Genomic DNA, 57671 nt, shown 5'->3' with positions numbered 1-57671 from the left:
AAAATATCATCGAAAAAGGTGAAAAGCTTATAATCGTAGGCGAAAAGGCCCATCCCGAAGTAATTAGTATTTCACAATGGGGGGCAAATCGTGCTATTATAATAGACAGGGAAGAAGAGGCTCAACAAATTCCCTTTTGCGATTCTATGGGAGTCGTCGTACAAACGACGTTCTCTCAAGAGCAATTCAAGCGTATCGCCGCTATCCTGCAACAAAAGACTAATCATCTCGATGTGCATATGACCATATGCACGGCGACGCAGCAGCGTCAGCAGGCAGCGATAGAATTGGCAGGTCAGGTGGACGCCATGATTGTCATTGGCGGCAAGAACAGCGCCAACACCGGCCGCCTCGCGCAGGTATGCCGTGAACAGGATTGCCCGACATACCACATTGAAACAGCAGCCGAATTGGATACGGACTGGTTCAGTGGTATGAATCATATAGGCATTACAGCCGGCGCTTCTACGCCGGATTGGATAATACAGGAGGTTGTTAAGATTATGGAAAATTTGCAAGCTGAAGGCACAGAAGTAATGAGTGAAGAATTGTTGGACAAGTATGACTATGAAGAAAATCCAAAGAAAGGTGACGTGGTCAAAGGCACGGTTATTTCTGTGAATGATGATGCTGCCTATGTTTCCATCGGTACGAAAGCGGAAGCAATTCTGCCGAAAAAGGAAATGGCTGTTCCCGCTCCGGAAAAAGCAAGTGACTTTGTCAAAGTCGGCGATGAACTGACCGTTGAAATTGCCAACAACATCAAAGAAGAAGGAGCTATTGTCGTTTCCCTCGTCAAGATGAAGAAAGTCGAAGACTGGAAAGAAGTTCGCGAAGCATTCGAAAATGATCAGCTCGTCGAATGTGTTGGTAAAGAAACGAACAAGGCTGGTCTTGTCGTTTCTATCAAATCTCTCCGCGGATTTATCCCCCTCTCTCAGGGCGATATCAAATTCGTGAAGTCTTTGGACTACCTCGTCGGTGAAACCTTCCAGGTCAAAGTCATCGACATTGACGAACACAAAAACCGTCTGGTCCTGTCCCGTAAGGCTGTACTTGAAGCAGAACGCGAAGCAAAACGCGAAGAAGCCCTCAAACACATTGAAGAAGGGGCTGTCATTAAAGGTACTGTCGTTAAGATCATGCCCTATGGCGCATTCATCGATCTCGGCGGCGTAGAAGGCCTGCTTCACATTTCTGATATTTCTTGGAAGCGCATCAATGCTGTCGAAGACGTTCTCCAGGCCGGAGAAGAACTCGAAGTCCTTGTTCAGAAGTTCGATCAGGAACGGAATCGTATTTCCCTCTCCTTGAAAGCACTTCAGAAGAACCCCTGGATTGCAGCTATCGAAAAATTTGAAGTCGGCGATATCGTAAAAGGTGAAGTTAAGAAACTCTTGCCTTTCGGTGCTATCTTAGCTATCGATCCGGAACTGCAGGGCTTGCTCCATATTTCTGAATTAACTGAAAAACGCGGCGTGGCTGTCAAAGACCTGGTCGACATCGGCGATGTCATGAACGTTAAGATCATCGGCATCGATACAGATAAGAAGAAGATTTCTCTCAGCGTTCTGGCTATTCAGAAAGATGAAGAAGAACAGGAAGTTCGCGACTACCTCGCTAACCAGGATAACGAAGAAGAAAACAACTAAGGCTTTGTAAAAAGAGGATAGCCGGGCTGTACCGGTTATCCTTTTTTCGTTTATAGAAAGGATAATGCCATGTATAAACCCTTAGTCGCCGTCGTCGGTCGGCCGAATGTCGGCAAATCGACGCTGTTTAACGCGATTGTCAAGAAACGAATTTCCATCGTTGAAGATATTCCCGGCGTTACGCGCGACAGAATTTATTTTGATGCCGAATGGCTCGGTCGGGAATTTACCATGATCGATACGGGGGGCATTGAATTCGTTGATTCCAATGACCACATCTTCACCAGCATGCGCTATCAGGCAGAACTGGCCATTCGCGAAGCCGACGTCATCTTATACGTCGTCGACGGGAAAGTCGGGATCCAGCCTCAGGATGAAGAAATTGCCCATATCCTGCGCTCCTGCGGGAAACCGGTCATCTTGGTCGTCAATAAGATCGACAGTGTCGAACAGGAAATGAACATCTATGAATTTTATAATCTCGGCTTGGGTGACCCCATCGGGATTTCAGCCGTCAACTTGATGAATCTCGGCGACCTCCTCGATGAAGTCCTGAAGAATATCAAAGAAGTACCGGCCCTTGAAGAAGATGACGATACGATTCATATCTCCCTCGTCGGCCGTCCGAACGTCGGCAAGTCATCCCTTACCAATGCCCTCTTAGGACAGGATCGGGTCATCGTCAGCAACGTGCCCGGCACGACCCGCGACTCTATCGATACACATTGGTCTTATGAAGGAACGGACTTCGTCCTCATCGATACGGCCGGCATGCGCCGCAAGGCCAAAATCGACATGCCTGTCGAACGGTACAGCGTCGTCCGGGCTCTGCGGGCCGTCGATCGGTCGGACATTGCCGTCCTGGTCATCGATGCGACGGAAGGCGTTACCGAACAGGATACGAAGATTGCAGGCTACGTCCACGAAGCGGGCAAAGGCTGCATCATCGTCGTCAACAAGTGGGACCTCGTCGAAAAGGACAGCAAGACGAGCCATAAGTTTGAAGAAGACATCCGTCGAGAACTGGCCTTCCTCCAGTACGCGCCCATCCTCTTTGCTTCGGCCCTTACGAAGCAGCGTATCAATCGCCTGGCCGATATGGTCAAATTCGTATCGGAACAGCAGCATATGCGCGTATCGACGAGCGTCTTAAATGAACTCATCGAAGATGCCCAGCTTACCAATCCGCCGCCGGCTAAAGGCGGGCGACTGCTGAAAATCTATTATATGACCCAGGCTTCGGTCCAGCCGCCGACCTTCATCCTTTTCGTCAATGAGCCCCAGCTCATGCATTTTTCGTATCTGCGCTTTTTGGAAAACCGACTGCGCGAAACCTTTGGTTTTGAAGGCACTCCCATCCGGCTTATCCTGCGTGGTAAGAAGGATGGTGACCGCTTATGATGACCGGTATCCTCTTCTTGGTTCTGGCTTATCTCGCAGGCTCCATTCCGAGCGGCCTTATCATCGGCAAGGTCCTGTATCATACGGATCCTCGTGAGTACGGCAGCCATAATACGGGAGCGACCAATGCCTACCGGGTCTTCGGCGCTGTCGGCGGCCTTTTGGTCCTCCTCTGCGACGTCGCGAAAGGCATGCTCGGTGTCTACCTGGGGCAGCTTGCTTCCCAGGCCGGCATCGGCACTCCGGCTGATCAGATTTATCTCATGATTGCCGGCGGGCTGCTTTCCATCGTCGGTCATTCGTGCTCTGTTTTTCTGAAATTCAAAGGTGGTAAAGGCGTTGCCACCGGCCTTGGCATCATCTTGTTCTTGGCGCCGTGGGAAACGCTCATCGTCTTTGCCGTCTGGGTCGTCATCGTTGCCATTACGCGCATCGTCTCCCTCGGCTCCATCGTAGCCGCTATTTTGGTGCCGATTCTGATGTACGTCTTTGGCGAGCCGCTGCCGCTGACGATTTTCGGCCTCCTGGCCGCCATTCTCGTCGTCGTTCGTCATAAGGATAATATTATCCGCTTGATACAGGGACGAGAACTGAAGGTCGAACGAATTCAGAAAAAATAGATTGATATGTACTAAAAAACGTGTATAATTGATTATGTACGAGCAGGTGATCTTATGAGAATCATATCGGGTAGTGCCAGAGGGCGAATTTTGAAGTCGCCGAAAGGAATGCTGACCCGGCCGACCTTAGACCGCACGCGGGAAAGTCTTTTTAATATGCTTGAAAGCAGAGGCAGTCTGGCCGGGGCAAGGGTTCTCGATATCTTTGCGGGTACAGGTGCCTTGGGATTAGAAGCCTTGAGCCGCGGTGCCGATTCTGCCGTCTTCATCGACCATTATACGCAGGCCCTCATTCGTCAGAATGCGTCGCTCTGCGGCTTTGATGAACGCGCTGAGGTCCTTCGGCTCCCGTCGGCAAAAGCTTTGGCACGGCTGAAAGGGCGGCAGTTTGATTATATCTTTGCCGACCCGCCGTATAACAAAAATTTGGTGAACGATACAATTGTTTTGATAGGTCAATACGATTTGTTGGCTCCTGGTGGATTGATTCTGATGGAATACAGCCGGAATGAAGGCATAACGGAGAACACATTGTATGAGGTCATCAGAGAAAAATCCTATGGAAATGACACGCGGATTGCTTTTATCCGTCGTCGCCGGGAAGGAGTTTGAAAGAAGTGCGAATCGGTATTTGTCCGGGCAGCTTTGATCCTGTTACCAATGGACACATTGATATTTTTGAACGAGGGAGCAAACTAGTCGATAAACTTATCGTCGCTGTTTTTGAAAATCCCGTAAAGAAGCCGTTGTTTACGATGGCCGAACGAGAAGAGATGCTGAGAGAAACGACGCGGCATATTCCCAATATTGAAGTCGTCAGCTTTCACGGCCTTCTCAATGAATACGCTATCGATCACGGTGCGACCGTCATTATTCGCGGCCTCCGGGCCCTGAGTGATTTTGAATATGAATTCCAACGGGCCCTGCTCATGAAAAAAGTGGAGCCACGCATCGAAACGGTATTCATCATGACGAGTACCCAGTATTCATATATCAGCTCGACGGGCATCCGCGAACTGGCCTGCTTTGGCGGCAAGCTCGATGATATGGTTCCCGATTACGTTGAAAAGAAACTAAAAGTGAAGTTTGCAGACAAGTACAATGCTTAGGAGTGGAGACTACATGAATTCGGATAAACTGTTAGAAGATTTGGAAAGCTTAGTAATGAACGCTTCAAAAGTTCCCTTTACTAACAAAAAAATGGTAGAAGAAGAAGAAATCCTTCAGATCATCGACGATTTGAAAGAATCCATGCCGGCTGAATTGGAACAGTCCAAAAAGATATTGGCCGAAAGAGACAAGGTCATTGCCGATGCCCAGCATCACGCTGACGGCATGGTAGCTCAGGCGAAAGACTATATCGCCAAATTGACCGAAGAAAGTGAACTGGTACGGCAGGCTCAGGAACGTGCCAACCAGGTTATCCAAACTGCCAATGACTCGTCGGAACAGCTGAAAAACAGCTCCATTACCTATGCCGGCGACGTCCTCAAATACGTTGAATCAACATTGGAAAAGACCTTATCCAGCATTCAGCAGAATCGCGAAAGCCTGCTGAAGAACAATGGACATCAGGATACGCCGGATCAGCAGTAGTGATGGCTTATGAGGTCCTGTCGCTCGTGCGGCAGGGCCTTTTTTTCCATGTTGATGACAGGAGGTACTATGAACGAAATTGTATCCCGCGATAACCAGTGGGTAAAGATGGCCTGCTCCTTGAAGCAGAAAAAAGGCCGTCAAGCTCATCGGCGCGTCTTTGTCGAAGGCCTGCGGGTCATCGGTGATGCCGCTGTTATGGGGATTCCCGATGCCATTTGCTTTGTGTCGCCTAAAGGACGGGAACTTGCCGGCTTTGACGAAGTCTATGCCAGAGGCCTTGAATTAGGATGGACTTTTTATGCCGTTACCGACAGCGTATACGATAAATTAAAGGATACCAAGACGCCTCAAGGGCTGGCTGCTATGCTGCCCTTTTTTGCCTATACCTTTGACGCCTTGCCGGCCGTTGCTCCGGAAAAGGCCGTCCTCTATCTGCGCTCCGTCCAGGATCCGGGTAATTTAGGGACTATCCTCAGGACGGCTGCAGCAGCTAACGTCGGAGCTGTCCTTCTCAGTGAAGGCTGTGTCGACGTCTACAACGATAAGACGGTCCGCAGCGCCATGGGGGCGATTTTTAAAGTGCCTGTCGTCCAAGATGTAACCGATGAACAGCTCGACCAATTCTGCAGCGATGAGGACCGGAACATCTATGGAACGGCAGCCGAAGGGACCGTATCCTATGTCGAAGCCGATTACGACCGGCCGGTTATTCTGGCTTTTGGCAACGAAGGGAACGGCTTGCCCGATGAATTTTTGGAATGCTGTGACGACGTACTGACCATCCCCATGCGGCCTGATACAGAATCACTCAACTTATCTATGGCCGTCGGCATCGTCTTGTATAAGGCCTGGGAAAAAAATGGTTTTCACGTATAGTCTGGAGGCGTAATCATGGAAGAAAATAAGGACACCCTTGATCTTGGTTTTGCAAAACTCGACTTACAGCGTCAAGAGCGCTGCGGCTTTCCGGAAGTCGTCTATTGTGCCGGGAAGACGACGGACCAGTCCGTGCGGATTTTAGAAATTTTGATGGAAAAATATGACAATGTCATCGGCACGAGGGCTTCGAAAGAAATTTTTGACATCTTATCGGCTAAATTCCCGGCTGCCCAATACGACGAGCTGGCCAAGATGGTCTATCAGCACAAGGATAAGACCATCATCAACGGCGATCGCCTCATTTCCGTCATTACGGCCGGTACCAGCGATATTCCCGTCGCTGAAGAAGCGGCGCTTACGGCAGAAATTATGGGAAATCAAGTGGAACGAATCTACGATGTCGGCGTTGCCGGCATCCACCGATTGCTGGCACGAGTCGACGATATCCGAAAAGCCAATGTCAACATCGTCGTTGCCGGCATGGAAGGGGCTCTGGCCAGTGTCGTCGGAGGTTTAGTAGACAAGCCGGTCATCGCCGTACCGACCAGTATCGGATACGGTGCCAATTTCCACGGTCTTTCGGCCCTTCTGGCTATGCTCAACAGCTGCGCTGCCGGGATATCTGTCGTCAACATCGACAATGGTTTCGGCGCCGGCAGACTGGCCGATACGATGAACAGTCTGAGGTGAGCCGATGGAAACCTTATGGCAATTGGAAGCCAATATCGACGATATGAATCCTCAAAATATGGAATACGTCTTTTCACGGATTCTCGACAAGGGGGCGAATGACGTCTGGGCTATGCCGATGATGATGAAAAAAGGGCGGATGGCATCGATGCTCTGTGTTCTTTGCCGAAAAGAACTCCTCGACGATATGATTGAAACGATCGTTAAAGAGACGACATCTATTGGCGTTCGCTTTTTTCCCGTGAGCCGCATGGCCTGTGACCGGGTCATTATGACAGTCTGCATTGACGGCAGGGATCTTCACTGTAAAATCTGCCGGTACGGCGGACAGATTGTCAATATTTCCGCCGAATACGACGACTGTCGGGCGGCGGCAGAAGCGACGGGCATCCCTTTGAAAGAATGGCAGCGCAAGGTGAAGGAAGCGGCATACCGCCAATTTGCCGAATAGTCCCGGGGAGGATATTGTCAAAATACGATTGTCCGTGTATAATAGTCATTAAGCCGATGTGCAGTGCATCCTGAAAGGACAGGGAGCGTAAAAGATGAATAGAGTCATTATTAATGCCGATGATTTCGGAATTCATACGGAAGTGAATCATGCCATTATTGAGGCTTGTGAACAGGGCGTTCTGACCAGTACGTCCTTATTGCCAACGGGGCCGGCTTTCGAAGAAGCCGTCTCGCTGGCTCGGACTTGTCCCCGCCTCGGAATCGGGATCCACTTATGCCTCGTCGGGTCGTTGCCCACCGTTTTGTCCCCACAGGAAGTACCTACCCTGGTGACTGATAGTGGACGGGTACCGGACAGTTATCCTGAAGTCATTAAACGAGCCTGCCAGGGCCGGCTCGATTACGGTCAGGTTTACCGGGAACTCGATGCCCAGATGGAAAAAATCATGGCTACGGGACTTCCCATCGATCACATCGACAGCCATCAGCATCTGCACGTCCTGCCGCAGATTTGGAACATCGTCCAGTCGCTGATGATGAAGTACGGTATCCGCCGAGTACGCATTCCGAGAGAAGCTTATTCATATAAGCTTCTCTCGGCCAATCCCGTGCGCATCGCCGGCCGCGACGGCCTGACCTACTTGTCCCAGAAGGCCATGGATGCCGTGAAGCGCCTTCATTTTACGACGACAGATTTCTTTTGGGGCATGGTAGACGGCGGCAACATGAACGAAGGCAACTTGAAGTATCTCATCGACCGGCTGCCCTTCGGAGTCCATGAAATCATGATGCATCCGGGACGCAGTACGACGGTTCTCAGCCGGAGCTTTTCCTGGGAGTACCACTGGCAGGATGAATTTCAGGCACTTTTGTCGCCGGCGATCCGCCGTCAAATCGAAAAAAGAGAGATTCAACTCATTACCTACGGCGATTTGCCGTAAGGTCCGGGAGGACTTGCCTTGCATATTTTAGTTACGGGAGGTGCCGGCTTTATCGGGTCCCGCCTTGTCAAAGCCCTGCTTGAAGCAGGCCATGAGGTTACGGCCTTTGATAACCTTTCCAAAGGAACCTTTGCTCAGGTTCCCGACGAAGCCCGCTGCATCGAAGGCGACATCGGTGATGAAAAGGCCGTCGCTTCAGTGTTTTCCGAAAAGCCCATCGATATCGTCTTTCATGAAGCACCACAGCGGAGGCTTTCCGATTCGCAGGACTTTTCTGAGAACGATGTCATAGGGAGCCTTACAGGTCTTAAGGTCGTCCTTGACCAGTGCTGCCGTCACAGTGTGAAGAAATTCATTTTTTCCTCGTCAGCTGCCGTCTACGGCGAGCCCGTCCGCGTTCCCGTTCGCGAAGAAGATGAGCTTAGCCCCATCAACTTTGACGGACAGGTTAAGGCAGCTGCGGAAGATTGTATCCGCCGGTATCATGAAGCGTACGGCCTGCCATATGTCATTTTGCGCTATGCCAATGTATATGGTGAGGGTGAGGAGGACAGCGTTGTCAGCCGTTTTACCCGGGCTGTGGCTTACGGCGAAGATATGACCATCTATGGCGACGGTGAACAGTCCCGCGATTTCATCTACGTCGACGACGTCGTCCGGGCCAATCTGGCGGCCATGGCGGATGAGGGGCTGGCTGAGACGTATAATATCGGCACGCAGATGGAGACGACGATCAACGCACTGAAAGTCATCCTGCTGTATTTTACCCATGCCGGTATTTCTATCTCTTATGAAGATGCACGCCCAGGTGATGTACACTGTTCGGCACTGCATAGTGAAAAAGCCGAGAAAATACTCAACTGGCGTCCTAAAATGAAACTGATGCCCGGCCTTATGGCGATGTATCAATATTTTTGCGAAAGGGAAGATGCCAAGTGAAAGACGATAAGGAGCACAAGTTTTACTTAGTCCGCGAAGATATTTTGCCTGAAGCGATCAAGAAGACCATCAAGGTCAAGGAAATCCTCAAGCGCCATCAGACGCGGACCATCAATGAAGCCGTCCAGATGATGGATTTGAGCCGCAGTGCGTACTATAAATATAAGGATTACGTCTCTCCTTTTTATGACGTTACGCAGGGCAAAATCGTCACCTTGTCGGTCATGATCTTTGACCGTCCCGGCGAATTATCCCAGGTTCTCAACACGGTTGCTGCCAACAATGGCAGTATCCTGACCATCAATCAGGGCATTCCCCTGCAGGGCATGGCAGCGGTCAGCTTGTCCATTGAAACGAAGGATATGACCGTATCGGTCGAAGACTTGATGAAAACGTTGGAAAAACTGTCCGGTGTCAGCAAGGTAAATATTATCGGACAAGCGTAAGTAAAAAAGAGGGGGTAGGTCCATGAAAAGCGTTTCTATTGCTCTATTAGGCTGCGGTACTGTTGGAAAAGGCGTCGTCGATTTATTGGCGATGAACGGTCCGCTTATTGAAGAACAGCTCGATACGAAAATCAATATCAAGCGTATCCTTATCCGTGATTTGAACAAGTATGAAAAGATGGAAGGCCTGCCCGATTCCATTCGGCTCACGACTGATTTTAACGACATCATCAATGATGATGAAATCGAAATCGTCGTTGAAGTCATGGGCAGCGCCGACTTTGCAAAAGACTGCATCGAACAGTGCTTCCGGCGCGGAAAGAGCGTTATCAGCGCCAATAAAGACCTCATCGCAGACTATGGGATTCCTTTATTGACCTTATCCTATGAGCATGACGTCGACTTCCAGTTTGAAGCCAGCGTCGCCGGCGGTATCCCTATCGTTCGTCCCATGTATTCATCGCTTAACAGCAACCGCATCGAAGAAATCATTGGCATCATGAACGGGACGACCAATTTTATTTTATCGAATATGACCGCCCATGGTTCGTCATATGAAGAAGTATTGAAAGAAGCTCAGGAAAAAGGCTATGCCGAAGCCGACCCGACCAATGACGTCAGCGGCTATGATGCAGCTCGTAAAATCGCTATTTTGGCAACCTTAGGCTTCCATTCAGCCGTTACCTTTGACGACGTTGCCGTTGAAGGTATTGAAAATATCTCCAAGGAAGATATTGAACATGCGACGGAAATGGGGTACGTCATCAAGCTTCTGGCCATTGCCCGTCAGGACGACGACGGTATTTCACTCAACGTCCATCCGGCCTTTATTCGTGAAGACCATCCCTTGGCCCATGTCGACGGTGCCTATAATGCCGTTTGCGTCCGCGGCAACGGCGTTGGCAACGTCATGTTCTACGGCCCGGGTGCCGGATCACTTCCGACGGCCAGTGCTGTCGTCAGCGACGTCATGAACGTCATCCTCCACCGCAATTTGAAGATGACCGGTAAGCGCGGTTATGTATGGCACGAAGCGAAATTGAAGCCTCAGGCTGAAATTTGCTCGCCCTACTATCTGCGAATGATCGTCAACAATGCGCCCGGTGTCTTGTCGTCGGTATCAAAGGTCTTGGCTGAACACAATATCAGTATCCGCTCTCTGATTCAAAAGGATGAAACGACAGAAATTGCTGAAATCGTCATCCTTATCGACAAATCGGCCGATGGTCTGGTCCAGGCATCGCTCCAGAAAATCGAAGGATTGTCATGCGTTCGCAAAATTGAAAATGCCATTCGTGTAATTGAGGTGTAAGAAATGACAAAAACATTGCATGCACAGATTCCTGCAACATCCGCTAACGTCGGCTCCGGTTTCGATGCCGTCGGTATTGCGCTGAACTTGTACAATGACATTTATTTTACGGAAGAACCGGGCAAAGACACGATTACCGTGGAAATTGAAGGACTCGGAGCCAACAAGCTGCCCAAGGTTTTTGACGAAAATATGGTCGGCCATGCTATGAAGGCCGTCGCCGTCAAGAAGCGTCAGTCCCTTCCTAAGGGCGGCACGCTGAAACTGGTCAATGCCATTCCGCCGGCCCGCGGTCTCGGAAGCAGCTCGGCAGCCCTTGTCGGCGGTATCCTCATCGGTGACGCCTTGACCGGCAGTACCATGAGCCGCGACGAAATGCTGTCCCTGGCAACGGTCCTCGAAGGTCATCCGGACAATGTGGCGCCTGCCATTTACGGCGGCTTATCCGTTTCTGTCATGGTCGACGGCAAAACGCTGACCAATTCGATTCCCCTTGATGATGAATTGTCTTTTGTGACGGTCAGCCCGGAAATCGAAATTTCTACAGAAGAAGCGAGAAAAGCCCTGCCCAAGACGATTGATTACCAAAACGCCGTCTTTAACGTCAGTCGCGTCAGCTTCCTGGTATCGTCTTTATTTACGAAGCAATACGACCGCATCGCTTATGGCCTGCAGGATAAGCTCCACGTACCTTATCGGTTGAGCCTCATTCCCAGCGGTGATCTGGTCTTGAAGAAGGCTGTGGAAGCCGGTGCCCTTGGGGCTACGATCAGCGGTTCCGGTTCGACGCTCATCGCTTTTGCTACGGGCAATGAAGGAGCCATCATGGAATCCATGATCAATTGCTTTAACGACCACGGCATTGAGGCAACGGGCCACGTGTTGAAATGCAGCAATGAAGGGGCGAAGCTCGTCTGATGATTCAAGATATCGGAGATCATACGTATCATGTCGAATACCGTCCGGTGCCGTTGGCACGGGATGGTATTCTCTTGTCTTATCGCGGTCGGGAGATATTGGTAAAGCTGACCGGGGAGAAATCTTTCACCTATCCGACTTACAGCGATTATGCCGACATGGGAGAAGACCGGTTCCGCTGGCTCTTTGCCGAAGACCGTCAGCAATTCTATTTGGCTGAGGAAGCCTTGCCGGAAAAAGACGGCTTTGCTTATGTCAATATTTTCTTTATGAGGGGTGCGTCACCGCGGCATCTGGCCTTTGCCGGCGTCGTCGGCCTGTCCCTGTCCGTCTGGTACAGCAACCATCGCTTCTGCGGTCATTGCGGACGCCCGATGAAACACAGCGACAAGGAACGGATGGTTCATTGCGACGCCTGCCATACCATGATTTATCCGCGCATCTGCCCGGCCGTCATCGTAGCCGTCCGCCATGGTGACAAGCTCCTGGTCTCGAAATACGCCGGCCGGGAATACAAGAATGTTGCCCTTTTGGCCGGCTTTGCCGAAGTCGGTGAGTCCATTGAGGATACCGTCCATCGTGAAGTCATGGAAGAAGTGGGCATTAAGGTCAAGAACCTGACCTTCTATAAGAGTCAGCCTTGGTGCTTTACGGATACACTCCTCTTGGGATTTTTCTGTGATCTTGACGGCGATGATACGCTGAAAGTCGATCACAGAGAACTGGCAACGGCTGAATGGATCGACCGACAGGATATTCCTGATGACGTAGAAAAAGCCAGCCTGACCATGGAAATGATGACCCTTTTTAAACAAGGAATCTATTAATGAGAACCTTGGATGATGATTTTTCCGCCATTCAAGGTTCTTTTTTTGAGGGAGACAGAAACGCTGACATTCCTGTGTTGGCGGGACGTGAGCCATGACGGTCACGTCTTTTTTTGCCTTCAGGGCCTCAGGGATATCGTGTAGAAATCATGTAGGGCTGGTGATGATTCGAATTTCTTAGAAACGTCGGGGACTGTCAGGCAGCGAAAAAATGAAAAGGGAGCGACCGTGGGAATGAGCGCTGTTAGGGGGGAGCAGCGGTTCAAAAATTGACTGTATAGATGCGAAAAGACGGCACGAAATGATTCGTGCCGTCTTTTAATATGAGTAGGCTTTTACATGTCAAAGGGATTTTCGTTGGGATAGAGCATGCCTTTTGGCTGGTTGAAGGCGATGTCTTCAATGCCCAGGTACTGGAAGATGGAGAAGAGGACTTTTCCGATGTGGGCAAAGGCGACGGCGCCGTGATGAGGATACTGCTTGGCGATGAGGACGTGACGGTAGAAGCGGCCCATTTCGGGGATGGCAAAGATGCCGATGCCGCCGAAGGATTGGGTAGCAGCCGGCAGGACTTCACCTTGGGCGATGTAAGCCCGGAGCTCGCCGCCGGCCGTGCTCTGGAGTCGGAAGAAGGTGATCGGGCTTTCGGCAATGTCCCCTTCGAGGGTGCCGCGGGTGATGTCCGGTGTGCCGCCGTCTTCTAAGAGACGGTTTTGGATGAGTTGATATTTTACGCCGCCCTTTTTCAACTTGCACAAAGGTGTGTTGCCGCAATGGAAGCCCATGAAGGTATCTTTCTGGGTATAGTTCGTCGTCGGTTTGATATCCGATTCGTAGAGATCGCGGGGGACGGAGTTGTTGATGTCGAGCAAGGTGACGGTGTCGCCGCTGGCACACATGCCGATGTATTCGCTGACGGCGCCGTAGATGTCGACTTCGCAGGCGACAGGGATGCCGCGGGATACGAGACGGCTGTTGACGTAGCACGGTTCAAAGCCGAACTGGGACGGGAAGGCCGGCCAGCATTTATTGGCAAAAGCTACATACTGACGAGAGCCTTTGTGAGCTTCAGCCCAGTCGAGGAGGGTCAGTTCGTACTGTGCCATGCGGGGCAGGAGGTCCGGCCAGGGATTGCCGTCTTTGCCGAGTTCTTCCGTCATATCGGCGACGACGTCGGCAATGCGCGGGTCGTCTTTGTGAGCCTGATACGATACGAGAAGGTCGAGTTCGGAGTTTTCTTCGATTTCAATGCCTAAGTCGTAGAGCGGTTTGATCGGTGCGTTGCAGGCAAAGAAGTCCTGAGGACGCGGGCCGAAGGTAATGATTTTTAACTGGCTGAGGCCGATGAGCGTGCGGGCCATGGGCTGGAAGTCGGCAATCATGGAAGCGACTTCTTCAGCGGTTCCTACGGGGTATGACGGTATATGGGCTTTTAATTTGCGAAGGCCTAAGTTATACGAACAGTTGAGCATGCCGCAGTAAGCATCGCCGCGGCCATTGATGAGGTTTTTGCCTGTTTCTTCGGCAGCAGCGGCGTACATGACCGGACCGTCGAAGTATTTAGCGATTAAGGTTTCCGGCGTTTCGGGACCGAAGTTACCTAAGAAGACGACGAGGGCATTGCAGCCGGCGGCTTTAGCTTCTTCAACGGCTTTAAGCATATCTTTTTCGTTTTCTACGACCGTCGGCACTTCGTAGAGGTCGCCATATTTTTTCGTATAGGCATCGACGATGGCCTTGCGACGGTTCTGGGATAAAGAAATAATAAAGCAGTCACGGCTGACAGAAATAATACCACATTTCACTTCGGGAATATTCATAATAAGGTCTCCTTTCCCATGTAAGGGTTACTTGTAATTTTTTTGAGTGCCTAGGCACATTTCGTTAAGGGAATGATAGCACGCTTGTCAAATTTCTGTCAATACATAGTTTGACATTTTTTTACGAAAGGCAGCATTATGCAGAAAAAATACAGGTAAACCCTAAAATATAGCAAAAGTGCATGTATGGAGATTCCCGTTGACCATCTAATTTTGTCATGGTATACTTCAAACATAGACATGTGCTTAGGCACGCAATAAGGCGCAAGGACCTCGAAATAAATGAGGCACATTAGGGAGGAAGATATATGAAGTATGTAATGGGAATTGATATTGGTACGTCAGCGACCAAAACAGTACTCTTCGACGATACCTGTCAGGCTGTGGCTATGGCGTCCTGTGAGTATCCCTTGTATCAGCCCCAGAACGGTTGGGCTGAACAGAAGCCGGAAGATTGGTATCAGGCTGTTGTACAGACGATACGGGAAATCTTGGCAAAGTGCACCGTAGAAGCGAAAGATATCGTCAGTATCGGCTTATCCGGTCAGATGCACGGCCTGGTCATGTTAAATGAAAAGAACGAAGTCATCCGGCCGGCTATCATCTGGTGTGACCAACGGACGGGGAAAGAATGTATCGAAATCACCCGGACCGTCGGTGCTGAAAAGTTGATGGACATCACGGCCAACCCGGCATTGACCGGTTTTACGGCGTCGAAGCTTCTCTGGGTGCGCAACCATGAAGCGGAACACTATCGCCAGTGCCGCCATATTCTGCTTCCGAAAGATTATGTCCGCCTGCGCATGACCGGTCAGTATGCGACCGACGTTTCTGATGCCAGCGGCATGCAGTTCCTCGACGTACGTCACCGCTGTTGGTCCGATGAAATCCTGGATCTCCTCGACATCGATCCGGCATGGCTGGCTAAGGTCTATGAATCACCGGATGTGACGGGAACACTGACACCGGCCTTTGCCGCAGAAACAGGCCTCCTTCCGCAAACCATCGTCGTCGGCGGTGCCGGCGATAATGCCGCTGCTGCTGTCGGAACCGGCATCGTCAGTGACGGCAAGGCTTTTACAACCATCGGTACCAGCGGTGTCGTCTTCGCCCATACGAGCGATCTCCACATCGACCCTAAAGGCCGCGTCCACTCGTTCTGCTGTGCCGTGCCCGGGTGTTGGCACGTCATGGGTGTAACCCAGGCTGCGGGCTTGTCTCTTCGCTGGTTCCGTGATACGCTGGGACATGACTACTTAAAAGAAGCCGAACAGGCCGGTCTTGATCCTTATGTCGTCATGGACCATCACGTTGAACACGTACCCATGGGCAGCCGGCGCCTCCTTTATTTACCTTATCTTATGGGAGAACGGACGCCGCACCTCGACCCGGATTGCCGCGGTGTATTCTTCGGACTATCGGCCATCCATACGCAGGACGATATGCTCCGGGCCGTCATGGAAGGCGTTGGCTATTCTCTGACGGACTGCCAGGACATCCTTCGCGACATGGGAATCGTCGTTCAGGAAATGATGGCCTGCGGCGGCGGCGGACGAAGCCAATTGTGGCGTCAGATGCTGGCCGATATGTATAATTGCGAAGTCAAAACCGTATCTTCTAAGGAAGGCCCTGCCCTGGGGGCAGCTATCCTGGCCGGCGTCGGAGCCGGATTGTTTAAGAGCGTTGTCACGGCTTGCCGCGATTTCATCGATACCAATACCTATTGCCAGCCCGCCCCGACAGCTCACGCCTATTATGAAAAAGGCCACGCTTTATATCAGAAATTATATCGGCAATTAGCCGGATGTTATCAAGATTTGGCGACTTTATAAACGCCGTTAGGAGAGATGTGACCATGATGAATCAAGAAGCAGCCATGATTTGTGACGACAAGGCATTAGCAAAGTCTCACGCTTCACGAGTACGGAAATTCATTTATTTTACGGCTGGTATGGCCGGTTTGTTGTTCGGCCTCGACCAAGGGGTTATCGCCGGGGCACTGCCTTTTATTACGGCTGAATGGGGGCTCAACAGCGCCGCTCAGGAACGGGTCGTCAGCTGTATGATGGTAGGTGCTGCCATTGGTGCCTTATGTGCCGCTTTTATGACGGCTCGTATCGGCCGAAAGCGCAGTCTCCTTACCGGTGCCGCCCTGTTTATCGTCGGTTCCGTCGGTTCCGGCTTGGCCGTTAACGTCGACATGCTCATCGGTTTTCGTTTGATTTTGGGCCTGTCCGTCGGGATTGCTTCGTATACGGCGCCGCTCTATTTAGCGGAAATGGCCGATAAAGACTCACGAGGTCAGGTTATTTCAGGCTATCAGTTTATGGTTACCGTTGGGATTCTGTCGGCCTTCCTGTCCAATACCTATTTCAGTTACAGTGGTTCCTGGCGGATGATGCTGACGGTCATTGCCATTCCGGCTGTCGTCTTGATTCTAACCGTATTCGTACTGCCCGAAAGCCCGCGCTGGTTGGCTGCCAAGGGGCGTTTTTCGGAAGCGGAAAAAGTTTTGCAGACCCTTCATGCCGATGTGGACTTAGCAAAATCTGAATTAAATGATATTAAAGATACGCTGAAAGTAAAACAAGCCGGCTGGTCCTTGTTGAAATCGAATAAAAACGTGCGTCGTGCCGTATTCCTCGGCGTCCTGTTACAGGCCATGCAGCAGTTTACCGGTTTTAATGTCATTATGTATTATTCGCCGAAAATCCTCAGCCTTGGCGGCTTTTCCAGTACGGAAGATCAGATGATCGGCACGGTCATCAACGGGATTGTCTTCGTCCTGGCAACCCTCATTGCTGTCTATACTGTCGATAAGTCCGGACGTAAGCCGGCTTTAAAAGTCGGTTTTGCCGTCATGGCAGCCGCCATGGTTGTCATGGGTCTTTGCATGGCTGTCATTGAAGGCGGGAATCCCGCTCCTTGGGTTTGCTACCTTTCGGCTATTATGACCATGATCTTCATCGCCGGTTTTGCCATGAGTGCCGGTCCGATCGTTTGGGTTCTGTGCTCGGAAATTCAGCCTTTGAAGATGCGTGAATTCGGCGTTGCCTGCTCGACCATGACCAACTGGATCACCTGTGCTGTCGTCGGTGCCACCTTCCTCAGCCTCATCGATGCCCTTGGTTCCTCCATGACTTTCTGGATGTATGCCGGTTTGAATGCCGTATTCATCGCCCTGACCTTTGCCTTTGTTCCGGAAACGAAGAATGTTTCTCTGGAACAGATTGAAAAGAACTTGATGTCCGGCATGAAGTTGAAAAATATTGGGGTTCACGGAGGTAATCAGTAATGAAACAAGTAACGGATAAAGAATTTGCCGTCTACGGACGGATCCTCGACGTTGATGTCAAAGAATTTGTGGACGTAATGAAAGAAGTTCCCGTTGTGTCGGAAGGGACGATGTATGAACCATCTGTCGGGGCATTTGAAGAACTGCCCTTGGCGAAAACCCTGGAAGAGGAATCCTTCGGCTTCCTTCCCATTGAATTTGGCCATTGCAGCGGCTATAATAATAAGCTCAATGCCTTAGAATATCATCGGTCTTCGGAAATTGACATCGCTGCGACAGACCTCATCTTATTAGTCGGCCGACAGCAGGATATCGATCTATCCTCTTATACATATGATACGGCTCTCGTTGAAGCCTTCTTCGTTCCGGCCGGAACGGCAGTCGAACTCTATGCGACGACCCTTCACTTTGCACCGTGCAGTGTTGACGGCAAAGAATTTCGCTGCGGCGTCGTCCTTCCGAAAGGAACCAACGAGGCTTTGCCGGAAACGGTTGACAACAGCGGCGAAAATGCCTTGCTCTTTGCCATCAATAAGTGGCTCATCGCTCATGAAGAGAGCGGGCTGCAAAAGGATGAGGCCTGGATCGGTTTAGTGGGAGAGAATATACAGATTTAAAAGATGAGGAACTATTTATAAAGTGCGAACTTTATCGATAGTTCCTTTTATCATGCCGCGATGTTTGGTACAATAGAGAAGATCAGTTAACCTTGAATATGGGGATAAGTGAGGGAGAAGAATGGTAACGATTAAAAAAATTGCCGAACTTTGCGGTGTTTCACGAGGGACCGTAGACCGGGTCCTCAATGGCCGGGGCCGCGTCAAGCCAGAAACGGCCGAAGCCGTCATGAATATGGTAAAGCAATTAGGATATAAACCGAATCCGGCCGGCAAGGCCTTGGCTGCCAGACGGCACCGTCCTATTGTCGGCGTCATTTTGAATTCAGAAGGCAATGCTTTCTTCGATGAGATCATCCGCGGCATCGAGACGGCAGAAAGCCGTTATCAGATTTACGGCATCCAATTGACGATGCGCTTGATGAAAGGCTATGATGTAGAGGCCCAGCTGGCCCTTATTGCCGAACTGGAAGCCATCCCTGTCAGCGGTCTCATCATCAGTCCGATTAATGATAAACGGATTGCCGATGCCATCAATGCTTTAGTCGATAAAGGCGTCTTCGTCGTCACCGTCAATAACGACGTACAAGGCTGCCGCCGCCAGTGCTACGTCGGCAGTGACTATGCTAATGGAGGTGAAACGGCCTGTGCCCTGCTGCAGCTTCTGAGAGGTCAGACGGCTAAAATCGGAGTCGTTACCGGTTCTCGTCAGGCCTGGGGCCATGAACTTCGTCTCGAAGGATTCAAGCGGCGTATGGAGTCTGTGCCGGGCTTTTCTGTCCTCTCGACAGCCGTTAATAAGGACGATGAAATCATCTCTTATGAAGAAACGAAGAAGATGCTCGAAGAAAACCCCGACATCGATTCCTTGTTCATCGTTGCCGGCGGCGTGTATGGTGCCTGCCGGGCCGTCGTCAGCCTAAAAAAAGAAAAAGACCTGACCATCGTCGCCTTCGACAGTACACCGACGACAGTAGACATGATGAAACAGGGCGTCTTAAAGACGATTATCTATCAGCACCCATACCAGCAGGGATACCGGGCCATGGACTTGGCTTTCCAGTATCTGGTCAATGATCAAAAACCGGAACGGGAGCGCTATATCCTGAAGAACGAAATCAAGCTCCTGGAAAACTTATAAGGTAAGCGTAACATATGAAAAAGGCTCTTTCCTATCGTGACAGCAAATGTCATCGTGATAGGGAGGAGCCTTCTGATGTGTCTGAGGATTTTATAGATGCGGCTGGATTAAATCACGGCCGCAGCAGCGGCAAACCGTCGCTTCCGGTCGGCTGAACTCGCCGCAGTAAAGGCATTTATGCCAGCCTTTGAAGGTCTTTGCGATATCATTATCTTTGATGCATAAACTATGAATGAAGGCGATTAGAAAAAGGCAAAGTCCGTATATATACCAGATGGCAAAGCTGCGGCCTTTGCGAGATGCGATATTGGCAGGGATTAGCGCCAATACCGAGAAAATCCAATACTCTATATAGAGATCGCCTTTATTACCCAATAAGTTCACATCGGATAATAGAATGGGAACGAGAATGGAAAAGATTAAAAAAGCGGTTAACGAGTAACGTACAGTGTGTGGTTTTTCCATAATGACACCTCTTGTTTATCTGGGAATTAGCCCTACTTATTATATAAATAAATCTCGGCCGCAAAAGTGACAAACGGTGGCTTCCGGTCGGCTGAGTTCGCCGCAATAAGGGCATCGATGCCATCCCTTTGATGCTTTTGAACGTTCATTTTCCTTGATGCATAGACTGTGAATGAAGGCGATTAACCAAAGCAGCATGGAATATATAAACCATAAGACGAGATTACGCCCTTTTCTTGCTGCAATGATTGCCGGAATTAAGGCAAAGAGACAGAAAAAGAAATAGCTTAATCCCGGCCAACTGTAATCGTCTCGCAATAAAACAGTAGGAATCATGATTATTGCCAGGACTATCAGTATGTCTTTGTTCTTCAGAAGATTCAAACTTACCACCTCTTGTTTTATTTATACATATAGTATACAACGAATTGTTACATATATCCATTCAGAGTATCATAAAGAGAAATGAATCGCTTATTTTTTAGTGATAGAGGCATAATTACATCGGTTAATCTCCTATGGCGATAAAGCCTTTACGACATGTTCAGTAAATTTGAACTTGACAAGCGCCTTTGAATCGGTTAAAATTAAAAGGTCGACGGGACGTGGCGCAGCTTGGTAGCGCGCTTCCTTGGGGTGGAAGAGGTCGCGAGTTCAAATCTCGCCGTTCCGACCAAGACATGACCATTCTTTGAATCATGTAATATGACTCAAAGAATGGTTCTTTTTTTATAGTAAAACCTTGCGGAACTCGATTATGAATAATTTTCCGTAAGGCGCGATATGGATTTTTTTGAAGACGGGTACATGGTCCGTCTTTTTTTTGTGTGCGTTTTTAGAGAAATGGGAAATTTTGCGAAGAACAAGGTGACTTAGCCAATGTCGGTTTTTGACAATTCATTCTTAAAATAGAATTAGAAAATGCTTTTATCTTATTTAAAACTTTCTTTATATGCGAGATATTGATATAATATAAATACGAATAGTATAGTTACCGCCGTCGTATTGTTTTTTTGTTGTTCATTGTTAGAGGAGGTTTTTTTATCATGGGTTATATTCTCAATAAGGATCAGCAGGATCTCGTCGCCTTGGCAAGGGACTTTGCGGAAAAGAAAGTAGCTCCCTTTGTGCATGAATTGGATGAAGCCAAAGAACCGGGCCAAAAACTTTTGGATATTTACCAGGAAGCCGTTGATATCGGCTTTTGCGGCTTAGAGATTCCTGAAGAATACGGCGGCATGGGACAGGATTATTACACGGTTGCTGCTGTTTATGAAGAACTGTCTAAAGTCGACGCCGGCGTGGCTACGGCTATTGCAGCTTCGGGCCTCGGTCTCAAACCGGTTCTCCAGCACGGTAACGACGCTCAAAAGAAATTGTATGCCGAATATTTGACCGGTGAAAAGGGCAGCGGTTTCTGCGCATTCTGCCTGACTGAAGCCAATGCAGGTTCCGATGCGGCTGCCGGTACGACGGTTGCTGTCAAAGAAGGTGATGAATACGTCATCAACGGTACGAAATGCTTCATCACCAATGGCGGCGTCGCTTCCGTTTACACCGTATTTGCCATTACCGATAAATCGAAGGGCGTAAAAGGCATTTCGGCTTTCATTGTAGAACGTGACCGTCCGGGCGTTTCTGTCGGTAAAGAAGAAGACAAGATGGGTATCCGCCTGTCGAACACGACGGAAGTCATTTTCCAGGACGTCCGCATTCCGGCCGACCACCTCATCGGTGAAGAAGGCAAAGGCTTCGTCTATGCTATGCAGACCTTAGACCTCGCTCGTCCCATGGTAGCGTCCCTGGCTGTCGGTATTGCGCAAAGAGCTATTAATGAAGCTGTCAAATATGCGAAAGAACGCGTTACCTTTGGCAAACCGATCATCAAACATGAAGTTATTGCCTTTAAACTGGCTGATATGGACATGAAGACGGAAGTTGCTCGTTCGGCTATCATCAACTTCCTCAACACGTATTATGCAGAACCGAAACGGAGCTATACTCGTGAAGCGGCTATCGCTAAATGCTTTGCCGGTGACATCTCTGTAGAAGTCGCTTTAGAAGCTGTTCAGATTCTTGGCGGCTTCGGTTACAGCCGTGAATATCCGGTTGAAAAATTGGTTCGTGATGCTAAGATCATGCAGATTTATGAAGGCACCAACGAAGTTCAGCGCATGGTCATCGCCGGTTTCGTAGCGGCTCAAAAATAAGATTCTTTTATAAGAAAAGACTGTTGTACTTGGCCCCGGCTCTCATTTGTGCCGGGGCTATCGTTAAAAATACCGGTGTACGACAGTCTTTTTGTGTTCGAAACGGTGTTTTTGAGGAGCTGTAAGACAGTGTGTTTTTAGGGGAAGCACTGGGTTTATGAAGGGGTGTAAAATCGATGTAAAGCAAGGCTGACGGCGTTGAGAAAGTTTGTTTACAGGAATATAATTAATTATATGAATAAAAATCATGAAAATGGGGTGAATTGAAGTGGAACAAGACATATATCCATCAGCGAAAGAACTTTATGGCGTTCTTTGCAGGTTACGGAAGGATGTCCTGTCGCGGGGCGATTCTTTATATCGGCAGTGGAAACCATTGATTCAGCGGAGACACTTTACCTATAGTGCCTGGAATTTAGCCTTTTATCTGGCCCTTCGCTGTCATGATTTGCGAAAGATACAGCGCTCGCTCCTTCCCTTTGGTCTGTCGTCTCTCGGACGCGGCGAAGCCAGGGCTATTACCAATCTCGATGCCGTTATGGCTTCCTTGGGGCGTATCTGTCAGGAACCGGAACAGAATCTCGTTCCCTATCCGCAGCAGCGGCGATTTTTCTATGGTGATGGCCTCTTAGCGTACAATACGGGCCGGATTTTTGGTACGGCCAAAACGGGGACGCGCATCATGGTTACCCTGCCCACAGAAGCGGCAGAAGACAACGGAATCCTCATCCGCGACTTAGTGGCAGCCGGCATGGACTGTGCCCGTATCAATTGCGCTCACGACTCGCAGGAACTTTGGGGGACGATGATTTCCTATATCCGGAGGGCTGAACAGGAAACGGGGAACCATTGTAAGGTCTACATGGATCTGGCCGGACCGAAAGTCCGCATCGAGTCAGTCCTGCTGCGCTATGGGGAAGCGAGGGTCATGCCCGGTGAGCAAATCTTTTTGGTATCGGGACCGATTTCCGTCTATCCTGACGATTATAAGGGAAATATCGTCATTTCGTGCAGCATCCCCGAAGCCTTTGAACACATGGAAGCCGGACAACCGGTTCTCATTGATGACGGGAAAATTCGGGCTATCGTTGAAAAAATGACGCCGGAAGGGGCCTATTTGACCATTACCTATACCAAGCCCTTAGGCGGAAAGATAAAGAATGAAAAGAGCCTGAACTTCCCCCAGACGCCGATGAACTTGTCGCCCCTTACGGAAAAAGACAAAGAAGATTTGGACTTTGTCGTACAGTATGCTGATGCCATCGGCTACTCCTTCGTTAAATCAGCGGCTGACGTGTCCCTCCTGCAGGGGGAACTTCAAAAGCGCTGCGGTAAGGCTTACCGCCAAATTGCCCTGGTAGCCAAAATCGAAAATCAAGAGGCCGTCGACAACCTGCCTGAAATCATCGTTCAGGCCGCATCTAAGCAGCCCCTCGGCATCATGATTGCCCGCGGTGACCTGGCCGTTGAAGTCGGCTATCGGCGCCTGGCAGAACTTCAGGAAGAAATCATGTGGATCTGCGAAGCTGCCCACGTGCCGGTCATTTGGGCGACCCAAGTCCTTGAAAACCTGGTCAAAAAGGGCCTCCCGTCGCGAGCTGAAATTACCGACGCCGCCATGGGCGAACGGGCCGAGTGCGTCATGCTCAATAAAGGGCCGTACATCGTAGAAGCCGTCACAGCCCTGACCAACATCCTGCTGCGGATGGAACAGCACCAGCATAAGAAAACATCCCAGCTCCGGGCCCTGCACATTGCCCAAAATATGTTTGAAAACGGGAAATTATAAAGTGACAATAAAAAATCAGAGAGGGAATGAATGACCATTCCTTCTCTGATTTTTTGTTTAGTCATTATTCTTTAGGCTATGTTCATTGGCGTTAACTATTCCATCCTAAGCCAATCCTCGTGACAACACCATTTTTTATACGAAAAACCATGTCGAGTCCATTGCCTGGTTTGTACCAAAGTTCCGGATGATTCGGGGCAAAGCGAATGTCCGGTTGCCCGTAGGCTTTGATGACGTCAGCGCGAGTTGAGCCGACGTGGATTCCTGCGGGAGTGGCAAAGCCATTGTTGGCCGTGATGTTAATCATGACTATTTTAAAGGGACCGCTTGGGGAGTCACTGTGAGCATAGAGATAGACAGAATCGCCGTAATGCATTTTTTGATCATATACCTGGATGCCGGCGGCATAGCTGACCTCTTCTTTTATGGGGTCGCCGTAAATTTGAACCATATCTTGTACCGGCATACCCGGATAGATGCCGCCTAAAACGGCTTCATTCAAGGGGACTTTTGCCATGGCGATACTACTGGCACAGACAAGTATTGCCAAGACGGAGAAAAGCTTCTTTTTCATTTGATAATGCACCCTCCCTTCTTTGACAGGTGAATCAAATACTCGTTTATTTAGCGTCTAAGGCCTTTGCATCTCGGGGCTTACTTTTTTAGCCGCGGTCATCATGATTGAGCGGGGATATTTTTTGTGTTCTGTATGGCTCGTTCTTTTAATATGGGATAGGCATGGCGAATCGAGGTGTATATATTAGTTATTTTATGCCATTCCCCTTTTTGGTACCTATTTTGAAAATCGGATGTAACATATAAATGAGCGCTTTGCTTATACTCTTTAAAATAGACGGTGTTCTTAGAACGCATGGGATATTCTGCGGACTTATCGTAGGTAACGAAATAGTCCAGCGCGGCAATGATGATATATTCCGGCGTGTCTTTTACTACGACAGCCGAGGACAAATCCACTGCCGATCCGTGGTGGGTACCAGTATCCCAAATCAAATAATTCTGTGCATCGTCAAAATACGTTGGCTTTGCCGATACGTCTTGGAGCGGAAAGGCAAGGGCAAACAAAAAGACAAACGCGAATAGTCCCTGAAGTATTCTTCTCATCACGACACCTCCTGAAAATCCACTTCCCATAGTGTATTCGATTTCTTTCTCGTACCAGACTTATATTCTCATTATACACTAAAAATATAATTTTGTTAAAATTGTATGAATTTATTTCAAGGGGGCCTTACGAGCTGATTTAGCAGAAATACGGACCAAATTATTTTACTTCCACTTGTATCGTAGTATCGTAACCATAAAGCATTCCTGCTAGGGAGATTTAACGGGCCAAGAATTTGGTTCAGACAATATGGGTGTGAGGCGCAAATAGGACGGTGTATATTTCCTGGGGGGAAAATAATTCTCTTTTGTTGCAAATGCAACGGAATCCGTTTTCCTCTTATAGTATAGTAAAGTTATAGAAAAGACTTTTATTCCAACGAAAGGAGAATGGATTATGAAAGCTTTAGTCTTGTACTCCTCCGAAACGGGAAGAACGAAAAAATTAGCCGAAGCGGTCCGTTCTGTTTTGCCGGTGAATACGGATTTTTTGCCTATGGAACAGGCTCCGGAACACTTCGATGACTATGATATTGTCTTTGTCGGTGTTTGGTTCCTGAATCTTAGGCTTGATGAAAAGTCCCGGTCCGTGTTACCGCGCTTGAAGGCAAAGAAGGTCGCCATCTTTGCTACTATGCACCGCGACCTTTTCTCAGACGATATTTCAAAGAACCTGCGCCAGGCCGTCGAACTTCTGCCGCAAGGCGTCTGGGTTGCCGGTACGCACGCCGTCTATGTCGACGAAAGCATGGCAGAGCTTCCCTTAGGCATCGATGAACGGCTCGATACGGAAAGCGTACAGAACTTCGCTGAAAATACATATAGTCGTCTCGAAAATGATCCGGCAGCTTAAAAATGCTTGACAGCAACCAACGGTTGATGCTATAATTTCTTTTGTAGCCAATACATGGGGGTATAGCTCAGCTGGGAGAGCGCTTGCATGGCATGCAAGAGGTCAGGAGTTCGATCCTCCTTATCTCCACCATAATGAATGTGATAACCACGCAGTTTATAAGCTGCGTGGTTATTTTTTTGCCTGGCATAAAATCATAAAGAGGGGGCATTTAGGGGGCAATGATAAATCGTTTCCTCTCATGCGGGGCAGCTGCAGTCCTTTATTTTCTGCCGCTAAGGGGAGCTGTGACATCGGAATCGCTCCTGTGTCTGCTGAACCTTTTCGGCGGCGTTTTTGGGCGGATGAGCACGTTTTTCGCTCATAAACCATTTTTTATGAAAATCGGTGAGGCAGGGGCTTGGCCGGGGAGCGAAAGGGACGATGATTGGGGCTATCATCGTTTTGCCGGAAAAGAGACGGCGGAGGGGCTGCGGTCCGGGTCGTCCTTTTGTCCCTTCATTGAGGCATCGGCTTTTTCATGATATAATTATAACTTATGATGAGACTCGATTTTTAGTTCTTGCAGGAGGGTAAGGTTAAGCTATATGGGCAGTATTAAGGTACAGAAGTTGGGAAAATCTTTTGGCGTGCGCACGGTCTTCCAAAACGTCAGTTTTGAAATTCGTCGCGGCGAACGTATCGGTCTGATCGGGGCTAATGGGGCCGGGAAGTCGACCCTTCTCAAGTGTCTGATTGGGGAAGAGGAGTACGATGACGGAGCCTTTATCGTATCGGAAGGGGAGTCCATCGGCTATCTGCAGCAGGATGTGACCTATGCTGATGATATTACCCTGGGGCAGCTGATTACCGAGGCTTGGCAGGACGTCATGCGCCTGGAAAGGGAATTAAAAGGCCTTGAAAAGGAGATGCAGTCCCGTCCCGACGACGAAGGGCTGATGAATCGCTATGCCCGGATGCAGGAGCGGTTTGAATGGCTCGGCGGCTATGAGTACGAATCGATGTCCCGTAAAATTGTCCGCGGCCTCGGTTTTTCCGAAGCCGACATGGATCGGCCGGTCCAGAGTTTTTCCGGCGGCCAGAAGACGCGCATCAACTTAGCTAAGGCCTTAGTGCGTCGGCCGGACTATCTCTTCCTCGACGAACCGACGAACCACCTCGATATGGATATGCTGGAATGGCTCGAAGGCTATCTCTTGTCTTATGGCGGCGGCATTCTCATCGTCTCGCATGACCGCTATTTCCTAGATCGGGTGGCCACGGGCATCTTAGAGCTGTCTCACGGCAAGGTGACCAAGTACAAGGGCAATTATTCGCGCTATGTCGAACAGCATGATCAGCAGCAAATGGCCCTCGAACGGGCGTATAAGAAGCAGCAGGAACATATTCACGAGACGGAAGAATATATCCGCAAGTACAAGGCCGGTATCAAGGCCAAACAGGCCAGGGGCCGTCAGTCTCAGCTTGATCGGTTGGAACGAATCGAATGGCAGCCTGATGAAGCGTCCCTTCGGTTTAATTTTAAGCCTGCTGAAGAATGCGGCCAAAAGGTACTGACCCTCGATAAGGTCAGCGGCGGTTTTGCTGATAGACAGCTCTTTGACCATTTGTCGCTCCTCCTGCGCCGCGGTGAAGCAGCAGCTCTCATCGGTCCTAACGGGGCCGGAAAGACGACCCTCATTCGTATGATTATGGGCGAAAAAGAACCTACGGACGGCCATATCACGCTCGGCAGCAAGGTCCATATCGGTTACTTTGCCCAGGAGCATACGGAACTGCACGGGGCTTGGACGGTGCTTGATGAAATCATGAATGCCTTCAGTTACGGCGAAGATGAAGCCCGGTCGGCTTTAGGTCACTTCCTCTTCCGCGGCGACGACGTCTTTAAAGTCATCGATAGCCTCAGCGGCGGGGAGCAGGCTCGAGTAGCCCTGCTTAAACTCTTTTTGCAGGGGCCTAATTTCCTCATTCTCGACGAACCGACCAACCATTTGGACATTCCGACGCGAGAAGTCCTCGAACAGGCCCTCCTTGATTTTGGCGGGACCTATCTTGTCATTTCTCATGACCGCTACTTCCTCGATAAAATCACCCGGCGGACCTTGGTCCTCGAACATAAACAGTTGACGGACTACGTCGGTAACTACAGTTATTATCGGGAAAAAGTCCGGGAAGCCGAGGCCTTGGCTGCGGAAAACAATCCGCAGTCCCTGCCGGAGAAAGATACTGCGGCCAAGAAGCCGTCTGCCCCGGTTCAGACCGCAAAGGTACAAAAAGCGCCCGTGTACGGCCAAGGGGCGAAGCTTCAAAAGTTGGAGCTGAAGATTGCCGAACTCGAAGCGACGCTTAAGATGTATGAAGTCAAGATGAACATGCCTGAAAATCAGACTGATGCCGAGGCCATGATGAGCCTGACGGAAGCGTATGAAGCGGCTCAGGCTGAGCTTGACGACGCCTACGAAAAATGGGAAACGCTAGCTGAATCTTAATCAAGCATAGAAGATATAAAAAATAAATATAATCGGTAAAAACGATGCTGCCGTAAAACGTAAAACTTTATGTAAAAATCACGTTCTTTCGTTTCAAGATTAGAAGATAAACCGGGATAATCCTAAGAAATGAAGAAAAAAGTGGCTTTACAAGTCTTTGGGATATGGTATACTATGTTCAACTTCCATGAAGAAGTGAATTTACTATAGCTTTTTGGAATACTTAAATCCAGACTGACAGAGGGGAAGCGTTTATATATGGCAGCATCATTTAATCCTGTTACACCGGAATTATTAGCCGAATTACGAAATGTCCTGGGGGATAAATTCGTCAAGACTGACGAAGATTACTTGGAACGGTATCAGACCGATGAAGAAGGTAACTCTCATTATTTCCACAAACCGGAAGTCGTCGTATTCCCGGGTTCGACGGAAGAAGTGGCTGAAGTCGTTAAACTGGCCAACAAATACCTCGTTCCCATTACGCCGCGTTCGGCCGGTTCCGGCGTTGCCTGCGGCGCTATCCCCGTCTACCATGGCATCGTCGTCGAATTGGAACGGATGAATCAGATTCTGACCTTCGATGCCGACAACATGTATGCCGTCTGCCAGACCGGGGTCATTACCGGCGATTTGCAGCGCGAAGCGGCTAAACACGGCCTCCTTTACGCCGGCGATCCGTCGAGCGCTGACAGCAGCATGATCGGCGGCAACGTAGCTAATAATGCCGGCGGCAATAAGGCTGTCAAGTACGGGACGACGCGCAACCAGATTTACAGCCTGAAAGTCGTTACGCCGACGGGCGACATCCTCGATGCCGGTGCCCGCTTAAAGAAATGCTCTACCGGTCTTTGCCTAGAACAGCTCTTCGCCGGTTCTGAAGGCGTTCTCGGCATCATTACGGAAGTCACGGTCAAGCTTCGCCCCATGCCGCCTTATACCTTCAATATGGTCTGCGTATTCAAGACGGATGAAGAAGCTTTTGCCCTTCCCAATAAAATCTTGAAAGCCGGCATCGATCCGACCAGTATCGAATTCATGGACAATGAAGCCCTGCGCATGACCTGCAAGTTCTTGGATATGAAGATGCCTCATGTCGATGAAGGCTGCGACTACGTCATCGTTACTGTCGAATCGTTCAGCGAAGACGATTCGGACCGTAAGATGGAACAGCTCTGTGATCTTGCTGAAGAAAACGGTTCTATCGATGAATTTGAAGCCGATAAGCGCATCTGGAAGCTGCGCAAGCAGTTTGCCGAAGCGGCCCGCGACGTCGACAAGATGTTCCAGACGGAAGACTTCGTCGTTCCCCTCGATAAGATTCCTGATATCACCAAGCAGATTCCGGAACTTCGCGAAAAGTACGACCTCTACTGCGTCACCGTTGCCCATATCGGCGATGGGAATATCCACGTTCTTCCTTTGAATGCCAAAGGCTTGTCACCGGAAGAATGGTTTGAAAAGATCAAGGCCTTCCACCGCGACCTCTTCCCGCGGGTCTATGCCCTCGGGGGCAAGATGTCCGGTGAACACGGCGTCGGTTTTAAGAAGCTCGAAGAGTTTGCGCTCTGTACTCCGGAAGCAGAACTAAATGTCATCAAGGCCATCAAGAAGGCTTTAGATCCCAATAATATCATGAATCCCGGTAAATTGGTACAAATTTGTTAAGTATTTCATAAAAGATTGTCTAAATTGCAAAGACGGCAACGATTATATGCAGATAATCATTGCCGTCTTTTTATATATTTACTATAATAGTATAAAGGACATTACTAATGTACTTCTGGAATACGATAATGATGAAAACAGGTGATGACGTCAACGACTCCCTTTTATAGAAGCGGAGCTTGTAAGTCAGAGAAACACAGGTAGTAGCGATGCTAAGAACAACATCTCCCTAATTCTGCCTACATCATCGGGCAGTTGACGATGCCCGTTTTGCCAAGGAGATTTACTCCGAGGCCGTTGCAATTCTCTCGTAACGAGGGTGATTGTCTCCGGAAATCCACATCGTACCAAGATGCTGGATATTCATAGCTCCGATACGGTCATCGTTGGATTGGTATCCGCACTGACAGCGATACAGATGCTTGTGAGGCTTACGGTTTTCCTTGTGGATTGTACTGCATTTCGGGCAACGCTGAGAGGTGTATTTGGCCGAGACTTTCAATACTTTCGAGCGGTTTTCGTGAGCCTTGTAGGTCAGAAATTGCTCAAGCTGATAGAAAGTCCAGCTCCGCAGGTCATAGTTCTGCTTTGCAGTTTGGGAGAGATTCGATGCTTCAAAGCTGACACCCGTCAAATCTTCCAGTACAAACAATGTATCCTTGCCGTATTTCGTAACGAGTGTCTTAGAAATCCGATGATTTACATCGGACATCCAACGGTTCTCTCGTCCGGAAAGGGCTTTGAGTCTGCGCTTTGCCGATTTTGTGCCTTTGGATTGGAGTTGTTGTCTGATTTTGAGGAACTTATGTCGTTTGGCAGCAATCTTTCGCCCGGAAACGAACTCTGTTTTTCCTTGCTCATCGTAACTGACTGTCAGGAATCGCAAGCCACGGTCAATCCCGACAACGTGACGGACGTTTTCCTTTTGGAAACCTTCAACCGCTTTGGTGACTGGGATATGCAGATACCACAGGCCTTTGAGTTCAACCAGTTTGGCCGTACCGAGATTCCATGAGCCATCGAGGTATTCCGAAAATGGTTTGCTTTCAAAGGTGCACCGGGTTCGTTTGCCAAGGGTGTTGAGAGACAGGTTTTGTCCGTTGTCCACGAAGCTGTAATCACGGTTACGAACTAAATCCGCTTGCGGGCGCTTGAAGAAGAGGGGCTTCCAAAGCCATTCAAGCGTCTTAGGGATATATTTCCAGCTGCCATCGTTGTCCTTGTATTTGTATGGTTTCTGGAATAACTGCTGCTTGACAGTCTTATAACGGGCGATAACCGTCTTGATGGATGACTGTGCCAGCTGTGACTTCAGCCCGAATTGATTACGAAGGTCGCTGTATAGTTCTTTGTTGAGGATTTGATAAGCCAAGTTGAATTGATTGTCGAAGATGTATTGCGACACAAAATTACAAGCCTGACGATACTGCTCCGTCATTTGACGAAACAGTATCTCTTGCTCCGGAGAAACATGGATGCGAAGTTTTATCGTTTTAGTTAGGTCGGACACTTTTTCTCACCTGCCTTTCTAAAATTATATGGCTTTCATCAAGACCACCATATCATATATGTTACTAAAACTCTAGTATTTAAAGAAAGTGAGGTGAAGCGGGCCTTCCTCCCCGACCTAAGAGGTCGGAGTATCCTGCCCGCATTTAGATGAAATACTACAGCCGTTTGAAGACGCTCCGATTGGAGGCGAGACTTTCTCAAGCTGATGTAGCCAAAATTTTAAAATGTTCTCAAGTTGGATATGGCATGTACGAATTGGGAAAACGAAAGATTCCCGTAGAAAAACTGATTCAGCTGGCAAAGCTGTACCATACGTCCTTAGATTACATTGCCGGTCTGACCGATGAACGGACGCCTCGACCCAATCTGAAGAGCGAAGAAGAAGTACAAGTCTTATGAAAAAGGCTCATCCCATGGCAGTAAGCTGCTGTCACGGGATGAGCTTTTTTCGTATTTCAGAGGTTGTAAGATATTATCGGTTGATCAGACGTTGAAGCGGAAGTAGGTTACATCGCCGTCTTTCATGATGTAATCCTTTCCTTCTAGGCGGACGAGGCCTTTTTCTTTGGCACCTTGTTCGCTGCCGCAGGCGATGAGGTCGTCGTAGGAAACGATTTCAGCGCGGATGAAGCCCCGTTCGATGTCGGTGTGGATCTTGCCGGCAGCCTTCTGGGCTTTCGTGCCGTTGACGATGGTCCAGGCCCGGACTTCGTCGGCACCGGCCGTAAAGAAGTTGATCAGGCCCAAGAGGGCATAGCTGGCTTTGATGAGCTTATCGAGACCCGATTCGGGGAGTCCCAGTTCTTCTAAGAAGACGGCGGCTTCGTCGGCCGGAAGTTCGGCGATTTCGGCTTCGATTTTAGCTGAAACGGCGACGACCTGAGCCCCTTCTTGGGCGGCGTATTCTTCGACGCGCTTGACATTGGGATTGGCGTCGGGATTGCCGGCTTCATCTTCAGCGACGTTGGCAATGTAGATGATGGGCTTCAAGGTCAGGAGATTGAGGTCTTTAACCTGAGGCAAGTCGTCTTTGGTAAGGCCTGCTTTGCGGGCCGGTTCGCCGTTTTCAAGGCAGGCGAGAACTTTTTTCAGGACGTCGTATTCGACCTTGGCTTCTTTATCGCCGCACTGGGCGACTTTGGCGATGCGGTCGGCTCGTTTCTGCACCGTTTCTAAGTCTGCCAGGCAGAGTTCGGTATTGATCGTTTCGATGTCGCGAATGGGGTCGATGGAGCCGTCGACGTGGGTGATGTTTGAATCTTCAAAGCAGCGGACGACTTCGGCGATGGCGTCGGTTTCACGGATATGGCTGAGAAATTTGTTGCCCAGGCCTTCGCCCTTGGAGGCGCCGGCGACAAGGCCTGCGATATCGACGAAACGCATGACAGCGGGAATCGTTTTCTTCGGGTTATACATGTCGGTCAGGACCTGGATGCGCGGATCCGGTACTTCTACGATACCGACGTTCGGTTCAATCGTGCAGAAGGGATAGTTTGCCGCTTCTGCGCCGGCTTTGGTAATGGCATTGAAAAGGGTGCTCTTACCGACATTCGGCAAGCCGACGATGCCTACTTCCAAATTTGTACTCAATGGTTAAACCACCTTTATTTGAATAAATTTAAATTAGCGATGCGGTTGACGGCTTCGATCGTATTTTCTTTGGTGCCAAAGGCCGTCAGGCGGAGGTAGCCTTCGCCGTGGGGGCCAAAGCCCGAACCCGGTGTCGTTACGACGTGGGCTTTTTCGAGGAGGAGATCAAAGAAGTCCCAGCTCTTCATGCCGTTCGGTGTCTGTACCCAGGCGTACGGCGAGTTGGTAGCGCCGTAGACGGTGAAACCGGCTTTGGTCAGGCCGTCGCGGATGATGTGGGCATTTTCCATGTAGTACTTGACGTCAGCCAAGCACTGTTTCTGGCCTTCCGGGCTGTAGTAAGCTTCGGCAGCGCGCTGGACGATGTACGGTGTGCCGTTGAAGAAGGTGCACTGACGACGGTTCCACAAGGGATTGAGTTCGACGGCCGTGCCGTCTTTTTTATACGCCGTGCAGGCATGGGGAACGACGACGTAGGAGCAGCGGGTGCCCGTGAAGCCGGCACATTTGGAGTAGGAGCGCAGTTCGATGGCGACTTCTTTGGCCCCTTCGACTTCAAAGATGCTGTGAGGAACGTCCGGTTCAGTGATGTACGTTTCATAGGCCGAGTCATAGATGATGATGAAGTTATTTTCTTTGCCGCTGCGACCCAGTTTGCCAGTTCTTCCTTGCTCATGGCCGTGCCTGTCGGGTTGGAAGGGTTGCAGAGGTAGACGATGTCGACTTTTTCCGTCGGCGGTACGGCTTTGAAACCGTTTTCCGGCGTGCAGGGAAGGTAGACGACGCCGTCATAGATGCCCTTTTCGGCATTCCATTCGCCCGTGTGGCCGCACATGACGTTGGAGTCGAGGTAGACCGGGTAGACCGGATCGGCTACGGCGAATTTGAGGTCACTGCCGAAGATTTCCTGGATGCAGGCAACATCCGTTTTCGCACCGTCACCGACGAAGACTTCGTCAAGATCGAGGTCGATGCCCCGTGTTTTATAGTCACCGTCGATGATGGCCTGGCGGAGGAAGTCATAGCCCTGTTCCGGACCGTAGCCGCGGAAGGTTTCGGCTTTGCCCATTTCGTCGACGGCTTTATGCATGGCGTCGATGATGGCCGATGCCAGGGGACGGGTGACGTCGCCGATGCCGAGACGGATGATATTCGCTTCCGGATGTGCTTTGGAGTAAGCTTCTACTTTCTTTGCAATCGTCGCAAAGAGGTAATTTCCGGGGAGTTTCAAGTAGTTTTCATTTACGTGAGCCATAAATGGACCTCCTTATGTTCGTTGATAGTAAAAATCTGTTAGCTCCTTTATTTTACTACATTATATGGACATTGGAAAGGTAAGGGGAGGGCGGCAGGCATGAGAAAATGAAATGGCTTCCATTTATGATAGTGATTGAACAGCTTATCGTTTTGCCGTATAATGAAATTATAATCAGTATTTTTAGGCCCATCGAGCCGGGAGGAGTGACCTGTCTATGGATTATAAGGGGAAAAAATGTCTCATTGCTTATTTTTCACATGCCGGTATGAATTATGTCAGCGGTAAGATTGTCAATCTTAAGGTTGGTAATACGGAGCAGGCGGCTAAGATGATCGGCCGCATGACCGGCGGGGACCTCTTTCATATCCGGGCAGCAGCCGTCTATCCTCATGAGTATAAAGAAACGGTCTCCCTGGCCCGCCATGAATGGGAAAAGAGGCTTCGGCCGGCCCTGTCAAAGGATCTTGACGATATCAGCGGTTACGATCTCATCTTTCTCGGCTATCCCAATTGGTGCGGAACCATGCCTATGGCCCTGTGGACTTTCTTAGAAAATCACGATTTTTCCGGCAAAACCATCTATCCTTTCTGCACCCATGAAGGGAGTGGTATCGGCCGCAGTCTGGAAGACATCCATGAACTTTGCCCTAAGGCCGTGCTGGGGTCGCACCTGGCTATTTTAGGTTCGACCGTTCAGGACGCCGAAGACGATGTGCGCCGCTGGCTGAACGAATAAGTTTTTGCATATAAAAAGCACTGTTCCTCGGAACAGTGCTTCTTTTTATTCATAGCGCAAGGCTTCGATCGGATCGAGCTTGGCGGCTTTTCGCGCCGGATAGATGCCGAAGAAGAGGCCGATGCCGACGGAGAAGCTGAAGGAAATAATAATCGGTGCTGCCGTAATGACCGTCTCAAAGAGGCCCGACTCGGCGATGGCTAAGGCGATGCCGACGCCGCAGGCGACGCCCAAGAGGCCGCCGATGACGCCGATGACGACGGACTCGATGAGAAACTGCATCATGATGTTCTGGAAGGTAGCTCCCAGGGCTTTGCGAATGCCGATTTCACGGGTTCTTTCGGTAACAGATACCATCATGATGTTCATGATGCCGATCCCGCCGACGACGAGGGAGATGGCGGCGATACTGCCTAAGAACAAGGTCAGCATGGTCGTCGTCTGGGTCATCGTTTCCATGAGGCTGGTCAGGTTGCGGACGTTGAAGTCATCTTCCTTGCCGTTGGTGATGTGATGACGCTGGCGAAGGAGGGCTTCGACTTCCGATTGGACCTGTTCGATTTTATCGGCACTGGAGACCTGGATGTTGATGGACTTGATGTAGGTAATGCCCAGCAATCGTTCTTGGGCCGTCGTCAAGGGTACGATGACCATGTCGTCCTGGTCCTGGCCGACGGAAGACTGGCCCTTGCTTTCGAGGACGCCGATGACTTTGTACGGCTGGTTATTGATGCGGATCGTCTTGCCGACGGGGTTGGTTTCATCAAAGAGGTTGGTGGCGACCGTCGTTCCGATGACGGCAACGCGGTTGCGGGAATTTAAATCGGACTGGGTGATGAAAGAACCTGATTGGACAGTGAGGGACCGGATGTGCAGGTATTCCGGCGTAACGCCGTAGACCGACGTGTTCCAGTTCTGGTTGCCGTTGACGACTTGGTATGAGCTGTTGACCGTCGGCGACACGTAGTCGATGTTCTTAATCTGCTTCTTGATGGCTACGGCATCGTCGTATTTCAACTTTTTATTGGAGCCGGCTGCCGAGCGGACGCCGCCGCTGTTAGCCGATCCCGGCATGACGATGAGCATGTTACTGCCGAGGCTGGCAATGGAGTTGGTGACGTTTTGGCGGACGCCCATGCCGATGGAAATCATGGCGATGACGGCGCCGACACCGATGATGATGCCCAGCATGGTCAGTATGGAACGCAGCTTGTTTGATAAGAGCGCCGTGATGGCAATTTGGACGCTTTCACTAAATAACATCCATGACGACCCCCTTTCCGGCATCTTTGGTAATCTTACCGTCTGACAAGAGGAGCTGACGGGTCGCACAAGCGGCGATTTCCGGTTCGTGGGTGACCAAGATGATCGTCTTGTGGTCTTCGTGGAGCTCTTCAAAGAGGCGCATGATATCTTTGGTCGACTTCGTATCGAGGTTGCCCGTCGGTTCGTCGGCCATGATGATGTGCGGGTTGTTGACCAAGGCTCTGGCGATGGCCACTCGCTGGCGCTGGCCGCCGGAGAGTTCATTCGGCTTGTGATGGGCCCACGTTTCAAGGCCGACGGATTTCAGTTTATCCATGGCCCGTTCGGTCCGCTCTTTGCGGCCGACACCGGCATAGACCAGGGGAAGGGCGACGTTGTCGAGAGCTGTAATTCGCGACAGGAGGTTGAAGTTCTGGAAGACGAAGCCGATGTGCTGGTTGCGGACGACGGCGAGTTCATCGTCGCTCAGGTGGGCAACTTCCTTTCCTCCCAGCTGGTACGAGCCGGCTGTCGGCCTGTCGAGGCAGCCGAGGATGTTCATCAATGTCGACTTTCCCGAGCCGGAAGGGCCCATGAGGGCGGCAAATTCCCCTTCTTCAATGTTGAGGGTAATGCCGGCTAAGGCGGCGAAGTCTTCCCCTCCGATATGGTATATCTTTTCAATACCTTGGAGTTCAATGATGGGATTCATAGCCAAGACCTCCCTTACATGGGCGGCGGCCCTTGACGGCTGCTGCTCTTCGAGGAAGATGAAGAAGATTTGCTGGCCGTGTAGGAAATGGAAACCTTATCGCCTTCGGTGAGCCCTGACAGGATTTCGACGTAGTCACTGCTGTAGATGCCCGTCTTGACCGGAACCTGTTCGGTCGTGCCGTCATCCTTGACGCGAAGGACGTAAGAGCCGGAATCATTGGTCTTCAAAGCGGCGATGGGGACGACCAGGGCATCTTGTTTTTCCGATGTCGTAATGTCGACGCGGGCCGTCATGCCCAGTTTCAAGACGTCGTCAGGATCACTGACGTCGAGGGTGACGTAATAGTAGATGACGCTGGCCGAAGAGCTGGAGGAACTCGACGAGGACGAAGACGACGAGCTGTTCGTATCCCAGGTGTTGCTGGTATCAGTCTTAGAAATCTTCGAGACGCGGGCCGTAAAGGTGCGGTTTGTATAGGCGTCGACCGTAAAGGTCGCTTCCTGTCCGACTTGGACTTTTCCGATATCCGTTTCGTCGACTTGGGCTAAGATCTGTTTGCTTGACGTATCGGCAATGCGCATGATGACCGTCGGGTTGCTGTTGCCCTGAACGGCCATGGTGCCGACCGTCTTCGGTTCGCCGACGACGACGCCGTCCATGGGGGCCGTAATGACCGTTTCGGCTACGTCTGATTCAGCTTCTGACAAGGTACTGAGGGCCGTATCGTAGTTAAACTTGGCCGTGTCCAGATCCTGTTTTGTTCCGGCGCCGAGCTCATACAGCTTTTCAGCTCGTTCATATTCCACCTTGGTATTGGTGACCTTGTACTGAGCCTGATCGCGCTGGGCTTCATAATCTTTACCGTCTAAGATGGCGACGGTTTGACCGGCCGTGACCGAGTCATTTTCCTTGACCAAGACCTGGCTGATACGGGCTGTGATCTTCGGCGATACTTCGACGGAATCGACGGGACTGATGGTCCCCGTGGCCGATACGGTCGACTTCAGATCTTTACGGACGACTTCAGCCGTTTCAACGGCAGAGGCTTGTTTTGCCTGCTGCTGACCTTGGTAGTAGGTATACCCGCCAAAAGCAAGGGCGGCGATGACGACAGCGGCAATGGCGATTTTCAGGCGCTTGTCTATTCTCATGATATCACTCCAAACGTATAATACTTGAAATTTGCTGCCAATAGTAATTTTTAGTTTATAATCAGTACCAGTATAGCATGGCACTGGTTGAAGGATAAAGAAAAAGCCTATAGTTATCGTAAAGTGAGTTAAAACTGTGATAAATCTTCGCTTCTCCATAGGGTTTTTCGAAAGAATATGGTATACTGAGATAGGTTATTATTTATAACAGTATTTATAATAGAAAGGTTTGATACTATATGGTAAATGAACGAAAGACCTCGGCCTTTTCCAACGGCTTGCTGTGGTTTGGCGCAGGGATTTCCATTGCAGAAATCTTGACCGGCATGCTCTTGGCCCCCTTAGGCTTTGCCCGGGCCTTGGAAGCGATTATCCTCGGTCATATCATAGGCGGCATCATCATGTACCTGGCCGGCCTCATCGGCGGCCGGACGGGAGGCAGTGCCATGGAAACGGTGCGCATCTCCTTTGGTACGCAGGGTGCCAAGCTCTTCGCCGGTTTGAACGTCATCCAGCTTGTCGGCTGGACGGCCGTCATGGTAGGCAGTGCAGCTTTGGCTGCCAACACCATCGCAGCCATCGGTATGTCCTGGTGGAGTATCATTATCGGTGCTTTCATCGCCTTGTGGATCATCATGGGCCTCAAGAATCTCAGCAAGGTCAATGTCGTCGTCATGGCAGCTTTGTTTATTTTGACGATTATGCTCAGTATGGTCGTTTTCCAAAACGGTACGCCAACCGTTCCGGCTGGGGAACTTACCTTCGGCGGTGCCGTCGAACTGGCCGTCGCCATGCCCTTGTCGTGGCTTCCGATTATTTCAGACTATACGCGAACGGCTAAGAAGCCGGTCTTGGCAACAGCCGCCAGCTGCGGTGCTTACTTCGTGGCTAGTTCCTGGATGTTCATCATCGGCATGGGCGCGGCTCTCTTTACGGGGCAGGACGATATTGCCGCCATCATGCTCCAGGCCGGGATGGGAATCGCCGGTATTCTCGTCGTCTTACTGTCGACGGTTACGACGACTTTCCTCGATGCCTTTTCTGCCGGCGTCAGCTTCCAGAGCTTAGCTCCCAAGGCCTCCGATAAGATCATGGCTCTTGCCGCGACGGTTCTCGGTGTTGTCCTGGCTGTGTTTGCAGCTCCTGAACAATTCCAAGATTTCCTTTACCTCATCGGCTCGGTCTTTGCACCGATGACGGCCATCCTCTTGGCAGATTTCTTTATTTTAAAGAGAGACCATACGGCAGAAAGCGTCAATTGGCTTAACATCGTTTTATGGGTCCTCGGCGTCATCTTGTACCGTTACCTGCTCAGCGTCGACACGCCGGTCGGTATTACCGTTCCCGTCGTCGTCATCATCATGATTCTCAGCACGATCATCCATAAGGTTGTCAAAGTCTGAGTATGAATCCCTTTAGCGAATAGTTAGGTTGCCGAATTAATCTGGCAATTCGGTTGACGCAGGGGAGAGAAACGTGTAAACTTATAATCAACAACTGATAATTGTTATTGAAGTCTTTTGAAGGAGGCTTTCATTATGAATAAAGGATACACGTTCGACGATATGATTAATACCATGATGCCCTTGCCCTTTGACGGCTCGGCAAATGGTGAAGGAATTTACTGCCGCGGTCAGGCCCTCGTCGCTTCGATGAGCGAACAGAAACAGGCCGTCCGTCAGGAAAAAGAAAAACACGGCTTTACTCTCAAGGGAATTTTCTCCCGTTACTGTATCGACTAACATCTCTCCATAATCTCATAAAAAGGTTTGTGTGACTTAAAAGCAGCTCCGTTTGGGGCTGCTTTTTTCTGTTTTAAGGGGCCTTTGGATGAATGACGCCCCCTTTTTTGGGGATAATAAATATAGTCGAGGGAGGCTGCCTTGATTGGCCAATTCGATGTGCCGGCGCTTCCGGAAATGGAAGACGACTTCAGGTATGATTTTGTCAATGGGACGATACTGAAGCTCGTCTCTGATGAGGCAGTTATCGTCGGAGTCATCCGCTATCGGTATGATGGGAGTAGCGTCGACGCGGGCCGATACATCCTGGTCACCGCTGGCGGGGACTGACGGCGAAGCTAATGGCAGCCGTAGATTCAGTCTGTGTGGAAGGACAAGAGCCTATATACGTGTAATAAAAGCGGGCCCCCCTATCAGGTTCTACGAAAAATGGGATATCAGCCGGTTCGGGGGAGGTTACAGAGAAGATGGACCTGTCTCTTGTTTATATATGAAAAAAAGTAAGGTCCGGACAACAGAAAAAGAGCAGCTGCACCGTTTGCGGTGCGGCTGCTCTTTTGGCATTACTGTGCTTTGTTGTTACTGTCTTCCTGCTGTCTTCGTGCTTCTTCCGACGGCTGTCGCGATGTTTCTTCACTTCGGGACTCTGCTTTTTCGTCGGTCTTTTCTTTATCGTCGGAGTCTTTCTTTTCTGTATCCGACGCTTTTTTTGCGTCGTCTGCGACGCGGGCGCTGTTATTGGAGAGGGCTGCCCGGGCGCGAATCCGTTCCATACCTGCCGGAACGGAAAATTCCCGGTCTTGTTCGTCTGATGCAGCAGATGACATGTAGTCTTTCCAGATTTCAGCCGGAATGGTGCCGCCGTAGACTTCGCCAAGGCTGTGCGAACCCGTATCGTCACCGATCCAAACGGCCGTTACGATATCCGGTGTATAGCCGACGAACCAGGCGTCTTTATTGTCGTCTGTCGTACCGGTCTTGCCGGCGGCCGGGCGTCCGAGCGATGCGGCGGTACCGGTGCCGTATTCGATGACGCCTTCTAACATGACGGTCATTTCATAGGCTTCTTTTTCGGACATGACGCGAGTCTTGTTTTCCTCTTTTTCGAGGGTTGATTCATCTTCAAGGACGTTGCCGTTGCGGTCGAGAATTTTGATGATGGCCGTCGGTTTGACGTGAACGCCCTTATTGGCAAAGGTGCCGTAAGCACTGGCCATTTCAAGGGGCGTGACGCCTCGGGTCAGACCGCCGAGAGCCATGGCCAGGTTGTCATCCTTATTGTCGAGGGTGGTGATGCCCATTTTTTTGGCGTTGGCAATGATGTTGCTGGGGCCGACGCGATCGGCGAGCTGGACGGCAATCGTATTGACCGAGTTTGCTAAGGCGACGCTTAACGGCATGGAGCCGCGGTAGGAGCCGCTGGTATTTCTCGGACTCCAACTGCCGTAGGTAACGGGTTTATCTTCCATCGTCGTATCGGGCGTCATATCATGCTGCAGGGCTGTGAGATAGACGAAGGGCTTAAAGGCGGAACCCGGCTGGCGGACGGCTTGGCTGGCGCGGTTGAAGCTGTCTTGACCGCGGCCGCCGACCATAGCCAGGATGTAGCCGGTCTTGGGATCGATGGAGACAATGGCGCCTTGCGGCTGAGTCAGACCATTTTCATCGGTATAGTTGTCCGGCAGGTTGTGAAGGGCCTGGACAGCGGCATGCTGCTTGTCGACGTCGAGAGTCGTGTAAATCTTCAAACCTTCTTTGTAGAGGGCGTCGTCACCGTATTTTTGAGCAACTTGCTGGGATACGTAATCGATGAAGGATGCATTTTCATCGCTTTCTTGAGCCTGGTGGTTCTTCGAAAGGTCGAGATCCTGGTTCTTGGCCTGTTCGGCTTCCGAGGCGGAGATGTAGCCATACTTGACCATCTGGTCGAGGACGACGTTGGTCCGTTGTTTAGCTTCATTCAGGTTATTGAAAGGAGAGTAGTAGTTCGGGCTCTTGGGAAGGCCGGCCAAGAGGGCACACTGGGTCAGGGTCAATTCACTGACGTCTTTATTAAAGTATGTCTTGGCAGCCGTCTGGATTCCGTAGGCGCCTTGGCCGAAGTAAATCTGGTTCATGTACATTTCGAGGATTTCTTTTTTACTGTACTTCTGTTCGATTTCTAAGGCCAGCATGGCTTCCTGAATCTTTCGCTTCATCGTCTGTTCCTGAGACAGGAAGGCATTTTTTGCGAGCTGCTGCGTAATCGTACTGCCGCCCTGGGCGATACCGCGGTTGGTCAGGTTGGTGAACAAGGCGCGGACGATGCCGATGGGATCGATGCCGATGTGCTGATAAAAACGGTTGTCTTCGGCTGCGATAAAGGCATTCTGCAGATTTTGCGGAACCTTGTTGATATCGATAGGAAGCCGGTTCTGATCGGAATGAAGGGTTGTGATCAGCCGCCCGTGGGCATCGAAGACCTGGGACGATACGGCAGGCCGCATGCTATTGCTTACCGTCGGCAAGCTTTGATAAGCAGCAAAAATATAGCCAAACCCTAAGCCGGCAAAAACGACAAGGCATAAGGCGATAAAAAGGCGGATGCGGCGGAATGGACCGGCCTCTTTGGCTTTTTTTGCTCTGCGTCTGGGTGTATACATTTTTTCCTCCTACATGACGTTTGTACTCATTATAAGGTTATTATATATAAATTGAAATATTACTAGCTTCTTATTATACCACAATCGGCTTTATTATCCTATATATATGGAAGAGGTTGAGAAACTTTAAAGTGACCCCTGTTTTTAAAACGTTTTACGCTACACTGAATATGAAATATTTTTATATATAGTATACTCTTGTAAAGAGAGTATCATGTCTTTTTGAAAAAACTATTGACATTGTGATATTATTAGCGTACTATAAACGTATGAAAAAGACAATTTAGCATATACGGTTTAACGAACCGGCAGGAGGTAAAGAAGATGGCAATGGATAGAGAAAAGGCGTATGTATTATGGTTTGATGAATTGCGTAGAGCTGACGTAGCTCTCGTAGGCGGCAAATCGTCGTCTCTCGGTGAATTGACGTCCCAGACGGACGTTCCCGTTCCTTATGGTTTTGCAACGACGGCTGCCGGATACCGTCATTTTATGCATGAAACGGGCATGGATGTGAAGATTCCGGAATTATTAAAAGGGTTGACCGACGTGGAAGATGCCGTTCAGCTTCGCGATGTGACGGCAAAAATCCGTCAGGCTATCTGTGATGCTCAGATGCCGGCCGACTTAGCGGAAGAAATTCGCAAGAGCTATGAAGAATTAGGTAAGAAAGTCGGCGAAGCGCAGCCTTTTGTTGCCGTCCGCTCCAGTGCTACGGCCGAAGACTTGCCCGATGCCAGCTTTGCCGGTCAGCAGGACACGTACCTCAATGTCCAGGGGGCCGATATGGTCATCCAGAAAGTAAAGGAATGCTATGCTTCGACTTTTACCGACCGTGCTACATACTATCGGACGAAACAGGGTTTTGACCATCTGTCCGTTGCTTTGAGTGCGGCTGTCCAGATGATGGTGTTCTCCAAATCGGCCGGTGTCATGTTCACCGTAGATTTGGTTACCGGTGACGATACGACGATTACCATTGAAGGGGCCTGGGGCCTTGGCGAATACGTCGTTCAAGGGACGGTTACGCCGGATAACTTCAAGATTCGCAAGGATGATCTGTCTATCGTGTCGCGAATGGTCAATACGAAACCTGTTGAATTAGTCCGTAAGCCCGGCGGCGACTGTGAAGAACGCCTCGTTCCGCCGGAACTGCAGAAACAGCAGGTCATTACGGATGAACAGATTCGAGAACTGGCTCAATATGCTAAGAAGATTGAAAAACACTACGGCTGCTACATGGATATGGAATGGGGCGTCGATGAACGGACCAATAAGGTATGGCTCCTTCAGGCTCGTCCGGAAACGGTTTGGTCGAAGAAGAATAAAGAAAAGGCCGAAACGGCTGCGGCACCTGCTGCAGTGACGACAGACCGCAAGGTTATCGTAAAAGGCCTTCCGGCAAGTCCGGGCAGTGCTGCCGGCAAAGCTCACGTCATCCTCGATCCGTCGAAGATTGCGGAATTCAAAGACGGCGAAATCCTGGTTACGACCATGACCGCCCCCGACTGGGTTCCGGCTATGAAGAAAGCCAAAGCTATCGTCACTGATGCCGGCGGCATGACCTGCCATGCTTCCATCGTCAGCCGCGAATTGGGCATTCCTTGTATCGTTGGGACCAAGAGCCGCAGCGTCGAAGCGACAACGGCCATTCCCGACGGAGCTGAAATCACTGTCGACGCTACCAATGGCATTGTCTATGAAGGCGTCGTCGCCGACTTGATCAAACCGCAAGGTTCAGAAGCTGCCGGTGGTGCTGGCGGCACGACTGTCGTCGCTGCCGAATCGGTACCGGTTACGGGCACTAAGATTTATATGAATCTCGGCAATCCTGACCTGGCTGAAAAATACGGCGCTCTTCCTTGTGACGGCATCGGCCTCATGCGTGAAGAATTTATTTGGACGACCTTCATTCATGAACATCCCTTATATCTCATCGAAACGGGCCGTCCGGACCACGTTGTCGACCAATTGTCCGAAGGGATCCGCAAAGTCTGCCAGGCCTTGGCTCCGCGTCCGGTAACCCTGCGCCTGAGTGACTTTAAATCGAGTGAATACCGCAACCTTAAAGGCGGCGATAAATATGAACCGGAAGAAAGCAGCGCTCTCCTCGGATGGCGCGGTGCATCCCGCTACTACGATCCTAAATACGTAGAAGCCTTTAAACTTGAACTGCAGGCCGTTCGTAAAGTCCGTGAAGAATATGGCTTCAAGAACCTCAACGTCATGATTCCCTTCTGCCGCCGTGTCGATGAAATGCAGAAAGTTGTCGACCTCATGGCACAGGAAGGCCTCCATCGCGGTCCGGACTTTAAAGTATGGCTCATGGCTGAAATTCCGTCGAACATCATCTTAGCTGACCAGTTCAATCAGTTCGTCGACGGCTATTCCATCGGTTCCAATGACTTAACGATGCTGGTCATGGGTTGTGACCGCGACAATGATACCGTAGCGCCTCTCTTTGATGAACGGAATTTGGCCGTCAAACGGGCTATCCGCCATCTCATCGAAGTGGCCCATAAGGACGGTAAGACCGTTTCTATCTGCGGTCAGGCACCGAGCGTTTATCCTGATTTTGCAGAATTCTTGGTCAAGAGCGGCATTGACTCCATTTCCGTCAATCCCGATGCCGTCATCTCGACGCGGAAGCATATTGCCCAGGTCGAACAGCGAATCCTCCTCGATTCCTTGACCGGAAAAGGCCGTGCTGATACAGAAGATTATACGTGGTAATCGTCCCGTGACGAAGTGAGCCGAAGAAAGGCGGTCCAACGAAATGATTGGACCGCCTTTTTCGGGTAGGACTATTCGATATGATGTGACTATAAATAATGTATACTTTATATCGCGGATTATCCCTATATATGATATGATAGTAAGCGAATGAGAGTGCTATTGGTACATAGGAGGTGAAAAGACGCTATGTTATCGGAACGTCAGGAAAAAATTTTACAGATTGTAAAGGAAAACAGTCCGATTACAGGCCAGCATATTGCCAATCGCCTTCATGTGACACGGGCGGCCCTGCGCTCAGACCTGGCCATTTTGACGATGCTGGGACTGATTGATGCGCGTCCGAAGTTAGGCTACTTTTTTACAGGCAATAAGGAAAAAGACCTGCTTTCGCGGGCCATTACGGATATTACCATCGATTCTTGCCTGTCTCAGCCGGTCATCGTCGGCGAGCATACGAGCGCTTATGACGCTATTATCGCCATGTTTACAGAAGATGTGGGGACGGTGTTCGTCGGGACCGACAATATCCTGGCCGGCGTCGTATCGCGAAAGGATTTGTTGAAGACGGCTATGGGCAGCAATGATTTGAGGACGCTGCCGGTGAGGATGGTCATGACGCCGGTGAGTAAGGTGATCTATGTACAGCCTGATGAAAAGGCTATCGTCGCCGCCCAGCGTTTAAATGAATATGAAATCGACTGTCTGCCTGTCGTCAACGTTATCACCAGTGATGAAGATGATAAAAAAGAACTGCAGGTCATCGGAAGAATTTCAAAGACCAATATTAACCGCCTGTTTGTAGAATGTGGGTTAGGGAGGAGATAATCTTGGAAAAGCCGATTATTTATGCTTGCTCCGACTCCCTGGGTGAGACGGCAGAACGCGTCGCCCGGGCAGCGGCAAGTCAATACGACAAACAAGAATTTAATATTATCCGTGTACCGTATATACGCTCGGACCAGCAGATCGAAGAATTGGTCCGCAAGGCAGAAGCCGATAAGGCCATGATTTGCTATACCATCATTTCTCCGGCTTTGCGGCGCAAATTGAAGGACTTGACGGCCGATACGGATGTTACCGTCGTCGACATCATCGGGCCTATGCTGTCCGGTGTCGGCACCTTGACCGATACAGAACCGACGTTGAAGGCCGGGATGATTCATCAGCTCGACGAAGAATACTTTAAGCGTGTCGAAGCTATTGAATTTGCCGTAAAATACGATGACGGCAAGAATCCCATGGGCTTTTTGAAGGCCGATATCGTCATTGTCGGGGTATCGCGGACCTCGAAGACGCCCTTGTCCATGTATTTGGCACACAAACGGGTCAAGGCAGCTAACCTTCCTCTCGTACCGGAAGTCAACTTGCCGCCTGAATTGTTCCAGATCCCGGCCCGTAAAATCGTCGGCCTGATTATCGATCCCTTTAAACTGAACTTCATTCGTTCGGAACGGCTGCGCAGTATGGGGCTCGATGCCAATGCCAGCTATGCCAATATCGAGCGGATCAACGAAGAATTAGAATATGCCAGAGGTGTTATGCGGCGCCTCCATTGCCCGATCATCGACGTGTCGTCGAAAGCTATCGAAGAAACGGCTAATTTAGTCATGGAAATCGTTAAACGAAATAAGGAACTATACCCTGATGAGGGATAAGCCCTTCCGGGGAAAATAAAAAAGGATTCGGTCTGAGGACCAATCCTTTTTGTTTTTACTCGTCTCGAGGGCTCGATTCCTTGTGAAGAAGGGCGGCGTTTTCGGTATCTTTTTGGCATTAAAAAAGCGCTGCCTTCGTAGGCAACGCTTTTTCGATAGTCATTAAACATCACGCTGGACTTTGCCGGAACGAAGGCAACGAGTGCAGACGTTAACTCGTTTAATTTCGCCGTCGACGATAGCGCGGACTCGCTGGATATTCGGTTTCCAGGTTTTTTTCGTTTTTACATGGGAATGGCTGACATTCATGCCGCTCATTGTTCCTTTACCACATACTTCGCAAAAGTTTGCCATTAGTTACACCTCCCTGCACCATCACAGTACAACGTATAAATCTTATCATAAATCATAGGGCAACGCAAGTTTTATTTATAAAAAGCCTACAAAATATGATACAATAAATGAAAGTTCTTGACAAGGAGTTTTTTTATGGAATTTTCTATTCGTGATATTAAAGGCATCGGACCGCGTAAGGAAGCGCTTTTTGCCCGGCTGCATCTTACGACGGTGACCGATCTCCTGCAGTATTTTCCCCGCGATTATGAAGATCGCAGCCACGTTTGGCCAATCGGCCAGGCGCCGTGCGGTACCGGGGAAGCCGTCTTGTTATGCGGTACCGTGGCTTCGGTTCAGGAGGCACGGCCGAGACGGGGACTGTCGCTGTTGAAAGTTGCCCTCAGCGATGGAACCGGAGCTGTCGAGTTGGTTTGGTTCAACCAGGCCTTCAAGAAACGGCTGTTTAAGGTCGGCATGACTCTGACCGCCTTTGGGAAATTAGAATGGGCCTACGGCCGGAGACAGATGAATTCGCCCGATACGGAAGAAGGAAGGGTGGAAGGCTCCGGGTTTGTCCCCGTCTATGGCCTGACGGACGGTTTGCGGCAGCAGGATGTGAGAAAAGCCGTCCGCGGGGCACTCGATATAGCGGCGGTTCATTTGGACATCCTACCCGGTTGGGAGGCAGGGCGCCATTCGGATTTTTCACAGATGCCGTCCCTGGCAGCCTATGAAACGATCCATTTTCCGTCCTCTATGGAGGCAAAAGAAGGGGCTCGCCGCCAACTGGCCTTTGAAGAACTCTTCGATATGCAGCTCGGCCTCTTATTACGTCGTCACCGTGAAGGGAAGCGGCAGGGCATCAAATGCGGCCCCAACGGCCGTCTGCTCCGCGCTTTCTATGAGCACCTGCCTTTTACGCTGACCAAAGGACAGACGAGGGCCTTTTTAGATATCCAAAATGATATGGAAAGTGAAGTGGCCATGCAGCGCCTTGTCCAAGGGGATGTCGGCTCGGGGAAAACCGTCGTCGCAGCCCTGGCCCTGGCCAAAATCGTCGAAAACGGCTACCAAGGGGCGCTCATGGCGCCGACGGGGATTTTGGCGGCTCAGCATTATGAAGAATTTCTCCGGCTCTTTGACGGCCTCGATGTCAGCATCGCCCTTTTAACCGGCCGGACGACGGCTAAAGAGCGGCAGCAGCTCTTAGAAGACCTCCAAGAAGGTACGATTGATATCCTCATCGGAACTCATGCCTTGATCCAGGAAGATGTCGTCTTTCGCAGCCTGGGATTGGTCGTCACTGATGAACAGCATCGCTTCGGCGTTCGTCAACGGTCGGCCCTGGCCCGGAAAGGGCAGGAGCCCCATGCTTTATTCATGACGGCAACGCCCATTCCCCGGACCCTCACGTTGTCGCTGTACGGCGATCTCGACGTGTCGTCCATCCGCGAACTGCCGCCGGGACGAAAGACGGTTAAGACCTACGCTGTCGGTGAAGCCCTGCGCCGGCGGGTCTATACCTTCATGGACAAGCTCATGGAATCCGGCCAGCAGTGCTACGTCGTCTGTCCCTTGGTAGAGGCCTCGGAGTCCGTCGACCTTCAGGCCGCGACCGACCTTTACGAAGAGCTGCGTCATAAATTCTTTAAGAACCGCACGTGCGGCCTCGTTCATGGCCGCATGGCCGGAAAAGAAAAGGAGGCCGTCATGGAGGCCTTTCAAAAGGGAGATATCGACCTCTTGGTAGCGACGAGCGTCATCGAAGTCGGCGTCAACGTTCCCAATGCGACCGTCATGTTCATCGACGGCGCTGAGCGCTTCGGCCTGGCCCAGCTCCATCAGCTTCGCGGCCGTGTCGGACGCGGCGATTTGCAGGCTTACTGCATTCTCATGGCCAAGGGCGGCAGTGACGAGACGAAACAGCGGCTCAAATGGATGGAAACGATTCACGACGGCTTTACCCTGGCGGAAAAGGATTTACTTCTTCGCGGCTCGGGACAGCTTTTTGGCTATCTCCAGCACGGTCTGCCCGACTTAAAGGCTGCCGACATCATAAACGATATAATTATCTTGGAAGCGGCCCGCGATGAAGCACGGCGGTGGTGGCAGATCTCGGGAAATCCGGAGGTCGCAGAAGAAGCGCTGAAGCGGCGTTTTGGCAAGTCCTTTGCCGGACTTTTGAACAACTGACGAGAAAATTGCTCTAAAATTATGTACAGAACAGGTGATTTCAGTTATAATAAGGGATAAGCTATTTAAGGGGATTTACCCCTTTTATTTCTTATATTTTTCAAAACAGAGGTGCAAATATGAGATCTGATAAATTTGGTATGAGAGGTTTGACATTTGATGACGTTCTCTTGGTTCCGGCTAAGTCTGACGTACTTCCGAAAGAAGTGGACGTATCAACGAACCTGACCCGCGATATCAAACTGAATATTCCTATTATGAGTTCTGGTATGGATACGGTAACGGAAGCCCCTATGGCTATTGCCGTTGCCCGCGAAGGCGGCATTGGCGTTATTCATAAGAATATGTCCATTGCAGCTCAGGCCCGTGAAGTCGACAAGGTAAAACGGTCGGAACACGGCATCATCATCGATCCCATTTTCCTTCACCCGGATAATCTTTTGGCAGATGCCAATGAATTGATGGGGAAATATCGCATCTCCGGTGTACCTATTACGGTCGACGGCAAACTCGTCGGGATCATTACCAACCGTGATATGCGCTTTGAAGAAGACATGAGCCGCCGTATCGGTGACATCATGACGCAGGAAAATCTGATTACGGCTCCGGTCGGCACGTCGCTGGCAGAAGCGAAAGAAATTCTCCGCAAGCACCGCATTGAAAAATTACCCCTCGTCGATAAAGAAGGCAACCTGCAGGGGTTGATTACGATTAAGGATATTGAAAAAGCTACGAAATATCCGAATTCGGCGAAAGACGGCAACGGCCGCCTCTTGGTCGCAGCCGCTGTCGGTGTCACCCATGATATGACCGACCGCCTCGATGCTCTCGTCGCTGCCAAAGTCGACGTCGTCGTCATCGATACGGCACACGGCCATTCCTTGGGCGTACTCAATACGTTGAAAGAAATCAAAAAGCTCTATCCGCACCTTCCGGTCATTGCCGGCAACGTCGCAACCGGTGCGGCTACAGAAGCCCTCATTGAATGTGGCGTCGACGCCGTTAAAGTCGGTATCGGACCGGGCTCCATCTGCACGACCCGTATCGTCGCAGGTATCGGCGTACCGCAGATTACGGCCGTTCACGAATGTGCAAAGGTGGCACAGCGCTACGGCATTCCTATCATTGCCGACGGCGGCATCAAATACTCCGGTGATATGGCTAAGGCCATTGCAGCCGGCGGCAACGTCGTCATGATGGGCAATCTCCTTGCCGGTACAGAAGAAAGCCCGGGCGAAACGGTTATTTACCAGGGCCGAAGCTACAAAGAATACCGCGGCATGGGTTCCCTGGCTGCCATGGAATCGGGCAGTAAAGATCGTTACTTCCAGGAAGATTCGAATTCGAAGAAGCTCGTTCCTGAAGGCATTGAAGGCCGTGTACCTTATAAAGGACCTGCTGCCGATACGATTTATCAGATGGTCGGCGGTCTTCGCGCATCCATGGGCTATTGCGGCTGCCACAACATCAAGGAAATGATTGAAAATACGCAGTTCATCCAGATTACCGCAGCCGGTCTTCGTGAAAGCCATCCCCATGATGTCAATATCACGAAAGAAGCTCCGAATTACAGCGTAAACTAAGCAGGGCGGAGGGATACGTTGACTAGTATAATCGATATCTTGTCCATTCCCATCGACAACGTCACCATGAAAGAAGCACAGGCACTGGCCTTCAAATGTATCGACGAAGGCCGTGCTGCTTCCATTGCGACGGCCAATGCGGAGATGGTCATGCGGGCTCAGTCCGATTCCGAACTGGCGCAGATCCTGCAGCAGGCCGACCTGGTAGTTCCCGATGGGGCCGGTGTCTTGTGGGCTGCAGAACAACAGGGCAAGAAATTTAAAGAACGCGTTACAGGTGTCGATTTGGCGTGCAGTCTGCTGCAAGAAGCAGCTGCACGCCAAACGGCTGTCTACCTCTTTGGAGGTGCTCCCGGCATTGCTGAACAGGCTGCAGTCAATATGCAGAAGCAGCTCGGGCCGCTCAATGTCGTCGGGACTCATTCGGGGTTCTTCTCTGATGATGAAGAAAAACAAATTATCGAAGATATCGGCAGCAAAGGGACTCGAATCCTTTTAGTCGCTCTCGGCGTGCCGAAACAAGAGAAATGGATACACGAGCACTTGTATGAACTCGGACCCTGCGTCTGCATGGGTGTCGGCGGGACCTTTGACGTCTTAGCCGGCAAAGCAGCTCGAGCTCCGAAATGGATGCAGGAAAACCGCTTGGAATGGCTCTATCGTCTTCTTAAAGAGCCGACACGCTTTAAGCGCATGCTGGCCCTGCCGCGGTTTGTACTGGCTGTAAAGGGCAGCAAGCGAAGCCAATGAGTTGAGGTGATAAATTGAATAGTGATGTCTTAAACAAACCTTATATTGTAGAAGACGGCTACCCATTTATCATTGTGCCGCTTTTACTGGCCCTGGCGGCAGGCTGGTTCATCAATGCCTATGCGGCAGTCCTGCCGGCTTTGCTGGCCTTGTATTTTATGTATTTTTTCCGGAATCCCCGGCGCAGACCGCCGACGGATGACCGTTTATTAGTGTCGCCGGCTGACGGTACCGTTGTCGGTATCGAAGAGGTCGATGAAGACACCTATCTGAATCAAAGGTGTCGGAAAGTCATTATTTTCCTGTCTATTTTCGATGCCCACGTCAATCGGGCACCCCTTCCGGGAACGATTGACTTCCAGCAATATACGTGCGGTCGATTCCGTCCGGCCTATAAAGACGGTGTCGGTTATGAAAATGAACGCTATTCTATCGGTATTCATTCAACTCGTACGGACATTTTAGTCAATATTATTGCCGGTGTCCTGGCCCGGCGCATTGTCTCCTGGGTCACGTTAGGCGATGAATTACAGCACGGCCAGCTGTACGGTATGATAAAATTCGGGTCCTGTGCAGAAATCTATGTACGTGACAACGTTGAAATCACCGTCAAAAAAGGCGATAAAGTTCGCGGCGGTGAATCGGTGATAGGGAGGATTGTTTCATGAAGAAGATAATACCGTGTCTGTTCACCTCAGGCAATCTGAGTTTTGGCGTCCTGAGTATGATGATGACACTCCATGGGGAATACGTTTGGGCCGGGATCTGCATCCTCTTGGCTGTCGTCTGTGATGCCTGTGACGGCCGTTCGGCCCGAGCTCTCGGCGTGGCCGGTGAATTCGGCAAGGAACTGGATTCCCTGTCTGACGTCGTATCTTTTGGGGCTGCCTCGGCGTTCTTGATTTATACCTATTCGTTACAGTTCCTGGGCTGGGTCGGCGCGATTCCTGCTATTATTTACGCTGCTTTGGGCGGCATTCGCCTGGCGCGTTTTAATCTCAATACCGGCGTCGTCCACGGCTATTTTCAAGGCATGCCCATTCCGAACGGCGGCTGCCTCATTGCTACCTTCGTCATTTCCGGGGCCGTGCTTCCGGCTTGGCTGGTCGCGATTTTAGTCGTCCTCTTGGGGTATAATCTGGTCAGCCAGGTTCATCACCCCGACTTTAAAGGTGCCAGTCCCGATGTGCTCCATAAGTCGGCGCTGGCTATTGCTGTGATTATCGGTGCCTTGGTTCTGTACGTCGATTGGCACTTGGTTATTACCCTGCCATTCTTACTGTACATTATCTTCGGGTTAGTCAATACGGCCATGAACGTCGCAGCAGCTCGCTAAGTATTTAGGGAGAGTCGCATATGGAACATATTTTGGATATCGTTATGATACCCATACAAGTCATCATCGTTTTTTATTCACTATATTACTTTACGTTGGCCTGCTTCGGCTTGATGAAGCGGCGCGAGCACAGTACGGCAGCCCCCAAGCATACGTTCGCTGCCGTCATTTGTGCGCATAACGAAGAGCGCGTCATTTGGCAGCTCATCGACAATTTAAAACAGCTTAATTATCCGAAGGATATGTACGACATCTACGTCGTTGCCGACAACTGTACGGATAATACGGCCGATATTTGCCGGGATCACGGCGCTATCGTCAAAGTTCGGACCAATAAGGAAGAAGTCGGGAAGGGATACGCCTTGGACTGGATGTTTTCTCAAATGCTGGCCCAAGAAAAACAGTACGATGCCTTCGTCGTCTTTGATGCCGACAACTTAGTCCATCCGGAATTTTTGCGGGAAATGAACCATCACCTCTTGAAAGGGGAGAAGGTCATCCAAGGCTACATGGATTCGAAGAATCCGACCGATTCCTGGATTGCCGGAACTTTTTCCATCGCTTTTTGGCTGATTAACCACATGTGGCACCTGGCCAAGTACAATATTGGGTTGTCGACGGCATTAGGCGGTACGGGTATGTGCATTGCCACGGAAATCGTCCGCAAGTATGGCTGGGGCTGCGAATGCTTGACGGAAGACATGGAATTCTCCATGAAGGTCCTCCTCGAGGGCGTGCGCACCTGTTGGGCTCATGACGCGATCATTTATGACGAAAAGGTCGTTGGCTTCATGCAGTCCTGCCGTCAGCGAAAGCGCTGGGCTCAAGGGCAGTGTGACTGCGGCGAGCGCTTTATTCCTAAGTTGTTTGCTCGGGGCATCAAGACCGGGAATATTCGCATGCTTGACGGCATCCTTACCTTGTCGCAGCCTTTCTTTATGATGGGCTCGACGGTGTACGCCCTGTTGGCCTGGCTTAATTCTTACTGGCCCTTTTATACCAATATTTTAAATACGATTGTACCTGTTCAAATCTGGTCGATTATTGGCGTCGGGCAGTATCTTATTCCTATTATCGTCTTACTGCAAATCAAGGTTCCTCGTAAATCTTGGCTGTATCTCATCATCTATCCGATTTTTATGTACAGCTGGATTCCCGTCAACTTCCTCGGGTTCAAGGATCGGCATAAGATGAAATGGAGTCACACCCTGCATACACGAGCACTGTCGTATGAAAGCGCAGCCTTGCTGCGGAAGGAAAATAAAAAGTAGGAGGCTTTATTATGCACATTTTGTTGACCAATGATGACGGTTTGAAGGCGTTGGGCCTGCAGACGTTAAAACGAGAACTTTCGGCCCATGACTGCCGGCTGACTGTCGTTGCGCCGAATGGCCAGCGCAGTGCTGCGTCCCATTCGATGACGATTAATAAGGCCCTTTACTGTCAGGAACTCCCCCGTGAAGAAGATGATATCCGGGAAATTGCCGTTTCCGGTACGCCCGTGGACTGTGTCAAGATGGCTATGGAATATTTTCTCAAAGATGACCGGCCGGACCTCATCATTTCCGGCATCAACGACGGTTATAATCTGGGCAGCGATGTCCTTTATTCGGGGACGGTGTCAGCGGCCATGGAAGGGCCGTATTATGGGATTCCGGCCTTTGCCGTATCTATGATCGGAATGACTGAAGAACGCTGTGTGGAAACGGCTCGTTTGATGTGGCAGTTGATTCAGAAAATTACACTCCAAGGTCGTTTTCCGGGGATTGTCAACGTTAACGTACCTCCGAAAGGCGATATCAGCTTAAAAAATGTCTGCATTACGTCCCAGACCGTCCAGATTTACCATAACGTCATCGCTGAAAAACGCGATCTCGACGGCAGTGTCTGCTATCGTATCGTCGGCGACATCGACATGACGACGGCTCCCCCCGACAGTGATGTGGCCTGCGTTCGAGACGGGCACATTGCCTTGACGCCGCTCAAGTGGCAGCAGACGGCAGAACGGGCTTTGGACCACCTGAAGGGAGCCCTCTATTTATGAGTGATGCCGACCTTATCGAACTGGCCCGGGACTATCGCCGTCATTCGTACAGCCCCTATTCCCACTTTCCCGTTGGTGCTGCCGTCCTGATGGAGTCAGGCCGGGTTTTTGGCGGCTGCAACATCGAAAATGCCAGCTATCCCCTGAGTAACTGTGCCGAACGGACGGCCATTTTTAAGGCTCTTTCCGAAGGGGAGAGGGCGTTTAAAGCACTGGCTGTCGTAGCCGATACGGACGGCCCTTGCGCTCCCTGCGGCGCCTGCCGTCAAGTCATGGCCGAGTTCCGCATTCCGCGGATTATCATGGCTAATATGAAGGGCGACACAGCGGTCGTTTCTTGGGAAGAACTCCTTCCTTATGCTTTCTCTGGGGAGTCCTTGTCCCGATAGTATCGTCAATACGGACAAATTTCCACAAAGGGCTTGCATTTTTTGAACAGCCGCGTTATAATAACAGCACATCATACATATTGCGTGAACGAAACACACGGGAGAAGGCACAGCCTACCGACGGAGTCAAACTCTCAGGTGCCCCTAAGGGGGTGGGACCGTGTGTGGACACGACTCTGGAGAGTCCCATTTGGGCGCCGAAGGTGCAAGGATATTGTTTCTAATCTCTCAGGCAAAAGGACAGAGCTAGCGGAAGAAAGCCTTTATTTTTCTGCGACCTTTTAGGACCTATCTCTTCAGAGTGATGATGATAGGTCTTTTTTTATGTTATTATACTAAAATACACTAAAAGGGGAGTATGCAAGATGTTGGAAACATTGAATGCCATTGACAGTTTTATTTGGGGACCGCCTTTATTGATCCTGCTCATCGGGACAGGTATCTTATTGACGGCTCGCCTTCGCCTGCTGCAGATTTCAAAATTGCCGAGAGCCTTGAAGCTCATCTTCACGGCTAAGAACCAGGGCGATGGGGACGTAGACAGCTTCAAAGCTTTGTGCACCGCTTTGGCAGCAACCGTCGGTACGGGCAATATCGTCGGTGTCGCAACGGCTGTTCATGCCGGTGGTCCCGGAGCCATTTTCTGGATGTGGATGGCTGCCTTCGTCGGTATGGCTACGAAATACGCCGAAGGTTGTTTAGCCGTTAAGTATCGGACGGTCGACAAGAACGGCGAAATCGCCGGCGGCCCGATGTACTACATCGAAAATGGGTTGGGTAAAAAATATAAACCCTTGGCTTTCTTGTTTGCCTTCTTCGGCGTCTTGGTCGCCTTCTTCGGTATCGGGACCTTTGCTCAGGTCAACTCTATCGTTGAAATTACGCGGCTGACGACAAGCATTCCTGTCGAATATACGGCAGTCGTCCTGACCGTATTGGTTGCAGCCATTACGATTGGCGGTCTGCAGTCCATCGCCCGCGTAGCGTCTAAAGTCGTTCCGGCTATGGCCATTATCTACATTATTTCGACGGTTGCTTTCTTGGTCATCTTTGCCGACAAGGTTCCGGCAGCTATTGAACAGATCCTCGTCAGCGCCTTCACTCCGACGGCTGCCGCCGGTGGTTTCCTCGGAGCTACGGTATTGGTTGCCATGCGAAATGGGGTAGCCCGCGGCGTCTTCTCCAACGAATCAGGTCTCGGCAGTGCACCGATCGTTGCCGCTGCTGCTAAAACTAAATGGCCGGCTGAACAGGGCCTCATCTCCATGACCGGTACCTTCATCGATACGATCATCATCTGCACCTTGACGGGCCTCGTCTTAGTCGTCAGCGGTGCCTGGATGGGCGACGTCAACGGGGCAGCGCTTACCAATGCCGCCTTTACGATGGCCTTCCCGACGTACGGCAGCATCATCCTCTGCATCGGACTTACCCTCTTTGCTTTCACGACCATCCTCGGCTGGAACTACTATGGTGAACGCTGCGTTGAATACCTGGTCGGCGTTAAAGGCATTATGCCTTACCGCATTATCTTTATCGCCCTCGTCGCCTGCGGCGCCTTCATTAAACTCGACGTCATCTGGATTTTGGCCGATATCGTAAACGGTCTGATGGCTATCCCGAACCTCATTGCCCTCATCGGCTTGAGCGGTGTCGTCGTAGCAGAAACGAAAAAATACTTCGATTACTTGAAAGAAGAAAAGAAAGATGTGTCCGATGATTTGGAAGAAGAAGCAACACCGGGTCACTAAATCTTTCGTAAAAAAATACTTGACGATTCTCTCCATTATGGTATAATTAATCTTGTGCCAAGCACTGAGTAAAATTTCTGCAAGGCACAAGAGATATGCCGGGGTGGCGGAATGGCAGACGCACCTGACTCAAAATCAGGCGGGTAACACCGTGAGGGTTC

53 protein-coding genes, 2 tRNA genes, 1 pseudogene and 1 riboswitch (1 of these 57 running past the window's edge) are annotated in these 57671 nt (G+C 50.4%); of the genes and pseudogenes, 43 read left to right on the top strand and 13 right to left on the bottom strand.

The genetic code is table 11. The annotated features are described in order from the left end of the window. From TX77_RS02480 to nudC, 15 genes are all read left to right on the top strand, one after another. A protein-coding gene (locus TX77_RS02480; protein WP_044503245.1) for a bifunctional 4-hydroxy-3-methylbut-2-enyl diphosphate reductase/30S ribosomal protein S1 crosses the window boundary here: on the top strand, window positions 1–1652 show its 3' portion. It extends 307 nt beyond the left edge of the window; only the last 1652 of its 1959 coding nucleotides appear in the window; its start codon lies beyond the left edge, outside the window; its stop codon occupies window positions 1650–1652. 69 nt (window positions 1653–1721) lie between these two features. Then, window positions 1722–3053, top strand: coding sequence for a ribosome biogenesis GTPase Der (der, locus tag TX77_RS02475; RefSeq protein ID WP_044503244.1), 1332 nt, complete (start codon window positions 1722–1724; stop codon window positions 3051–3053). Next, window positions 3050–3673, top strand: a complete 624-nt coding sequence (gene plsY, locus TX77_RS02470) for a glycerol-3-phosphate 1-O-acyltransferase PlsY (protein WP_044503243.1) — start codon at window positions 3050–3052, stop codon at window positions 3671–3673. The genes der and plsY overlap by 4 nt, the downstream gene beginning before the upstream one ends. A gap of 54 nt (window positions 3674–3727) precedes the next feature. Next, a complete protein-coding gene (gene rsmD / locus TX77_RS02465) occupies window positions 3728–4285 on the top strand; it encodes a 16S rRNA (guanine(966)-N(2))-methyltransferase RsmD (RefSeq protein WP_044503242.1) in 558 nt (185 codons plus the stop codon). 5 nt (window positions 4286–4290) lie between these two features. After that, window positions 4291–4782 (top strand): pantetheine-phosphate adenylyltransferase, encoded by a 492-nt coding sequence (gene coaD / locus TX77_RS02460; protein ID WP_044503241.1) that lies wholly within the window; start codon window positions 4291–4293, stop codon window positions 4780–4782. Window positions 4783–4795: 13 nt separating this feature from the next. Next, window positions 4796–5269 (top strand): ATP synthase subunit B family protein, encoded by a 474-nt coding sequence (locus tag TX77_RS02455; RefSeq protein WP_044503240.1) that lies wholly within the window; start codon window positions 4796–4798, stop codon window positions 5267–5269. Window positions 5270–5338: 69 nt separating this feature from the next. Beyond that, window positions 5339–6148, top strand: a complete 810-nt coding sequence (locus TX77_RS13795; protein WP_044503239.1) for a TrmH family RNA methyltransferase — start codon at window positions 5339–5341, stop codon at window positions 6146–6148. Between the two features lie 15 nt (window positions 6149–6163). Continuing rightward, a complete protein-coding gene (gene larB / locus TX77_RS02445) occupies window positions 6164–6841 on the top strand; it encodes a nickel pincer cofactor biosynthesis protein LarB (RefSeq protein WP_044503238.1) in 678 nt (225 codons plus the stop codon). A 4-nt stretch (window positions 6842–6845) separates the two neighbouring features. Further along, on the top strand, window positions 6846–7292 hold the full coding sequence (larC2, locus tag TX77_RS02440) for a nickel pincer cofactor biosynthesis protein LarC2 (protein ID WP_044503237.1): 447 nt from the start codon (window positions 6846–6848) through the stop codon (window positions 7290–7292). Between the two features lie 94 nt (window positions 7293–7386). Next, window positions 7387–8235 carry a ChbG/HpnK family deacetylase gene (locus TX77_RS02435; RefSeq protein WP_044503236.1) on the top strand — a complete coding sequence of 283 codons (849 nt, stop codon included), beginning with the start codon at window positions 7387–7389 and terminating at the stop codon, window positions 8233–8235. An 18-nt stretch (window positions 8236–8253) separates the two neighbouring features. After that, window positions 8254–9174, top strand: a complete 921-nt coding sequence (locus TX77_RS02430; RefSeq protein WP_044503235.1) for an NAD-dependent epimerase/dehydratase family protein — start codon at window positions 8254–8256, stop codon at window positions 9172–9174. Further along, complete coding sequence (locus TX77_RS02425; RefSeq protein WP_044503234.1) at window positions 9171–9620, top strand: ACT domain-containing protein; 450 nt, start codon at window positions 9171–9173, stop codon at window positions 9618–9620. Before TX77_RS02430 ends, TX77_RS02425 begins: the two co-directional genes overlap by 4 nt. Before the next feature lie 22 nt (window positions 9621–9642). Further along, window positions 9643–10932 carry a homoserine dehydrogenase gene (locus TX77_RS02420; RefSeq protein WP_044503233.1) on the top strand — a complete coding sequence of 430 codons (1290 nt, stop codon included), beginning with the start codon at window positions 9643–9645 and terminating at the stop codon, window positions 10930–10932. Window positions 10933–10935: 3 nt separating this feature from the next. Continuing rightward, a complete protein-coding gene (thrB, locus tag TX77_RS02415) occupies window positions 10936–11850 on the top strand; it encodes a homoserine kinase (RefSeq protein ID WP_044503232.1) in 915 nt (304 codons plus the stop codon). Continuing rightward, entirely contained in the window at window positions 11850–12677 is an 828-nt protein-coding gene (gene nudC, locus TX77_RS02410; protein ID WP_044503231.1) for an NAD(+) diphosphatase, read from the top strand. Before thrB ends, nudC begins: the two co-directional genes overlap by 1 nt. A gap of 335 nt (window positions 12678–13012) precedes the next feature. Here nudC and TX77_RS02405 read toward each other — a convergent pair whose 3' ends face one another. Further along, window positions 13013–14497 (bottom strand): L-fucose/L-arabinose isomerase family protein, encoded by a 1485-nt coding sequence (locus TX77_RS02405; RefSeq protein ID WP_044503230.1) that lies wholly within the window; start codon window positions 14495–14497, stop codon window positions 13013–13015. A gap of 308 nt (window positions 14498–14805) precedes the next feature. Here TX77_RS02405 and xylB point away from each other — a divergent pair, with 308 nt between their 5' ends. From xylB to TX77_RS02385, 4 genes are all read left to right on the top strand, one after another. Then, a complete protein-coding gene (xylB, locus tag TX77_RS02400) occupies window positions 14806–16329 on the top strand; it encodes a xylulokinase (RefSeq protein WP_044503229.1) in 1524 nt (507 codons plus the stop codon). 23 nt (window positions 16330–16352) lie between these two features. Next, window positions 16353–17792, top strand: coding sequence for a sugar porter family MFS transporter (locus TX77_RS02395; protein WP_081651678.1), 1440 nt, complete (start codon window positions 16353–16355; stop codon window positions 17790–17792). Continuing rightward, on the top strand, window positions 17792–18409 hold the full coding sequence (locus TX77_RS02390; RefSeq protein ID WP_044503228.1) for a DUF4867 family protein: 618 nt from the start codon (window positions 17792–17794) through the stop codon (window positions 18407–18409). The genes TX77_RS02395 and TX77_RS02390 overlap by 1 nt, the downstream gene beginning before the upstream one ends. A gap of 121 nt (window positions 18410–18530) precedes the next feature. Continuing rightward, entirely contained in the window at window positions 18531–19550 is a 1020-nt protein-coding gene (locus TX77_RS02385) for a LacI family DNA-binding transcriptional regulator (RefSeq protein WP_044503227.1), read from the top strand. 90 nt (window positions 19551–19640) lie between these two features. Here the strand turns inward: TX77_RS02385 and TX77_RS02380 are convergent, their stop codons facing one another. After that, complete coding sequence (locus TX77_RS02380; protein ID WP_049917277.1) at window positions 19641–20015, bottom strand: hypothetical protein; 375 nt, start codon at window positions 20013–20015, stop codon at window positions 19641–19643. 39 nt (window positions 20016–20054) lie between these two features. After that, window positions 20055–20399 carry a zinc ribbon domain-containing protein gene (locus TX77_RS13790; protein WP_154862477.1) on the bottom strand — a complete coding sequence of 115 codons (345 nt, stop codon included), beginning with the start codon at window positions 20397–20399 and terminating at the stop codon, window positions 20055–20057. Between the two features lie 215 nt (window positions 20400–20614). Here TX77_RS13790 and TX77_RS02375 point away from each other — a divergent pair. The 3 genes from TX77_RS02375 (at window position 20615) to TX77_RS02365 (ending at window position 24014) form a co-directional block, all read left to right on the top strand. Then, window positions 20615–20691 (top strand) — tRNA-Pro (locus tag TX77_RS02375). A 370-nt stretch (window positions 20692–21061) separates the two neighbouring features. Beyond that, window positions 21062–22225, top strand: coding sequence for an acyl-CoA dehydrogenase family protein (locus tag TX77_RS02370; protein ID WP_044503226.1), 1164 nt, complete (start codon window positions 21062–21064; stop codon window positions 22223–22225). Between the two features lie 268 nt (window positions 22226–22493). Next, window positions 22494–24014, top strand: coding sequence for a pyruvate kinase (locus TX77_RS02365; RefSeq protein ID WP_081651677.1), 1521 nt, complete (start codon window positions 22494–22496; stop codon window positions 24012–24014). 91 nt (window positions 24015–24105) lie between these two features. On the opposite strand, the gene TX77_RS12895 is transcribed toward TX77_RS02365, so the two are convergent. Further along, on the bottom strand, window positions 24106–24588 hold the full coding sequence (locus TX77_RS12895; RefSeq protein WP_049917276.1) for a hypothetical protein: 483 nt from the start codon (window positions 24586–24588) through the stop codon (window positions 24106–24108). A gap of 101 nt (window positions 24589–24689) precedes the next feature. After that, entirely contained in the window at window positions 24690–25136 is a 447-nt protein-coding gene (locus TX77_RS02355) for a hypothetical protein (RefSeq protein WP_044503224.1), read from the bottom strand. A 397-nt stretch (window positions 25137–25533) separates the two neighbouring features. Between TX77_RS02355 and TX77_RS02350 the strand changes: the two genes are divergently transcribed. The 4 genes from TX77_RS02350 (at window position 25534) to TX77_RS02330 (ending at window position 30146) form a co-directional block, all read left to right on the top strand. Beyond that, a complete protein-coding gene (locus TX77_RS02350; protein ID WP_044503223.1) occupies window positions 25534–25989 on the top strand; it encodes a flavodoxin family protein in 456 nt (151 codons plus the stop codon). A gap of 56 nt (window positions 25990–26045) precedes the next feature. After that, window positions 26046–26121, top strand: a tRNA-Ala gene (locus TX77_RS02345). Between the two features lie 455 nt (window positions 26122–26576). Further along, window positions 26577–28478, top strand: coding sequence for an ABC-F family ATP-binding cassette domain-containing protein (locus TX77_RS02335; protein ID WP_044503221.1), 1902 nt, complete (start codon window positions 26577–26579; stop codon window positions 28476–28478). A gap of 258 nt (window positions 28479–28736) precedes the next feature. After that, entirely contained in the window at window positions 28737–30146 is a 1410-nt protein-coding gene (locus TX77_RS02330) for an FAD-binding oxidoreductase (RefSeq protein ID WP_044503220.1), read from the top strand. Window positions 30147–30429: 283 nt separating this feature from the next. Here the strand turns inward: TX77_RS02330 and TX77_RS02325 are convergent, their stop codons facing one another. After that, complete coding sequence (locus TX77_RS02325; protein ID WP_044503219.1) at window positions 30430–31656, bottom strand: RNA-guided endonuclease TnpB family protein; 1227 nt, start codon at window positions 31654–31656, stop codon at window positions 30430–30432. A 149-nt stretch (window positions 31657–31805) separates the two neighbouring features. On the opposite strand from TX77_RS02325, the gene TX77_RS02320 reads away from it, so the two are divergent. Continuing rightward, window positions 31806–32057 (top strand): helix-turn-helix domain-containing protein, encoded by a 252-nt coding sequence (locus TX77_RS02320; protein ID WP_044503218.1) that lies wholly within the window; start codon window positions 31806–31808, stop codon window positions 32055–32057. An 84-nt stretch (window positions 32058–32141) separates the two neighbouring features. Here the strand turns inward: TX77_RS02320 and ychF are convergent, their stop codons facing one another. Next, window positions 32142–33248, bottom strand: coding sequence for a redox-regulated ATPase YchF (gene ychF, locus TX77_RS02315; protein WP_044503217.1), 1107 nt, complete (start codon window positions 33246–33248; stop codon window positions 32142–32144). A gap of 14 nt (window positions 33249–33262) precedes the next feature. Next, a pseudogene (locus tag TX77_RS02310) lies at window positions 33263–34503 on the bottom strand (LL-diaminopimelate aminotransferase). Window positions 34504–34720: 217 nt separating this feature from the next. Between TX77_RS02310 and TX77_RS02305 the strand changes: the two are divergent. Next, entirely contained in the window at window positions 34721–35242 is a 522-nt protein-coding gene (locus tag TX77_RS02305) for a flavodoxin (RefSeq protein WP_044503216.1), read from the top strand. 45 nt (window positions 35243–35287) lie between these two features. Here TX77_RS02305 and TX77_RS02300 read toward each other — a convergent pair whose 3' ends face one another. Genes TX77_RS02300 through TX77_RS02290 form a run of 3 tightly spaced genes read right to left on the bottom strand, consistent with a single transcriptional unit; the run spans window position 35288 to window position 38353 of the window. Next, a complete protein-coding gene (locus TX77_RS02300) occupies window positions 35288–36505 on the bottom strand; it encodes an ABC transporter permease (protein ID WP_044503215.1) in 1218 nt (405 codons plus the stop codon). Then, window positions 36495–37199: an ABC transporter ATP-binding protein gene (locus TX77_RS02295; protein WP_044503214.1), complete on the bottom strand. Its 705-nt coding sequence runs from the start codon at window positions 37197–37199 to the stop codon at window positions 36495–36497. Before TX77_RS02295 ends, TX77_RS02300 begins: the two co-directional genes overlap by 11 nt. 14 nt (window positions 37200–37213) lie before the next feature. Beyond that, on the bottom strand, window positions 37214–38353 hold the full coding sequence (locus tag TX77_RS02290; RefSeq protein ID WP_044503213.1) for an efflux RND transporter periplasmic adaptor subunit: 1140 nt from the start codon (window positions 38351–38353) through the stop codon (window positions 37214–37216). A 239-nt stretch (window positions 38354–38592) separates the two neighbouring features. Between TX77_RS02290 and cytX the strand changes: the two genes are divergently transcribed. The 3 genes from cytX to TX77_RS02275 all read left to right on the top strand — a co-directional run bounded on the left by cytX (window position 38593) and on the right by TX77_RS02275 (window position 40425). Then, entirely contained in the window at window positions 38593–39756 is a 1164-nt protein-coding gene (cytX, locus tag TX77_RS02285) for a putative hydroxymethylpyrimidine transporter CytX (RefSeq protein ID WP_044503212.1), read from the top strand. Window positions 39757–39891: 135 nt separating this feature from the next. Beyond that, window positions 39892–40095 (top strand): hypothetical protein, encoded by a 204-nt coding sequence (locus TX77_RS02280; protein ID WP_044503211.1) that lies wholly within the window; start codon window positions 39892–39894, stop codon window positions 40093–40095. A 141-nt stretch (window positions 40096–40236) separates the two neighbouring features. After that, complete coding sequence (locus TX77_RS02275) at window positions 40237–40425, top strand: hypothetical protein (protein WP_044503210.1); 189 nt, start codon at window positions 40237–40239, stop codon at window positions 40423–40425. 233 nt (window positions 40426–40658) lie between these two features. Here the strand turns inward: TX77_RS02275 and TX77_RS02270 are convergent, their stop codons facing one another. Beyond that, on the bottom strand, window positions 40659–42737 hold the full coding sequence (locus TX77_RS02270; RefSeq protein ID WP_044503209.1) for a transglycosylase domain-containing protein: 2079 nt from the start codon (window positions 42735–42737) through the stop codon (window positions 40659–40661). A gap of 330 nt (window positions 42738–43067) precedes the next feature. Between TX77_RS02270 and ppsA the strand changes: the two genes are divergently transcribed. From ppsA to TX77_RS02255, 3 genes are all read left to right on the top strand, one after another. Next, window positions 43068–45470 carry a phosphoenolpyruvate synthase gene (ppsA, locus tag TX77_RS02265; RefSeq protein WP_044503308.1) on the top strand — a complete coding sequence of 801 codons (2403 nt, stop codon included), beginning with the start codon at window positions 43068–43070 and terminating at the stop codon, window positions 45468–45470. A 189-nt stretch (window positions 45471–45659) separates the two neighbouring features. Beyond that, window positions 45660–46298, top strand: a complete 639-nt coding sequence (gene ccpN, locus TX77_RS02260) for a transcriptional regulator CcpN (RefSeq protein WP_044503208.1) — start codon at window positions 45660–45662, stop codon at window positions 46296–46298. A gap of 2 nt (window positions 46299–46300) precedes the next feature. Next, a complete protein-coding gene (locus TX77_RS02255) occupies window positions 46301–47128 on the top strand; it encodes a pyruvate, water dikinase regulatory protein (RefSeq protein WP_044503207.1) in 828 nt (275 codons plus the stop codon). A 162-nt stretch (window positions 47129–47290) separates the two neighbouring features. Here TX77_RS02255 and rpmB read toward each other — a convergent pair whose 3' ends face one another. Further along, window positions 47291–47482 carry a 50S ribosomal protein L28 gene (gene rpmB / locus TX77_RS02250; RefSeq protein WP_044503206.1) on the bottom strand — a complete coding sequence of 64 codons (192 nt, stop codon included), beginning with the start codon at window positions 47480–47482 and terminating at the stop codon, window positions 47291–47293. Window positions 47483–47617: 135 nt separating this feature from the next. Between rpmB and recG the strand changes: the two genes are divergently transcribed. The 9 genes from recG to TX77_RS02205 all read left to right on the top strand — a co-directional run bounded on the left by recG (window position 47618) and on the right by TX77_RS02205 (window position 57510). Next, the gene (recG, locus tag TX77_RS02245; RefSeq protein ID WP_044503205.1) at window positions 47618–49657 is read left to right on the top strand and encodes an ATP-dependent DNA helicase RecG; all 2040 of its coding nucleotides are present in this window, start codon (window positions 47618–47620) and stop codon (window positions 49655–49657) included. A gap of 119 nt (window positions 49658–49776) precedes the next feature. Continuing rightward, window positions 49777–51240: an IMP dehydrogenase gene (gene guaB, locus TX77_RS02240; RefSeq protein WP_044503204.1), complete on the top strand. Its 1464-nt coding sequence runs from the start codon at window positions 49777–49779 to the stop codon at window positions 51238–51240. A gap of 18 nt (window positions 51241–51258) precedes the next feature. Then, entirely contained in the window at window positions 51259–51990 is a 732-nt protein-coding gene (locus TX77_RS02235) for a WecB/TagA/CpsF family glycosyltransferase (RefSeq protein WP_176698831.1), read from the top strand. Between the two features lie 14 nt (window positions 51991–52004). Then, complete coding sequence (locus TX77_RS02230; protein WP_044503203.1) at window positions 52005–52658, top strand: phosphatidylserine decarboxylase; 654 nt, start codon at window positions 52005–52007, stop codon at window positions 52656–52658. After that, window positions 52655–53326, top strand: a complete 672-nt coding sequence (locus tag TX77_RS02225) for a CDP-alcohol phosphatidyltransferase family protein (protein ID WP_044503202.1) — start codon at window positions 52655–52657, stop codon at window positions 53324–53326. The genes TX77_RS02230 and TX77_RS02225 overlap by 4 nt, the downstream gene beginning before the upstream one ends. 20 nt (window positions 53327–53346) lie before the next feature. After that, a complete protein-coding gene (locus tag TX77_RS02220; RefSeq protein WP_044503201.1) occupies window positions 53347–54597 on the top strand; it encodes a glycosyltransferase family 2 protein in 1251 nt (416 codons plus the stop codon). An 11-nt stretch (window positions 54598–54608) separates the two neighbouring features. Next, on the top strand, window positions 54609–55370 hold the full coding sequence (gene surE, locus TX77_RS02215; protein ID WP_044503200.1) for a 5'/3'-nucleotidase SurE: 762 nt from the start codon (window positions 54609–54611) through the stop codon (window positions 55368–55370). Further along, the gene (locus TX77_RS02210; protein WP_044503199.1) at window positions 55367–55759 is read left to right on the top strand and encodes a cytidine deaminase; all 393 of its coding nucleotides are present in this window, start codon (window positions 55367–55369) and stop codon (window positions 55757–55759) included. Before surE ends, TX77_RS02210 begins: the two co-directional genes overlap by 4 nt. A gap of 166 nt (window positions 55760–55925) precedes the next feature. Next, window positions 55926–56013: riboswitch (glycine riboswitch) on the top strand. A gap of 111 nt (window positions 56014–56124) precedes the next feature. Further along, window positions 56125–57510 (top strand): alanine/glycine:cation symporter family protein, encoded by a 1386-nt coding sequence (locus TX77_RS02205; protein ID WP_044503198.1) that lies wholly within the window; start codon window positions 56125–56127, stop codon window positions 57508–57510. Window positions 57511–57671: the final 161 nt, after the last annotated feature.

Source organism: Megasphaera massiliensis, assembly GCF_000455225.1.
GTDB classification, from domain to species: Bacteria; Bacillota; Negativicutes; order Veillonellales; family Megasphaeraceae; genus Megasphaera; species Megasphaera massiliensis.
This window is presented reverse-complemented; position numbering and strand designations above follow the sequence as displayed.

Bases quoted from the DNA above. Each gene is read 5' to 3' on its own strand.
- cytX (WP_044503212.1), top strand. From the start codon at position 38,593: ATGGTAAATGAACGAAAGACCTCGGCCTTTTCCAACGGCTTGCTGTGG.
- TX77_RS02280 (WP_044503211.1), top strand. From the start codon at position 39,892: ATGAATAAAGGATACACGTTCGACGATATGATTAATACCATGATGCCC.
- larB (WP_044503238.1), top strand. From the start codon at position 6,164: ATGGAAGAAAATAAGGACACCCTTGATCTTGGTTTTGCAAAACTCGAC.
- TX77_RS02330 (WP_044503220.1), top strand. From the start codon at position 28,737: ATGGCAGCATCATTTAATCCTGTTACACCGGAATTATTAGCCGAATTA.
- TX77_RS02370 (WP_044503226.1), top strand. From the start codon at position 21,062: ATGGGTTATATTCTCAATAAGGATCAGCAGGATCTCGTCGCCTTGGCA.
- nudC (WP_044503231.1), top strand. From the start codon at position 11,850: ATGATTCAAGATATCGGAGATCATACGTATCATGTCGAATACCGTCCG.
- surE (WP_044503200.1), top strand. From the start codon at position 54,609: ATGCACATTTTGTTGACCAATGATGACGGTTTGAAGGCGTTGGGCCTG.
- TX77_RS02295 (WP_044503214.1), bottom strand. From the start codon at position 37,199: ATGAATCCCATCATTGAACTCCAAGGTATTGAAAAGATATACCATATC.
- TX77_RS02210 (WP_044503199.1), top strand. From the start codon at position 55,367: ATGAGTGATGCCGACCTTATCGAACTGGCCCGGGACTATCGCCGTCAT.
- TX77_RS02350 (WP_044503223.1), top strand. From the start codon at position 25,534: ATGAAAGCTTTAGTCTTGTACTCCTCCGAAACGGGAAGAACGAAAAAA.
- ccpN (WP_044503208.1), top strand. From the start codon at position 45,660: ATGTTATCGGAACGTCAGGAAAAAATTTTACAGATTGTAAAGGAAAAC.
- TX77_RS02355 (WP_044503224.1), bottom strand. From the start codon at position 25,136: ATGAGAAGAATACTTCAGGGACTATTCGCGTTTGTCTTTTTGTTTGCC.
- guaB (WP_044503204.1), top strand. From the start codon at position 49,777: ATGAGATCTGATAAATTTGGTATGAGAGGTTTGACATTTGATGACGTT.
- TX77_RS02225 (WP_044503202.1), top strand. From the start codon at position 52,655: ATGAAGAAGATAATACCGTGTCTGTTCACCTCAGGCAATCTGAGTTTT.
- rpmB (WP_044503206.1), bottom strand. From the start codon at position 47,482: ATGGCAAACTTTTGCGAAGTATGTGGTAAAGGAACAATGAGCGGCATG.
- xylB (WP_044503229.1), top strand. From the start codon at position 14,806: ATGAAGTATGTAATGGGAATTGATATTGGTACGTCAGCGACCAAAACA.
- rsmD (WP_044503242.1), top strand. From the start codon at position 3,728: ATGAGAATCATATCGGGTAGTGCCAGAGGGCGAATTTTGAAGTCGCCG.
- TX77_RS02300 (WP_044503215.1), bottom strand. From the start codon at position 36,505: ATGTTATTTAGTGAAAGCGTCCAAATTGCCATCACGGCGCTCTTATCA.
- TX77_RS02305 (WP_044503216.1), top strand. From the start codon at position 34,721: ATGGATTATAAGGGGAAAAAATGTCTCATTGCTTATTTTTCACATGCC.
- TX77_RS02455 (WP_044503240.1), top strand. From the start codon at position 4,796: ATGAATTCGGATAAACTGTTAGAAGATTTGGAAAGCTTAGTAATGAAC.
- thrB (WP_044503232.1), top strand. From the start codon at position 10,936: ATGACAAAAACATTGCATGCACAGATTCCTGCAACATCCGCTAACGTC.
- TX77_RS02420 (WP_044503233.1), top strand. From the start codon at position 9,643: ATGAAAAGCGTTTCTATTGCTCTATTAGGCTGCGGTACTGTTGGAAAA.
- TX77_RS02220 (WP_044503201.1), top strand. From the start codon at position 53,347: ATGGAACATATTTTGGATATCGTTATGATACCCATACAAGTCATCATC.
- TX77_RS13795 (WP_044503239.1), top strand. From the start codon at position 5,339: ATGAACGAAATTGTATCCCGCGATAACCAGTGGGTAAAGATGGCCTGC.
- recG (WP_044503205.1), top strand. From the start codon at position 47,618: ATGGAATTTTCTATTCGTGATATTAAAGGCATCGGACCGCGTAAGGAA.
- TX77_RS02435 (WP_044503236.1), top strand. From the start codon at position 7,387: ATGAATAGAGTCATTATTAATGCCGATGATTTCGGAATTCATACGGAA.
- TX77_RS02405 (WP_044503230.1), bottom strand. From the start codon at position 14,497: ATGAATATTCCCGAAGTGAAATGTGGTATTATTTCTGTCAGCCGTGAC.
- TX77_RS12895 (WP_049917276.1), bottom strand. From the start codon at position 24,588: ATGAAAAAGAAGCTTTTCTCCGTCTTGGCAATACTTGTCTGTGCCAGT.
- larC2 (WP_044503237.1), top strand. From the start codon at position 6,846: ATGGAAACCTTATGGCAATTGGAAGCCAATATCGACGATATGAATCCT.
- TX77_RS02380 (WP_049917277.1), bottom strand. From the start codon at position 20,015: ATGGAAAAACCACACACTGTACGTTACTCGTTAACCGCTTTTTTAATC.
- plsY (WP_044503243.1), top strand. From the start codon at position 3,050: ATGATGACCGGTATCCTCTTCTTGGTTCTGGCTTATCTCGCAGGCTCC.
- TX77_RS02205 (WP_044503198.1), top strand. From the start codon at position 56,125: ATGTTGGAAACATTGAATGCCATTGACAGTTTTATTTGGGGACCGCCT.
- der (WP_044503244.1), top strand. From the start codon at position 1,722: ATGTATAAACCCTTAGTCGCCGTCGTCGGTCGGCCGAATGTCGGCAAA.
- TX77_RS02390 (WP_044503228.1), top strand. From the start codon at position 17,792: ATGAAACAAGTAACGGATAAAGAATTTGCCGTCTACGGACGGATCCTC.
- ppsA (WP_044503308.1), top strand. From the start codon at position 43,068: ATGGATAGAGAAAAGGCGTATGTATTATGGTTTGATGAATTGCGTAGA.
- TX77_RS02320 (WP_044503218.1), top strand. From the start codon at position 31,806: ATGAAATACTACAGCCGTTTGAAGACGCTCCGATTGGAGGCGAGACTT.
- TX77_RS02270 (WP_044503209.1), bottom strand. From the start codon at position 42,737: ATGTATACACCCAGACGCAGAGCAAAAAAAGCCAAAGAGGCCGGTCCA.
- TX77_RS02335 (WP_044503221.1), top strand. From the start codon at position 26,577: ATGGGCAGTATTAAGGTACAGAAGTTGGGAAAATCTTTTGGCGTGCGC.
- TX77_RS02385 (WP_044503227.1), top strand. From the start codon at position 18,531: ATGGTAACGATTAAAAAAATTGCCGAACTTTGCGGTGTTTCACGAGGG.
- TX77_RS02290 (WP_044503213.1), bottom strand. From the start codon at position 38,353: ATGAGAATAGACAAGCGCCTGAAAATCGCCATTGCCGCTGTCGTCATC.
- TX77_RS02395 (WP_081651678.1), top strand. From the start codon at position 16,353: ATGATGAATCAAGAAGCAGCCATGATTTGTGACGACAAGGCATTAGCA.